49 protein-coding genes (2 of these 49 only partly in view) are annotated in these 57,319 nt (G+C 63.5%); 21 read left to right on the forward strand and 28 right to left on the reverse strand.

All coding sequences use genetic code 11. The features are described from left to right. The 5 genes from GGR44_RS03415 to GGR44_RS03435 form a co-directional block, all read left to right on the forward strand. A protein-coding gene (locus GGR44_RS03415) for an acyl-CoA dehydrogenase family protein (protein WP_183954007.1) crosses the window boundary here: on the forward strand, positions 1-6 show its end. It extends 1,203 nt beyond the left edge of the window; 6 of the gene's 1,209 nt are visible here — the last part of the coding sequence; its start codon lies beyond the left edge, outside the window; the stop codon is at positions 4-6. Positions 7-31: 25 nt separating this feature from the next. After that, the gene (locus GGR44_RS03420) at positions 32-994 is read left to right on the forward strand and encodes a thiamine pyrophosphate-dependent dehydrogenase E1 component subunit alpha (protein ID WP_183954008.1); all 963 of its coding nucleotides are present in this window, start codon (positions 32-34) and stop codon (positions 992-994) included. Positions 995-1,015: 21 nt separating this feature from the next. Next, on the forward strand, positions 1,016-2,032 hold the full coding sequence (locus GGR44_RS03425) for an alpha-ketoacid dehydrogenase subunit beta (RefSeq protein ID WP_183954009.1): 1,017 nt from the start codon (positions 1,016-1,018) through the stop codon (positions 2,030-2,032). A gap of 6 nt (positions 2,033-2,038) precedes the next feature. Then, positions 2,039-3,511 (forward strand): 2-oxo acid dehydrogenase subunit E2, encoded by a 1,473-nt coding sequence (locus GGR44_RS03430; RefSeq protein ID WP_183954010.1) that lies wholly within the window; start codon positions 2,039-2,041, stop codon positions 3,509-3,511. A gap of 82 nt (positions 3,512-3,593) precedes the next feature. Then, the gene (locus tag GGR44_RS03435; RefSeq protein WP_246344283.1) at positions 3,594-4,766 is read left to right on the forward strand and encodes an iron-containing alcohol dehydrogenase; all 1,173 of its coding nucleotides are present in this window, start codon (positions 3,594-3,596) and stop codon (positions 4,764-4,766) included. 73 nt (positions 4,767-4,839) lie between these two features. Here the strand turns inward: GGR44_RS03435 and GGR44_RS03440 are convergent, their stop codons facing one another. From GGR44_RS03440 to GGR44_RS03460, 5 genes are all read right to left on the reverse strand, one after another. Beyond that, a complete protein-coding gene (locus GGR44_RS03440) occupies positions 4,840-11,211 on the reverse strand; it encodes a Calx-beta domain-containing protein (RefSeq protein WP_183954011.1) in 6,372 nt (2,123 codons plus the stop codon). 659 nt (positions 11,212-11,870) lie between these two features. Continuing rightward, a complete protein-coding gene (locus tag GGR44_RS03445) occupies positions 11,871-12,698 on the reverse strand; it encodes a sugar phosphate isomerase/epimerase family protein (protein WP_183954012.1) in 828 nt (275 codons plus the stop codon). A gap of 8 nt (positions 12,699-12,706) precedes the next feature. Further along, entirely contained in the window at positions 12,707-13,507 is an 801-nt protein-coding gene (locus tag GGR44_RS03450; RefSeq protein WP_183954013.1) for an SDR family NAD(P)-dependent oxidoreductase, read from the reverse strand. After that, positions 13,507-14,271, reverse strand: coding sequence for an SDR family NAD(P)-dependent oxidoreductase (locus tag GGR44_RS03455; protein WP_183954014.1), 765 nt, complete (start codon positions 14,269-14,271; stop codon positions 13,507-13,509). The genes GGR44_RS03450 and GGR44_RS03455 overlap by 1 nt, the downstream gene beginning before the upstream one ends. Positions 14,272-14,343: 72 nt before the next feature. Further along, positions 14,344-14,997 (reverse strand): TetR family transcriptional regulator, encoded by a 654-nt coding sequence (locus tag GGR44_RS03460; protein WP_183954015.1) that lies wholly within the window; start codon positions 14,995-14,997, stop codon positions 14,344-14,346. 146 nt (positions 14,998-15,143) lie between these two features. Between GGR44_RS03460 and GGR44_RS03465 the strand changes: the two genes are divergently transcribed. Next, a complete protein-coding gene (locus GGR44_RS03465) occupies positions 15,144-16,463 on the forward strand; it encodes an aromatic ring-hydroxylating oxygenase subunit alpha (protein ID WP_183954016.1) in 1,320 nt (439 codons plus the stop codon). A 60-nt stretch (positions 16,464-16,523) separates the two neighbouring features. Next, positions 16,524-17,534: an NADP-dependent oxidoreductase gene (locus tag GGR44_RS03470; RefSeq protein ID WP_183954017.1), complete on the forward strand. Its 1,011-nt coding sequence runs from the start codon at positions 16,524-16,526 to the stop codon at positions 17,532-17,534. Here the strand turns inward: GGR44_RS03470 and GGR44_RS03475 are convergent. Further along, positions 17,531-18,520 carry an NADP-dependent oxidoreductase gene (locus GGR44_RS03475; protein WP_183954018.1) on the reverse strand — a complete coding sequence of 330 codons (990 nt, stop codon included), beginning with the start codon at positions 18,518-18,520 and terminating at the stop codon, positions 17,531-17,533. The genes GGR44_RS03470 and GGR44_RS03475 overlap by 4 nt on opposite strands. A 113-nt stretch (positions 18,521-18,633) precedes the next feature. Between GGR44_RS03475 and GGR44_RS03480 the strand changes: the two genes are divergently transcribed. The 4 genes from GGR44_RS03480 to GGR44_RS03495 all read left to right on the forward strand — a co-directional run bounded on the left by GGR44_RS03480 (position 18,634) and on the right by GGR44_RS03495 (position 23,117). Further along, positions 18,634-18,825: a hypothetical protein gene (locus GGR44_RS03480; protein ID WP_183954019.1), complete on the forward strand. Its 192-nt coding sequence runs from the start codon at positions 18,634-18,636 to the stop codon at positions 18,823-18,825. Positions 18,826-18,954: 129 nt separating this feature from the next. Next, complete coding sequence (locus GGR44_RS03485) at positions 18,955-21,249, forward strand: TonB-dependent receptor (protein WP_246344284.1); 2,295 nt, start codon at positions 18,955-18,957, stop codon at positions 21,247-21,249. Between the two features lie 48 nt (positions 21,250-21,297). After that, complete coding sequence (locus GGR44_RS03490) at positions 21,298-22,350, forward strand: nuclear transport factor 2 family protein (RefSeq protein WP_183954021.1); 1,053 nt, start codon at positions 21,298-21,300, stop codon at positions 22,348-22,350. 20 nt (positions 22,351-22,370) lie between these two features. After that, entirely contained in the window at positions 22,371-23,117 is a 747-nt protein-coding gene (locus GGR44_RS03495; protein WP_183954022.1) for an SDR family oxidoreductase, read from the forward strand. Between the two features lie 48 nt (positions 23,118-23,165). Here GGR44_RS03495 and GGR44_RS03500 read toward each other — a convergent pair whose 3' ends face one another. Next, on the reverse strand, positions 23,166-23,828 hold the full coding sequence (locus tag GGR44_RS03500) for a TetR/AcrR family transcriptional regulator (RefSeq protein ID WP_183954023.1): 663 nt from the start codon (positions 23,826-23,828) through the stop codon (positions 23,166-23,168). Positions 23,829-23,964: 136 nt separating this feature from the next. Between GGR44_RS03500 and GGR44_RS03505 the strand changes: the two genes are divergently transcribed. Both GGR44_RS03505 and GGR44_RS03510 read left to right on the forward strand, forming a co-directional pair. Continuing rightward, entirely contained in the window at positions 23,965-24,429 is a 465-nt protein-coding gene (locus tag GGR44_RS03505; RefSeq protein ID WP_183954024.1) for a nuclear transport factor 2 family protein, read from the forward strand. Continuing rightward, a complete protein-coding gene (locus GGR44_RS03510) occupies positions 24,422-25,756 on the forward strand; it encodes an aromatic ring-hydroxylating oxygenase subunit alpha (protein WP_183954025.1) in 1,335 nt (444 codons plus the stop codon). The genes GGR44_RS03505 and GGR44_RS03510 overlap by 8 nt, the downstream gene beginning before the upstream one ends. Positions 25,757-25,907: 151 nt before the next feature. Here GGR44_RS03510 and GGR44_RS03515 read toward each other — a convergent pair whose 3' ends face one another. Next, complete coding sequence (locus GGR44_RS03515) at positions 25,908-28,373, reverse strand: TonB-dependent receptor (protein ID WP_183954026.1); 2,466 nt, start codon at positions 28,371-28,373, stop codon at positions 25,908-25,910. Positions 28,374-28,567: 194 nt separating this feature from the next. Between GGR44_RS03515 and GGR44_RS03520 the strand changes: the two genes are divergently transcribed. Further along, positions 28,568-29,008, forward strand: coding sequence for a nuclear transport factor 2 family protein (locus GGR44_RS03520; protein ID WP_183954027.1), 441 nt, complete (start codon positions 28,568-28,570; stop codon positions 29,006-29,008). A 77-nt stretch (positions 29,009-29,085) separates the two neighbouring features. On the opposite strand, the gene GGR44_RS03525 is transcribed toward GGR44_RS03520, so the two are convergent. Next, entirely contained in the window at positions 29,086-30,504 is a 1,419-nt protein-coding gene (locus tag GGR44_RS03525; RefSeq protein WP_183954028.1) for an aromatic ring-hydroxylating oxygenase subunit alpha, read from the reverse strand. Between the two features lie 84 nt (positions 30,505-30,588). Further along, positions 30,589-31,353, reverse strand: a complete 765-nt coding sequence (locus GGR44_RS03530; RefSeq protein ID WP_183954029.1) for an SDR family NAD(P)-dependent oxidoreductase — start codon at positions 31,351-31,353, stop codon at positions 30,589-30,591. 170 nt (positions 31,354-31,523) lie between these two features. Here GGR44_RS03530 and GGR44_RS03535 point away from each other — a divergent pair, with 170 nt between their 5' ends. The 4 genes from GGR44_RS03535 to GGR44_RS03550 are packed head-to-tail and all read left to right on the forward strand — an operon-like array spanning position 31,524 to position 36,001. Continuing rightward, positions 31,524-32,702 carry an aromatic ring-hydroxylating oxygenase subunit alpha gene (locus tag GGR44_RS03535; RefSeq protein WP_183954030.1) on the forward strand — a complete coding sequence of 393 codons (1,179 nt, stop codon included), beginning with the start codon at positions 31,524-31,526 and terminating at the stop codon, positions 32,700-32,702. Positions 32,703-32,727: 25 nt separating this feature from the next. Next, the gene (locus GGR44_RS03540; protein WP_183954031.1) at positions 32,728-33,777 is read left to right on the forward strand and encodes an NADP-dependent oxidoreductase; all 1,050 of its coding nucleotides are present in this window, start codon (positions 32,728-32,730) and stop codon (positions 33,775-33,777) included. Continuing rightward, positions 33,774-34,952 (forward strand): acyl-CoA dehydrogenase family protein, encoded by a 1,179-nt coding sequence (locus tag GGR44_RS03545; protein ID WP_183954032.1) that lies wholly within the window; start codon positions 33,774-33,776, stop codon positions 34,950-34,952. The genes GGR44_RS03540 and GGR44_RS03545 overlap by 4 nt, the downstream gene beginning before the upstream one ends. Further along, a complete protein-coding gene (locus GGR44_RS03550) occupies positions 34,949-36,001 on the forward strand; it encodes a phosphotransferase (RefSeq protein ID WP_183954033.1) in 1,053 nt (350 codons plus the stop codon). The genes GGR44_RS03545 and GGR44_RS03550 overlap by 4 nt, the downstream gene beginning before the upstream one ends. A 147-nt stretch (positions 36,002-36,148) precedes the next feature. On the opposite strand, the gene polA is transcribed toward GGR44_RS03550, so the two are convergent. From polA to GGR44_RS03565, 3 genes are all read right to left on the reverse strand, one after another. After that, complete coding sequence (gene polA / locus GGR44_RS03555) at positions 36,149-38,935, reverse strand: DNA polymerase I (RefSeq protein WP_183954034.1); 2,787 nt, start codon at positions 38,933-38,935, stop codon at positions 36,149-36,151. A gap of 53 nt (positions 38,936-38,988) precedes the next feature. Then, a complete protein-coding gene (locus tag GGR44_RS03560; RefSeq protein ID WP_183954035.1) occupies positions 38,989-39,486 on the reverse strand; it encodes a hypothetical protein in 498 nt (165 codons plus the stop codon). Between the two features lie 93 nt (positions 39,487-39,579). Further along, entirely contained in the window at positions 39,580-40,728 is a 1,149-nt protein-coding gene (locus tag GGR44_RS03565) for a serine hydrolase (RefSeq protein WP_183954036.1), read from the reverse strand. 164 nt (positions 40,729-40,892) lie between these two features. Between GGR44_RS03565 and GGR44_RS03570 the strand changes: the two genes are divergently transcribed. Next, on the forward strand, positions 40,893-41,726 hold the full coding sequence (locus tag GGR44_RS03570) for an alpha/beta fold hydrolase (protein WP_183954037.1): 834 nt from the start codon (positions 40,893-40,895) through the stop codon (positions 41,724-41,726). Positions 41,727-41,880: 154 nt separating this feature from the next. On the opposite strand, the gene nadB is transcribed toward GGR44_RS03570, so the two are convergent. The 5 genes from nadB to GGR44_RS03595 all read right to left on the reverse strand — a co-directional run bounded on the left by nadB (position 41,881) and on the right by GGR44_RS03595 (position 47,239). Continuing rightward, complete coding sequence (nadB, locus tag GGR44_RS03575) at positions 41,881-43,485, reverse strand: L-aspartate oxidase (RefSeq protein WP_183954038.1); 1,605 nt, start codon at positions 43,483-43,485, stop codon at positions 41,881-41,883. 113 nt (positions 43,486-43,598) lie between these two features. Next, the gene (locus GGR44_RS03580; protein WP_183954039.1) at positions 43,599-44,531 is read right to left on the reverse strand and encodes an ABC transporter ATP-binding protein; all 933 of its coding nucleotides are present in this window, start codon (positions 44,529-44,531) and stop codon (positions 43,599-43,601) included. Positions 44,532-44,583: 52 nt separating this feature from the next. After that, entirely contained in the window at positions 44,584-45,660 is a 1,077-nt protein-coding gene (locus GGR44_RS03585; protein ID WP_183954040.1) for a M48 family metallopeptidase, read from the reverse strand. Between the two features lie 5 nt (positions 45,661-45,665). Next, entirely contained in the window at positions 45,666-46,748 is a 1,083-nt protein-coding gene (locus GGR44_RS03590) for a YjgN family protein (RefSeq protein ID WP_183954041.1), read from the reverse strand. 59 nt (positions 46,749-46,807) lie between these two features. Next, on the reverse strand, positions 46,808-47,239 hold the full coding sequence (locus GGR44_RS03595) for an ExbD/TolR family protein (RefSeq protein ID WP_183954042.1): 432 nt from the start codon (positions 47,237-47,239) through the stop codon (positions 46,808-46,810). Positions 47,240-47,408: 169 nt separating this feature from the next. On the opposite strand from GGR44_RS03595, the gene thrS reads away from it, so the two are divergent. Both thrS and infC read left to right on the forward strand, forming a co-directional pair. Continuing rightward, entirely contained in the window at positions 47,409-49,421 is a 2,013-nt protein-coding gene (gene thrS, locus GGR44_RS03600) for a threonine--tRNA ligase (protein WP_183954043.1), read from the forward strand. A 130-nt stretch (positions 49,422-49,551) separates the two neighbouring features. Beyond that, positions 49,552-50,085 (forward strand): translation initiation factor IF-3, encoded by a 534-nt coding sequence (gene infC, locus GGR44_RS03605; RefSeq protein WP_183954044.1) that lies wholly within the window; start codon positions 49,552-49,554, stop codon positions 50,083-50,085. Between the two features lie 76 nt (positions 50,086-50,161). Here infC and GGR44_RS03610 read toward each other — a convergent pair whose 3' ends face one another. The 10 genes in view from GGR44_RS03610 to gspF are tightly spaced (at most 40 nt apart) and all read right to left on the reverse strand, a layout consistent with a single transcriptional unit that may run on beyond the window. Then, entirely contained in the window at positions 50,162-50,923 is a 762-nt protein-coding gene (locus tag GGR44_RS03610; RefSeq protein WP_183954045.1) for a prepilin peptidase, read from the reverse strand. After that, positions 50,920-51,642, reverse strand: coding sequence for a type II secretion system protein N (gspN, locus tag GGR44_RS03615; protein WP_183954046.1), 723 nt, complete (start codon positions 51,640-51,642; stop codon positions 50,920-50,922). Before gspN ends, GGR44_RS03610 begins: the two co-directional genes overlap by 4 nt. Next, entirely contained in the window at positions 51,639-52,112 is a 474-nt protein-coding gene (gene gspM / locus GGR44_RS03620; protein ID WP_183954047.1) for a type II secretion system protein GspM, read from the reverse strand. The genes gspN and gspM overlap by 4 nt, the downstream gene beginning before the upstream one ends. Continuing rightward, the gene (gene gspL, locus GGR44_RS03625; RefSeq protein ID WP_425511291.1) at positions 52,109-53,227 is read right to left on the reverse strand and encodes a type II secretion system protein GspL; all 1,119 of its coding nucleotides are present in this window, start codon (positions 53,225-53,227) and stop codon (positions 52,109-52,111) included. The genes gspM and gspL overlap by 4 nt, the downstream gene beginning before the upstream one ends. Further along, on the reverse strand, positions 53,224-54,210 hold the full coding sequence (gene gspK / locus GGR44_RS03630; protein WP_183954049.1) for a type II secretion system minor pseudopilin GspK: 987 nt from the start codon (positions 54,208-54,210) through the stop codon (positions 53,224-53,226). Before gspK ends, gspL begins: the two co-directional genes overlap by 4 nt. Next, on the reverse strand, positions 54,203-54,967 hold the full coding sequence (gene gspJ, locus GGR44_RS03635; protein ID WP_343052289.1) for a type II secretion system minor pseudopilin GspJ: 765 nt from the start codon (positions 54,965-54,967) through the stop codon (positions 54,203-54,205). Before gspJ ends, gspK begins: the two co-directional genes overlap by 8 nt. Next, entirely contained in the window at positions 54,964-55,290 is a 327-nt protein-coding gene (gene gspI / locus GGR44_RS03640) for a type II secretion system minor pseudopilin GspI (protein WP_221214276.1), read from the reverse strand. The genes gspJ and gspI overlap by 4 nt, the downstream gene beginning before the upstream one ends. 40 nt (positions 55,291-55,330) lie before the next feature. After that, positions 55,331-55,810, reverse strand: a complete 480-nt coding sequence (locus GGR44_RS03645) for a GspH/FimT family pseudopilin (RefSeq protein WP_281374177.1) — start codon at positions 55,808-55,810, stop codon at positions 55,331-55,333. Beyond that, positions 55,782-56,237: a type II secretion system major pseudopilin GspG gene (gene gspG / locus GGR44_RS03650; RefSeq protein WP_183954052.1), complete on the reverse strand. Its 456-nt coding sequence runs from the start codon at positions 56,235-56,237 to the stop codon at positions 55,782-55,784. Before gspG ends, GGR44_RS03645 begins: the two co-directional genes overlap by 29 nt. 23 nt (positions 56,238-56,260) lie before the next feature. Then, positions 56,261-57,319, reverse strand: partial view of a type II secretion system inner membrane protein GspF gene (gene gspF, locus GGR44_RS03655; RefSeq protein WP_183954053.1) — the 3' portion only. Its footprint extends 159 nt past the window's final position; 1,059 of the gene's 1,218 nt are visible here — the last part of the coding sequence; the start codon falls outside the window, past its right edge; its stop codon occupies positions 56,261-56,263.

Below are 57,319 nucleotides of genomic sequence, written 5' to 3' on the forward strand. Positions count from 1 at the left end.
CTGTGAACGCCCGGTCAGACAGGAGAGCAACATGCAGCTGAGCCGCGAAGCCCTGATCCGGGCCTATCGCCAGATGAAGACGATCCGCATGTTCGAGGAACGTCTGCATGACGAAATCGCGCTGGGCGAGATTGCCGGTTTCACCCATCTATACGCGGGGCAGGAAGCCTGCGCCGTCGGCGTGTGCGAACATCTGGATCCCACCGACTATATCATCTCCACCCATCGCGGCCATGGCCATTGCATCGCCAAGGGCTGCGATGTCATCGCCATGATGAAGGAAATCTACGGATCGAGCGAGGGCCTGTGCGAGGGCAAGAGCGGGTCGATGCATATCGCCGATGTCGGCGTCGGCATGCTGGGCGCGAACGGCATCGTCGGCGCGGGGGCGCCGATCGCTGTCGGCGCGGGGATCACCGCCAAGAGCAACGGCACGGTGTCGATCTGCTTTTCGGGCGACGGCGCCTGCAACCAGGGCACGACCTTTGAAGCGATGAACATGGCCGTCGTGCTGAAGCTGCCGGTCATCTTCGTGTTCGAAAACAACCATTATTCGGAACATACCGGCGAAGCCTACGCCGTTGGCGCGGAAAGCATGACGGCGCGCTCGGCCGCATTCGGGATGAAGGCGATCAAGGCCAACGGCATTGACTTCTTCGACGTCTATCAGGCGATGGGCGAGCTGATCGAATATTGCAAGGCGGGCAATGGCCCGGCCTCCATCGAGCTGGATTGCGAACGCTTCTACGGCCATTTCGAAGGCGACCCGCAACGCTATCGCGGCGACGGCGAACTGGATCGCATCCGCGAGGAACGCGATTGCCTCAAGACCTTCCGCACCAAGGTGACGGAGGCCAAATTGCTGGAGGGCGCCGAGCTCGACACGGTCGATTCGGAAGTCGCCGACCTGATCGACCGGGCGGTCGCCCAGTCGAAAACCGCAACCCGGCCCACAGCCGAAGACGTCACCACCAACGTCTACATCAGCTACTGACGCGCGAGAGGACAGAGCATCATGGCAGTCAAGATGATCCGCGACGTCATTCGCGACACGATCGATGAGGAAATGGCGCGCGACGACAGCGTCATCATGCTGGGCGAGGATATCGTCGGCGGCAATGGCTCGGCCGGCGGCCCTGAGGCGATTGGCGGCATCTGGGGCACGTCGGGCGGCCTGTGGGCCAAATATGGCCCGGACCGCGTCATCGACACGCCCATTTCGGAAAGCGCCATCATCGGCGCGGCGGCGGGCGCGGCGCTGACCGGCAAGCGCGCCATCGCCGAAATCATGTTCGCCGACTTCATCGGCGTGTGCATGGACCAGATCTGGAATCAGGTCGCCAAATTCCGGTATATGTTCGGCGGCAAGTCCAAATGCCCCATCACCATCCGCATGCCCTATGGCGGCGGATACAATGCCGCGCCCCAGCACAGCCAGTCGATCCACCAGTTCGTCACCGCCATGCCGGGGCTGAAGGTCGTGATGCCCTCCACCCCCGCCGATACCAAGGGTCTGCTGGCCGCCGCGATCCGCGACGATGATCCGGTGATCTTCCTGGAGCACAAATTCCTTTACGCGGTGAAGGGCGAAGTGCCCGATGGCGACTTCATCCTGCCCTTCGGCCATGCGCGACAGGTGACGCAGGGCGACGACATCACCATCCTCGCCACCGGCATGATGGTGGGCATGGCCGAAAAAGCCGCCAGGACGCTGGCGCAGGACGGCATCGGTTGCGACCTGCTCGACCTGCGCACCACCAGCCCGCTGGACGAGGAGGCGATCCTCGACAGCGTCGAGCGCACCGGGCGGCTGCTCACCGTCGACGAAGCGCCGCCCCGCTGCTCCTTTGCGACCGACCTGTCGGCGCTGGTTGCGCAAAAGGCGTTCGCCTCGCTCAGGGCGCCGATCGAGATGGTGACGCCGCCGCACAGCCCGGTGCCGTTCGCCCGCGAACTCGAAGCCGCCTATCTGCCCTCGCCAGAAAAAATCATGGCGAAGGCGGTCCAGATCATGTCCTATCGTCGGGGTTAAGCGGTCATGGCCAACCTACGCGCATTCGCCATGCCCAAATGGGGCATTGAAATGACAGAGGGCGTCGTCGCCGAATGGAAGGTGGCGCAGGGCGCGCCTTTCAAAAAGGGCGATCTGCTGGCTCTCATCGAAACCGCCAAGATCACCAATGAGGTCGAAGCGGCAGCCGACGGCATGTTCGCCCGGCTGATCGCCGAAACGGGCGGCTCCTATCAGGTGGGCGAACTGATCGCCATTTTGGCCGGGCCGGACGACGCGCCGAGCGAAGCCGAAATCGACGCCTTCATCGCGGGATACAAGCCCGGCGAGAGCAAAGCGCCCGCCGCCGCCGCAAACGCTCCCGCGCCGGCGCCTGTTGCGGCCGCAGCGCCGCCGCCAGCGGCTCCGGCCAAACAGGCCATCGTCATCCCTGCGGATATCAACATCAGCCCCATCGCGCGCAGTTTTGCTGAAGAAAACGGCATTGCCGTCAGCGGTATAGCCGGGTCCGGACCGGATGGTCGCATCACCTTCCAGGATGTGCGGCAGGCCAGCCTGCCACCCGTGGCGGTTGGCGGCGGCGCGGCGGTCGACATTGCCCCCGTCGGCAATGCGCTGGGCGAGGTGTTCGCCAGCCCCCTCGCCCGGCGACTGGCGGCGGAGCACGGCGTCGATCTGGGCGGCATCGCCGGAACCGGCCCGCGCGGCCGCATCTGCAAGGCGGACGTGCTGGCGAGGGTGAAGCCTGCAGCGGCTCCCGCTCCTGCATCCGCACCCGCCGTTGCTCCCGCTCCAATGGAATTTGCGCGCCCGGCTGCGGGCGCGGCGGAGATCGTCAAGATGTCGCCAATGCGCAAGGCCATTGCGAAGGCCTTGAGCCACAGCAAATCGACCATCCCGCATTTCTATCTGCGGTCGAAGGTGCGGATCGACGCCATATTGGGCCTGCGCACCCAGGCGAAAGCCGCGACCGGCGAAGCGCCCAGCATCAACGACTATATCGTGCGCGCCTGCGCGCTGGCGCTCGTCCGTCACCCCGACGTCAATGTGCAGGTGCATGGCGATGAAATCCATCGCTTCGGCAGCGCCGACATCGCCGTGGCCGTCGCCACCGACAAGGGCCTGATCACCCCCATCGTGAAGGGCGCCGACAGGCTGTCGGTCGCCGCCATTTCGCGGGAGGTGAAGACGCTTGCCGAAAAAGCCCGCACCGGCAAGCTGCAACCCGAAGAATTTCAGGGCGGCAGTTTTTCGGTCAGCAATCTGGGCATGTTCGGCATCGACCAGTTCGACGCGATCATCAACCCGCCGCAGGGCGCCATATTGGCGGTCGGCGCGGGCGCGCGCGAACCAATCGAGATCGGCAATGCGCTGGCGTTCGGCACCATCGTCAAACTCTCGCTGTCGTGCGACCATCGCGCCATTGACGGCGCGAACGGCGCGGACTTCATGCGCACGCTCAAGGTGTTGATCGAGGAACCCGCGCTGTTGACCGGCTGATCCCGCCTTGCACGCTTGCCCCGTCCGTCTGTCTGGACCAGAAAGGACGGACGGGTCCGGCGCAGGATCGTAGCGGAGGGGAATGATGGCGTTTCAGGCGGCCTTGCCAAGGATCATCCGTGTCGGCGGCGGCGTATCGCGCGATCTGCCTTCGCTGCTGGACATGCTGGGACTCGACCGACCCCTAATCGTCACCGACCGCTTTCTGGCGGACAGCGGCAAGGCGGCGATGCTGGTCGAAGGGCTGAAGGCGGCGGGCATCAACGCCCGCGTCTTTGCCGATACCGTGCCGGAACCGACAGCCGCTTCAATCGAGGTCGCGCGCGCCTTTCTGGAGGCGGGCGAGCATGATTGCGTCGTCGGCTTCGGCGGCGGCAGCCCTATTGACAGCGCCAAGGCGATCGCCGTGCTGGCCGTGCATGGCGGCCAGTGCCGCGACTACAAGGCGCCCCATCTTCAGGATCAGTCCGGCCTGCCGGTCGTCGCCATCCCCACCACGGCGGGCACGGGGTCGGAAGCGACCCGCTTCACCATCATCACCGACGAGGTCAGCGATGAAAAGATGCTGATGGCGGGCATGGCCTATCTGCCCGTCGCCGCACTGGTTGATTATGAACTGACGCTCACCATGCCCCCGCGTCTGACCGCCGACACCGGCATCGACGCTCTGACCCATGCGATGGAGGCCTATGTCTCGCGCAAGGCCAATGCGTTCTCCGACAGTTTCGCCCTATCGGCGATGCGGGCGATTGCGCCCAATCTGCGCCAGGTCTGGGCCGACCCGCAGGATCGCGCCGCGCGCGAGGCGATGATGTTCGGGTCGATGCAGGCCGGCATCGCCTTTTCCAACGCCAGCGTCGCGCTGGTCCACGGCATGAGCCGCCCGATCGGGGCGCATTTCCATGTGCCCCACGGCCTGTCCAACGCCATGCTGTTGCCCGCGATCACCGCTTTCTCCGCACCCGCCGCGCTCAAACGCTATGCCGATTGCGCGCGCGCTATGGGCGTCGCCGACCGGGATGAAGGCGATCAGGGCGCGGTCGGCAAGCTGATCGACGAACTGGAGCGGATCAACGCCGAACTCCAGGTACCCTCCCCTGCCGCTTTCGGCATTGACGCCAGCCAATGGGATAGGCTGCTGCCGGTGATGGCGCGGCAGGCGCTGGCGTCGGGTTCACCGGGCAATAATCCACTGGTTCCGTCAGAGGCGGAGATTATCGCCCTCTATCGACGGGTGTGGGCGGCCGGGGCCTGAACGCCCCAACTACGCCCGCAGAGGAGAGCGATGCTGCGTCGCTCCCTCCTGAGCGGGAGCGACGCAAACATGGTCAGATAACCAGAAAATCCGACGCGCTCAGCGGCGGAAGGCTTGAGAGCGTTGCAAAGAGCACCGCAGCGCCAGCCCCCGTCCCGTCGGCATCATAGAGAAGGTTGCCGGTTGCCGAGTCGTAGATGATGCGATCATCGGCATCGCCGGCCTGGGCTCCAACGACAAAGGCCGTCGCCGCCAATGCGCCGCTACCCAGTTGCGAGAACACCGACTGCGCCAGCAATATCCTGTCCTGGCCGCTCTGGAAGTCGGCGATCACATCGACATTGCCCGCGCCCAGCGCGCTGCTGAAACGGAAGGAATCCGCGCCGCCCCCGCCAGTAAGAATGTCGTTTCGCGCACCGCCGTCGATCAGATTGGCGGCCCCATTGCCGGTGATGATATTGGCCAGGCTGTTGCCGATGCCGTCGACAGCCCCATTGCCGGTCAGGATCAGAGTTTCGATATGCTGAGCGCCCAGGGCGAAGCTGACCGAACTGCGGACCGTGTCGTTGCCCTGATTGACCGTCTCCGTGACGACGTCCCCGGCATTGTCCACAAAATAGACGTCATCGCCGTCGCCTCCCGCCATGCGGTCGGCCCCGCCGCCGCCATTGATGACATTGGCTGCGGCATTGCCAGTGATGCTGTTGGCCAGGCTGTTGCCTGCGCCATCAATTGCCCCATTGCCGACCAGGACCAGATTTTCGATATATTGTGCGCCCAGAGCGAAACTGATGCTGCTGCGCACGGTATCCGCGCCCTGTCCGGAGGATTCCAGCACCACATCGCCGACATTGTCGACATAATAGCTGTCATTGCCCAAGCCACCGGCCATCCGGTCCGCACCCAGGCCGCCATTGATGGCATTGTCGCCGCTGTTGCCGGTGATCTGATTGGCGAGCGTATTGCCAATGCCGTTGATCGAGGCAGAGCCGATCAGGATGAGGTTTTCGACCTCGCCAGCCAGACTGTGATTGACCGAACTCTGCACTGTATCTACGCCATTACCCGCAGTTTCGATCACGACATCGCTGATATTGTCGACAACATAGATGTCGTCGCCGGCGCCTCCCGCCATTCTGTCCGCGCCGCCGCCGCCATCTAGCCGATTGGCGGCGCTGTTGCCGGTGATATTGTTTGCAAGGCCGTTGCCCGTGCCGTTGATGCTGGCTGCGCCGGTCAGGACCAGATTTTCGATATGCTGGGAACCCAGCGCGAAACTGACGGTGCTGCGCACCGTATCGGCGCCCTGATTGGCGGTTTCGATCACCGTGTCGCCGACATTGTCGACATAGTAAATATCATCGCCTGCACCGCCGGCCATCCGGTCCGCACCGAGGCCGCCATTAATGGCATTGTTGCCGCCGTTGCCGGTCATCTGATTATCAAGCGCGTTGCCAATGCCATTGATCGACGCCGCGCCGCTCAGCAACAGGTTTTCCAGATTGTCGCCCATAGTATAGGTGATCGCACTGCGCACCGTATCTGCGCCGCCGCCGGCCAGTTCGATCACGCTGTCACCAACATTATCCACATAATAGGTGTCGTCGCCGCCACCGCCAGCCATTTGGTCCGCGCCACTGCCGCCGTTGATGATGTTGGCGGCGGAATTGCCGGTAATATTGTTGTTCAGACCATTGCCCGATCCGTTGATCGCCGCCGCCCCGGCCAGGATCAGTCGCTCGACATCATTGCCCAGCGTGAAGCTGACTGTCGTATTGACCAGATCGTCGCCCTGACCGGCAGCCTCCGTCACCACGTCACCGGCGTTGTCGACATAATAGATGTCGCCGCCATTGCCCCCGGCCATGCGGTCGGCTCCGCTGCCGCCGTTGATGATATTGGCGGCGCCATTGCCGGTGATGGCGTTGTTCAGCGCGTTGCCGGTGCCGTTGATGGCCGCAGCGCCCGTTAGGACCAGGTTTTCGATATGTTGTGCGCCCATTGAGAAGGACAGGCTGCTGAACACGGTGTCCGTGCCCTCGCCCGCAGCCTCAATGATAACGTCTCCCGCATTGTCGACATAATAGCTGTCGTCGCCCAGCCCGCCGGACATGGTGTCCAGGCCTGCGCCGCCGTTGATCACGTTATTGCCGTTATTGCCTGTGATGTCATTATTGAGGCCATTGCCGGTCCCGTCGATATGAGCGGTTCCAGTCAGGATCAGCCTTTCGATATGCTGACCCGCCAGGGAGAAGCTGACGGAACTGCGGACAATATCATAACCTTCCCCGGCCGCCTCGATGACGATGTCTCCTACATTGTCGACATAATAGATGTCGTCGCCACGTCCCCCGGCCATGCGATCGGCGGCGCCGCCGCCATTGATGACGTTGGCGGCGTCGTTGCCGACGATATTATTGGCCAGCCCGTTGCCCGTCGCATCAATATCGCCAGCGCCGACCAGTATCAGATTTTCGATATGCTGCGCGCCCAGGGCGAAATCGACAGAGGCAACGACCGTATCGATTCCCTGCCCGGCGACTTCGAAGACATTGTCCCCAACCTCATCCACAATATAGGTGTCGTTGCCCAGACCGCCGGTCATCCCATCGAGGCCCCGGCCGCCATCCAGAAAATCATCGCCTTCATTGCCGTTCAGCGTGTCGTTTTGCGACCACCCGCGCAGGATGTCGCTGCTGCCGCCGCCGTTCATGGTGATCGGTTGGGGATTTTCCTCGTCGCCAATGAAGCCCCTGGCGCTCGGGGCGTTCGGATCGATCGTTGCATTTGACGGGCTGTAGAGAACCAGCGAAAACGTCTCCGTGCCTTCGGAATAGCTGTCCTTCTCGATGGTGATGCGCACCGTCTTCAGTGTTTCACCCGGCAGGAAAACCAGTTCTCCGCTTTCCAGAGTTAGGTCGCGATAATCCGCGGTGTCGCTCTGCGCGTCATAGCGCACGGAGACGACAGCTGCGCTGGGGGCATCCAACTGGACGACAAAGTCGATATAGGTGCTGTCCTCGGCTGCAGAGGATGGGCTGACGCGGACAACGGGGGTCGTCACAAGCGGCGCGTCGTTAGCGCCGACTATGCCGATCCCGCGCGCATCATTGGCGGTCGCGCCGCTCAGGTTTGAAAGAGCGAGGCTGAAGCTCTCATTGCCCTCGGCCAGCATGTCGTTGGTGATGGCGACAGTGACGGTCTTGACCGTTTCGCCCGCAGCGAACACCAGCGATCCCGCCACCGCAGTGAAATCCGAACCCGCGGTCGCAGTGCCGTTCTGGGTTGCATAATGCATGCTGACCGTGCCGGTCGAAGGGCGGTCGAGCGAGACGATGAAGGTCGCCGTTCCCTGCGCCTCGTCGATCATCACATCGGCAACCGATGCGTTGGGCGTACCGCTCGCAGCGTCATTGGCGCCGATGCGCACTTCGGCGGAACCGTCCGCAATCGTCAGGTTGCTGCTGGGACTGAAAATGCCGAGATAAAAATTCTCGTCCCCTTCCGCGCCACTGTCCGGGCTGAGCGCGATGCGCACCGTTTTGACGGTTTCGCCCGCTGCAAAGGTCAATGTGCCGCTCTGCGAATCATAGTCGCGATAATCGGCGCTGCCGTCATCGGTGCTGTAATTGATCGTCGCGACGGCGCTGTTCGGCCGATCAAGCCGCACCGTCACGTCGACATAGGTGCGGGTCTCGTCAACTACCGCGTTTTCAACGGATATGAAGGAATTGGAGACCGCAGGAGCGTCATTGGCCCAGATCGTCCCTGTCGCCGTCGGCACCAGGCTTGTAACCCCGATCAGGCTGGAAAGCGCGAGGCTGAAGCTCTCATTGCCCTCGGTCAGCAGGTCGTTGGTGATGGCGACAGTGACGGTCTTGACCGTTTCGCCGGCCGCGAACACCAGTGATCCGCTCGCGGCTGAAAAGTCGGAACCGGCAACCGCAGTGCCGTTCTGGGTCGCATAATTCATGCTGACCGTGCCGGTGGAGGGGCGATCCAGCGAGACGATGAAGGTCGCCGTGCCTTGCGCCTCGTCAATGACGACATCGGCCACCGACACAATGGGCGTGCCGCTCGCAGCGTCATTGGCGCCGATGCGCACTTCGGCAAAGGCGTCGGCGATCGTCAGGTTGCTGCTGGGGCTGAAGATATTGACGTAAAAATTCTCGTCGCCTTCAGTATAGGCGTCAGGCGACAGCACGATGCGCACGGTCTTGACGGTTTCGCCTGCGGCAAAGGTGATTGAGCCGCTCTGCGAATCATAGTCGCGATAATCGGCGCTGCCGTCGGTGGTGCTGTAATTGATCGTCGCGACGGCGCTGTTCGGCCGATCGAGGCGCACCGTGACGTCGACATAGGTGCGCGTCTCGTCAACCACCGCATTTTCGACAAAGACGAGGGAGTTGACGACAGCAGGCGCATCATTCGCCCAGATCGTTCCCGTCGCCGTCGGCACCAGGCTATTGGCCCCGGCCAGGCTGGAAAGCGCCAGGCTGAAGCTCTCATTGCCCTCGGCCAGCATGTCGTTGGCGATGGCGACAGTGACGGTCTTGACCGTTTCGCCCGCCGCGAACACCAGCGATCCCGACGCAGCGGTGAAATCCGAACCCGCGGTCGCAGTGCCGTTCTGGGTTGCATAATGCATGCTGACCGTGCCGGTCGAAGGGCGGTCGAGTGAGACGATGAAGGTCGCCGTTCCCTGCGCCTCGTCGATCATCACATCGGCAACCGATGCATTGGGCGTGCCGCTCGCAGCATCATTGGCGCCGATGCGCACTTCGGCGGAACCGTCCGCAATCGTCAGGTTGCTGCTGGGACTGAAGATGCCGAGATAAAAATTCTCGTCCCCTTCCGCACTACTGTCAGGGCTGAGCGCGATGCGCACCGTTTTGACGGTTTCGCCCGCTGCAAAGGTGATTGAACCGCTTTGCGAGTCATAGTCGCGATAATCAGCGCTGCCATCATCGGTGCTGTAGTTGATCGTCGCGACAGCGCTGTTCGGGCGATCAAGCCGCACCGTCACGTCGACATAGGTGCGGGTTTCATCGACCACCGCATTTTCGACAAAGACGAAGGAGTTGACGACAGCAGGCGCGTCATTGGCCCAGATCGTCCCTGTCGCCGTCGGCACCAGGCTCGTCGCACCGCTCAGGTTGGAGAGCGCCAGGCTAAAGCTCTCATTACCCTCGGCCAGCATGTCGTTGGTGATGGCGACAGTGACGGTCTTGACCGTTTCGCCCGCCGCGAACACCAGCGATCCCGCCGCAGCGGTGAAATCGGAACCCGCGATCGCCGTGCCGTTCTGGGTCGCATAATTCATGCTGACCGTGCCGGTGGAGGGGCGGTCCAGCGAGACGATGAAGGTTGCAGTGCCTTGCGCCTCGTCAATGACGACATCGGCCACCGATACATTCGGCATTCCGGCTGGCGCATCATTCGCGCCGATACGCACTTCGGCAAAGGCGTCGGCGACCGTCAGGTTGCTGCTGGGACTGAAGATGTTGAGATAAAAATTCTCATCGCCTTCGGCAGAACCATCGCGATTGAGCAGGATCCGAACCGTTTTGACGGTTTCGCCCGCTGCAAAGGTCAATGTGCCGCTTTGCGAGTCATAGTCGCGATAATCGGCGCTGCCGTCGGTGGTGCTGTAATTGATCGTCGCGACTGCGCTGTTCGGACGGTCGAGGCGCACCGTGACGTCGACATAGCTGCGGGTTTCATCGACCACCGCATTTTCGACAAAGACGAGGGAGTTGACGACAGCAGGCGCGTCATTAGCCCAGATCGTCCCTGTCGCCGTCGGCACCAAGCTCGTCGCCCCGCTCAGGTTGGAGAGCGCCAGGCTAAAGCTCTCATTACCCTCGGCCAGCATGTCGTTGGTGATGGCGACAGTGACGGTCTTGACCGTTTCGCCCGCCGCGAACACCAGCGATCCCGCCGCAGCGGTGAAATCGGAACCCGCGATCGCCGTGCCGTTCTGGGTCGCATAATTCATGCTGACCGTGCCGGTGGACGGGCGGTCCAGCGAGACGATGAACGTCGCCGTTCCCTGCGCCTCGTCAATGACTACATCAGCCACCGATACATTGGGCGTGCCGCTGGATGCGTCATTAGCGCCGATCCGCACTTCGGCAAAGGCGTCGGCGATCGTCAGATTGCTGCTGGGGCTGAAGATGTTGAGAAAAAAGACTTCGTCCCCCTCAGCAGTGGAATCCGGGTGGAGAAGAATGCGGACCGTCTTTACGGTTTCGCCTGCCGCAAATGTGATTGAGCCACTTTGGGAGTCGTAATCGCGGTAATCGGCGCTGCCGTCATAGGTGCTATAGCTGATGGTCGCATCCGTCAGGTTTGCCTGATCGAGCCTGATCTGAATATCAACATAGGTGCGGCTTTCATCAACAACGACATCATCAACGAAAATATTAGATACAGAAACCGCCATTTTTCTGCCCCTGTCAGAATCTTAAAGTCACTTTAACAGTATAAATTACGGAAAAATGAAGGAGTCAACGGAGGCAAAGAATAATTTTATTTGTCACATCAAAAATCATATGACATTGAAGGGCTGATTCACTCCTATATCCGATCACCATATGAAATTGCCGCAAATATATGATTCTCATTGAAAAATAGCTGTATTTTTAGAGGGCCTCATTGGCTCGATGGCAGTAAAACTGCGCATTCCCCTGCCGAAATTGTCCAGATTCATTGCGATGGAAAATTTCGCATTTGCGGTTCCGGGGCGACTTTGGCAGCTTGATCCGAATGCGTCAGAAAATTGAAATAACGCTGTAGTTCGTGGTACGTCCGACGCCATGGCCTCCGCAATCGGCTCTCGGAATGAATGCGATGCGCCATGCCTGCGCCGATTGCGCACGGCTCAAGGGCGCGGCCGAAGGGAATGAGGACGATCAGGGCGTGACCGGGAGGCTGGTCAACGGCCTGAAGCGGATCAGCGCCAGGCGCTCTCAGTCGCCGTCATTGGCATTGACCCGGGCCAATGCGATTGCCTGCTCACGATGATGGCGCAACAGGCGTTGGCGTCGGGTTCGCCAGGTTCAACAAACCGGCGACGTCGCCCGGAGCGAAAATTATCCCGCTCTATCGGCGGCTATGAGCGGGCGCGGCCTGCCCCTCGCTCCATTGGTCCAGCCATTGCCGCGATGTCGCATAGAGCCGGGTCGCGCGTTCGCGCAGGTCGGGCCAGCTCTCCCGCAACGCCTTCGACCGTTCCTCGACCGCTATGGGTAGCCCTGCAGGCATGGCGGCGAGCAAGGGGCCGAGGGGCAACCCACCCTCGCCCAGCGGCATCCGGCCATCGATAGCCTCTGTCAGGATCGCGCCCGGGTCGACCGGATCAGCGCCGGGCGCGGGCGCATCGCATAGCTGGACATAGTTCAGCCATTGCGGCGGCACGGCGGCGACCTGCGCCAAAGTGCCGCCCGACCGCGTCCAGTGCAGCGCGTCGATCAACAGGCCCATGGCCGGATGATCGACCTCCGCCACCATGGCGCTCGCCTGGTCGATGGTCTTCACCTCGGTGAACAGCCCGAACTCCAGGTTGACGCGGATGGCGCTCCCCGCCCGTTCCGAAAGCCGCGCCAGCTTGGCGACCGTAGCGGCGGCGTCAGGATCGGAACTCACGCACAGCAGGTTGCGCGCGCCCAGTTCCATGCCGATGTCGACGATCCGGTCATGCGCGGGGTCGGCAGGGCCCGGCTTGATCCACACCACCTCGACATCCAGCAACGGCAGGCCAGTGGCCGCCAGCGCGGCCTTCACCGCCCGCGTCGTGGCGTCGCTCCAGTCGGCCGGTTCGATCCACATGCCGCCATAGTCGAACCCCGCCACTGCTGCGCATTCGACCAGATCGACCGGCGTCGCGTCGGGCATGATGCCCGACGCCATGGCCAGCGGATGACGCGCCATCGCCCGGTTCAACCCTGCCGCGCCATGGCGGCGGCAACCGAAGCCTCAATATCGGCCTTGCCGGGATTGGCGCGCAAAGTCAGTCCGCCGTTCACCTGCAAATTCTGGCCAGTCATGAAACATTCGTCGCTCGCAAGCCACACGCAACCGGCGGCGATATCTTCGGATGTGCCATAACGACCCAGCGGATAGCCCTTGACGAAAGCCTCCATCAGGCCCGGCACGGCGGTCGCGTCGGCGGTCATCGGGGTTTCGGTGACGCCGGGTGAAATGCTGTTCACGCGAACGCCATATTCGCCGAACTGGTTGGCCACGGACCGCACCAGATGGTCAGTCCCCGCCTTTGTCGCCACATAGGCGTCATGGTCATGGAACAGGATGGTGGCGGTCGCCGAACTGATCTGGATGATCGAACCGCCGCCCCGTTCCCGCATCACGGGGATCAGCGCCTGCATGAACTGGAACGGGCCACGCAGTTGCAAAGCATACATCGCGTCCAGTTCTTCCGCCGAAGTCTCCAGAAAGGGTTTGAGCAAGCCCCAGCCGGTCGCATTGACGGCGATGTCGATACCGCCCAGCGTCTCGACCGTCTGCGCGACCATGGCGTCTATGGACGATTTGTCAGTGAAGTCGCATTCCACCGCAACGCCGCCAGCGTCGGCCACGAAGGCGTCAAGCACATCGCGCCGGCGCCCGGCGACGGCGACGCTGGCCCCTTCCGCCAGAAAGCGGCGGGCGATCGTCTGCCCCATATTGCCCTGGCCCGCGGCGCCGACGATCAGCGCGCGCTTGCCCGCCAGGCGGCTCATCAGACGAACTCGTCGGCGCGCGGCGTGCGGCGCAGCGACTGGCCGGCGGTGATGTCGACCACCTGCCCGGTGATGAACGCCTCATCGCTGGCCAGCCACAATGCGGCGCTGGCGATATCCTCGATGGTCGAAAACCGGCCAAGAGGAATTTCCTTGAGGAAGGCGTTTTTGACGGCATCGACCGCGAAATAGCCCGCCGTCATGGCGCTTTGCGTAAAGCCCGGCGCGATGCTGTTCACGCGGATGCCGCGTTCGCCCAGTTCATTGGCGGCGACCCGCATCAGCACGTCCGCGCCGCCCTTGGTCGCGGCATAGGCCGCCAGACCGGGCGCCTGCACCAGGGCGGTCAGCGACGACGCCGTGATGATCGACCCGCCCTGCGCCATGGCCAGCGCCATCTGCTTGATGAACAGCGCCGTACCGACCAGATGCACCTCGCACGCGGCGCGCCAGTCGTCGGCGCTGCTGTCGATGACGCTGCCGTTCACCTCCAGCCCGGCATAGTTCACAGCGATGTCGAGCGCACCGAATGTATCGACCGCCAGCTTCGCCAGCGCCGCCAGTTCATCTTCTCGAGTGATGTCGCACGCCGCAGCAACAGCGCCAACCTCCTCCGCGATGGCCGCCACCGCATCCTTGCGCCGCGCCGCGAGCACCACCTTCGCGCCCTCCGCAACGAAACGCCGTGCGGTCGCCGCTCCCATGCTCTGCGGATTGGACGCCCCCAATATCACCGCAACCTTGCCGTCCAGCCTGCCTGCCATTGCTCACTCTCCACCATTTGGTTGTGAAGATTAGAAGGCCGGAGCGCATCGCCAACTCGGCTTTCTGACAGGTCAGTCGCCCGCGCCCAACCCCATGAAGCCCGCAGCGAAGAAAGGCACCATGCGATCGACGAGCGCATCGAGGTCGCTCGACAGCAGCGCCCCGCCCGATTGCCGGTCCAGCATCCCGCTTTCGACCAATATATGCGTGGTCGCCGCCTGAAAGAAAAAGAAGCCCCATTGCACGTCGAGCGCCGCCATTTCCGGGTGAAGCGCGGACAGCGCATCCACAAAATCATGGATCACATGGTCATAATGGGTGCGAAAGGGGGAAACATATTCCTCCTCCTGCGGATGATTGGCGACAAAGGCCAACAATCGGACATAGTTTTTCCACCCCGGGCCGCCGCGCATCGCCCGGTCGACGATGGTCGCGATCAGCGCACTCAATATCGCTTCTCGCCGCTCCCGACGGGCGCCAGTGACAGCCATGGCCTGTTCCAGCGCCCGTTCGATCCGCGCGGCATGGTCAGCCGCCCGACGATCAATGACCGCGCTGAACAGATTTTCCTTCGATCCGAAATGATAATGGGTCAGCGCCAGCTTCACATTCGCTTCGGCCGCGATCTCGCGCAACGAAACGCCATAAAAGCCGCGCCAGGAAAACAGCATCTCGGCCGCGTCCAAAATCCGTTCCGCCGTTTCGGGCGCACGCCTGCGATCCACCTTGGGATGAGAGGCTGCCTTCTGACCTGTAATTTCTGCTAGGTTCTTTTCCATTGGCCCATCTTCTGTGGCCGACTTCTTGACTCCCCGCAAGCCAGTGATAGCATTTGGTCGATCGTTCAAACAAATTAAGCCGGGAGAGGGCCATGACGGTTGAAGCATTTATGAGCCGCCACATCGCGGAATTTGATCCGCCGGTGCGCGGCGACCCCATTACGGGCGAACGCTATTATGCGAAGCGCTGGGCCGACGCCGAATGGGATAAGGTCTGGAAAAAGGTCTGGCATATCGGCGGCATGGCCGGCGACCTGATCGACGCCGGCGATTTCCTGACGCACAATCTGGGCAAGGAATCGGTGGTCATGCTGAAGCAGAACGACGGTTCGGTCCGCGCCTTCTTCAATGCCTGCCTGCATCGCGGCTATCGCCTCGCCTGGACGGAAGTGGGCGGCGCGCCGCAACTGGTGTGCGGCTATCATGGCTGGCGCTATGATCCCGACGGCACGCTGGCCCATGTGCAGGATCCCGACGATTTTCCCGGCGGCAATCCTTGCGGCAAGAACCGATTGACCGAAGTCGCCTGCGAAATATGGGGTGGGTTCGTGTGGTACAATATGGACAAGGACGCCGCCCCCTTGCGCGAATGGCTGGGCGAAACCGTCCATGACCGCCTGTCCCAATGGCAGATGGAAAAGATGACCCGCGTTTACGCGGTGAAATCCGACGTGCCCTGCAACTGGAAGATCGTTCGCGACAATTTCAACGAAAGCTACCATCTGCCGACGCTCCATCCGCAGATTTCGACGTCGATCAACGACGGCCTGTCGGACTGCGAATTCGCGATTTTCGCCGATGTCGGCCATAATATGATGCGCATGCCCGGCCTCCAGCCATCGGCCCGCTATCCCACCCATCAGGTGCTCGACCTGCAGCTGGCCGAGGCGCTGGAATATTGGGAACTGGACCCCAAGGAATTTGAAGGCAACGCCATGGCTGCGCGCGACGCGATCGCCGCGCAGAAGCGCAAGCTGGGCGCGCAAAAGGGTTATGCTCATTATGAGGGCATGGGCGATACCGAAATCGTCGACTATTTTCACTTCACCCTGTGGCCCAACATCACCTTCACCATGTGGCCGGACGGCGTGCAGTTGCTGCGTTCCGAACCCCATCCGACCGACCCGGAACGCTGCATCTTCGACCACTGGTTCATGGCGCACCAGATTGGCGACACCGGCCTGGTGATCGGTCCCAACGGCGCCACCCCCTATGAAGCGGTCGATTGCGAAACCATCGTCTTTGGCGAAAAGTCGCTGGGCATTGTCGCCGATCAGGATCTGTCGGTCGCCATCGGCCAGCAACTGGGCCTCCATTCACAGGGTTTCCGGGGCGGCATCCTGCCCAATCAGGAAAAGCGTGTTCAGTTCTTCCACGAAAAGCTGAACGACGTTTGCGAAATCCACGATTGACGACGCTTGCGGGCCGGGGGCGGGATGGAGCCAACTGCGACAAATGAAAGGGAGAGGATCATGATTGCCAATCGCCGATTCACGCTGGTCGCCCGTCCGCAGGGCCTGCCCTGCGAAAGCGACTTCCGGTTGACCCAGGAACCGGCTCCGACCATCGGCGAAGGCGAATTTCTGGTGCGCAACCATTATGCCTCCATCGATCCCGCCATTCGCGGCTGGCTGGAGCCGGGCGGCAATTATATGGAGCCTGTCGCGCTGGGCGACGCCGTGCGCGCGTCGACCATCGGCATTGTCGAACAGAGCAACAACCCCGCCTTCCCCCTCGGCCAGTGGGTGATGGGCCTCAACAAGATCGAATTTTATTCGGTCGGGCGCGCCGACGGCTTCACCCATCCCATCGACGTCAGCGCCGTGCCTTCCCCCACCGCCTATCTGTCGGTCGCGGGCGCGGTCGGGCTGACCGCCTGGTTTGGCGTTGAGGAGGTGATGAAGCCTGTGGCGGGACAGACCTTGCTGGTCAGCGGCGCCGCCGGCGCGGTCGGATCGCTGATCGGGCAACTGGCCCGGCGGCGCGGCGCGCGCGTGGTCGGCATTGCCGGCGGGCCGGAAAAATGCGCCAAACTGACCGGACGCTATCATTATGACGCGGCCATCGATTATCGCGGCAAGGATGCCGATGCGCTGGGGGCGGCGATTGCGGAAGCATGTCCCGATGGCGTCGATTTCGTCTATGAAAATGTCGGCGGCGTCTGCCTTGACGCGGCGCTGATGAATATCAACACCGGCGCGCTGGTCGTGATATGCGGCCTGATCTCCGAATATAACAGCGCGCCCTATGGCACGCGCAATGTTTGGCAATTGCTGGTCAAGACGGCGACCATGCGCGGCTATCTGCTGACTCAATATCTCGACAAGTTTCCCGAAGGCGCCCGCGCCATGGCCGACCTCGTCGCGCAGGGGGCCATCGTCTATGACGAACATATCGAGGAAGGGATCGACAACGCCCTATCATCCATGCTGCGCCTGTTCGAAGGCAGCAATCAGGGCAAGATGATCCTGAAGCTGACCTAGACCCGCAACAATTGCTTGCCCCGGTTGGCGCCCGTGAACAGGCGCGCGAGCGCGGCCGGGGCCTGCTCGAACCCTTCGACCACATCCTGCTGCGCGACCAGTTTCCCCGACCGCAGCAGGCCCGCAAGCCGCGCGCGCATCACGGGCCAGCGGGGCTGTTCGTCAAGGATGATATAGCCCTCCATCCGGGCGCGGCGCAGGATCAGGTTGAAATAATTACCGGGCCCATCGATCCGCCCGCCCTGTTCATAGCGGCTGATCCCCCCGCACAGCACCACCCGCGCGCCGACGGCGATGCGCGCCAGCATGGCGTCGAGCACCGCGCCACTGACATTGTCATAAACGACGTCGATGCCCCCCGACGCCTCCCGCTTCAGCGCCGCCGACACATCGCCCGCCTTATAGTCGATGGCCGCATCGAACCCGGCGACCTGCGTCAACCAGGCGCATTTTTCCGGGCCTCCCGCAATGCCGATAACGCGCGCGCCCGCAATCCGCGCCAGTTGCCCGGCGATGGAGCCGGTCGCCCCCGCCGCGCCGCTGACCACCACGGTATCGCCCGCAACCGGGCGGCCGATCGCCTGCATCCCGTGCCAGGCGGTCAGGCCGGGTATGCCGAGCACGCCCAGCATCGCTTCGGGCGGCAGGTCCGGCTCGCATGGATCGAACCCCTCCCCATCCGTAACCAGCAATTCCCGCCATCCGGTCATGCCCGCGACCATCGTGCCCACTGGCCAGCGCCCGTCATGGCTTTCGATGACCTCTGCAACGCCCATGCCGCGCATGACCTCGCCAATCTCCATCGGCGCGACATAGCCGCCGAAGCTTTCCATCCAGCCCTTTTGCGCGGGTTCAAAGCCCAGCCACCGCAGGGCGAGCAGCATCCGCCCCGCCCCCGCCACCGGATCGGGCGCCTCGACCAGCGCGAAATCACTGTCCAGCAGCGGACGACCAATGGGCCGCTCCGCCAGTCGCCACTGCCGCATCTCATCATCTCCCTGTCGCGTGGCCATCGTTCCTGCCGGATGGCGGCCATGCTGCAAATTGGAGTTTTGACTAGGCTGGCCTTGCATAGCCTTTCAACCAGTCGATACTGGCCTTGGCCGTCGCGCCAAATCCCTTCTCCAGCCGCACCCCACCGCTATTCGCGACGATGGGGCACGCGCTGCCCCGGCCGTTTTTCTGGATGATGGTAGATGCCAACATGAACAATCCTGTGGACATGAACGGCAAGGTTGCAATCATCACTGGCCATGCCCTGGCGGTCGACGCGGGCTATCGGTCGCGCTGAACCTGTCACAAAGAAGAGTTTGGCCCCCGCGCAAAAACGATAAAACATACAGCACTGCTTGTTTGAACATGAACGGCTGTGCCGGACCGCCCGGCCCAGACCGGGCGAGCAATGCTGAGGGGAGGATTCATGCGTATTTCTTCGATCCTGCTGTGTGGCGCGTGCCTGACAGCCTATACCGCCGCGCCGGCCCTGGCACAGACCGAACCCCAGGAAAGCGAAGGCATCGCCGACATCGTCGTCACCGCACAGAAGCGGGCGGAAAATCTTCAGAATGTGCCGATTTCCGTGTCCGCTGTGGGGGGCGAACAGCTTGCCAACATGCAGGTCACCACGCTTCAGGCGCTGCAAGGCTCCGTCCCCAACGTCCAGATCGACAATTTCGCCAACACGCCCAACAATGCCGTCTTCACCATTCGCGGCATCGGCGTCATCGAACCCGATCCCTATGCCGGCAACACCGTGTCGATCGTGGTTGACGGCGTGCCGCAATTCTTCAGCATGGGCGCGTTGCTCGACATGTATGACGTGAACCGCGTCGAAATCCTGCGCGGGCCGCAGGGCACCTTGTTCGGGGCCAACACCACCGGCGGCGTGGTCAACGTCGTCACGTCGCAGCCGACGGGGGAATTTGGCGGCTATGTGAAGGCGATGGTCGGCAACTGGAACCGCGTGGACATTTCCGGCGCGATTGAAGCGCCGCTGGCCAAGGATATTTTGTCGCTCAAATTGTCGGGCATCCACACCCAGCGCAAGGGCTGGGTCACTAACGTGTTCGACGGGTCCGACATGGGCAGCAAGAATATCGACGCCGTCCGCGCCCAATTGCTCTTCACCCCTGCCCCCAACGTCAAGATGACATTGCAGGGCGAGTATGTCGCCGCCCGCAACGGCGCGCCCATCGTCATCAACGGCGCGGTGCCGGGCGAAGCCAATTATGTAGCGCCGGGCGTCAGCTATAATGGCAGCGTCCTGCCCATGTACGCCAGCCCCTGCCTGCCCGCAGGCACGCGGTGCGAAGCGCCGGGCAAATATTATTCGGGCAACAACGAAGTGCCCGACACGTCGGATATGGACACCTATTTCACGATCCTGACGACCGAAATCGGCGACACCGCGCTGGGCGATATCACCAGCATCACCGGCTACAAGACGTTCAAGCTGTTCGAATATACCGATCAGGACGGGTCGCCCAAGACCAACAACGCAACCCGCCGCCAGACCAAGGGGTGGCAGTTCAGCCAGGAACTGCGCTCGGCCTTCTCTCTGGGCGAGGCCTTCACTGGCGTGGCGGGCCTGTTCTACCTCAAGACCCATTACGACCATTACCAGATGTATCATCTGGACTTCGCGGCGCCGGGCCTGGCCCAGTACAACACGCAGGAACAGGGCACCGAATCCGTTTCCGCATTCCTCCAGACCTATTATCAGGCCACTGACCGGCTGAAGTTTCAGGGCGGCATCCGTTTCACCCATGACCGGATCAACGCCCGTTCGACGCTCGATTATGCGATGAATCTGCCCGCCCTGACGTCCGACGACTTCGCCGTCGCGCCGGGTATTGGCGACCTGAACGACGTCGCGCACCAGATCGACACCGGCGGTCGCAAGAGCTGGGACAATGTCGGCTGGAAACTGGGCTTCGACTATGAACTGGGCGCTCACCAGATGGTTTATGGCAGTTGGGCGCGCGGCTTCAAGTCGGGCGGTTTCACCGGCCGCATCGGCGTGGTGCAGGACGGCGACACCCCCTATGGCCCGGAAAAGGTCGATACCTTCGAAGTGGGCCTGAAGGCCGACCTTCTCGACCGTCGTCTGCGCGTCAATCTGGCGGCATTCTACACCAATTATCGCGACATGCAGGTGGCGCAAATTTACTTTGACAGCGCCACCAATGTACAGGGCAACCGCATCCTCAACGCCGCCAAGGCCGAGATCAAGGGTGTCGAACTGGAGGTGCAGGCGATGCCGACCGATGGGCTGACGCTGCGCGGGTCGGTGGGCTATCTGGATACAAAGTATAAGGAATTCCTGTATTTCGACCCGGTTTCGGCGGTCGTTTACGACCTGAAGGGCGAAGCGTTGCAGAACGCGCCCAAATGGGCGGGAACGCTGGGCGCGAATTACAGTCTGGAACTGGCCGGTGGATCGAAGATCGTGGCGGACCTGAGCTATCAGTACACATCCAAGAAATTTTATACCGCGATCCTCAACACCCCGCGCTCGGAAATCCAGCCGACCCATTATGTCGATGCGCTGCTGACCTGGCATGCGGCCGACGACAATATTCAAGTGGGTCTGTGGGCCAAGAACCTGTTCGACAAACGCTATATCTCCACCTCCTATGACTCGCCGGGCTATGCCGCGCTCGTCGGCTACGCCCCGCCGCGCCAGTTTGGCGTGTCGGCGACCTACAACTTCTGAAGGAAAAGGGGGACGTCCGGCGGCGGCGACGCCGCCGGACGCAATGCCATGCACGATATAGCCAGCCTGATCGCCGCCGACGGCATAAAGAACGCGCTGGCGCTGCACAGTCGGAGCGTCGACCGAGCAGACGCCGGAATGATCGCAGCGTCATACCATGATGACGCCACGGTCGAGTACGGCTTCTTTAGCGGAGCGGCGGCGGAACTGGCGTCAATATTGGCATCGGCGATGGCCAGCGCGGGCGCGACGCTGCACCGCACCGCGCCGCCGATGATGAAAATTGCAGGCAACCGCGCCGTCAGCGAGGCCTATGTCATCGCCTATGCCTCGGAACCGGGGATGCAACGCATGATCTTCGGCCGCTATCTCGACCGGCTGGAGCAACGCGACGGGCAATGGCGCATCGGCCATCGCCACTATGTGATGGACGGCAATATCAACCGGCCCGACACCATGATCCATCACCCGCTGGGGCCCTCGCCCGACCATCGCGTCCCCGCAGGCGGCAAGGGACCGGCCGACGCCGGCCTTGCCCTTCTCACCCTTCACCACGCCCAATCCCGCCGCGCCCAAGGAGCCGCACCGATGACCGTTGATCCCGCCGCGCTGGACCAGATGCTGTCCCGCGCCGCCATCCATGATCTGGCAATGGCCTATTGCCGGGGCGTGGACCGGGCCGACGCCGATCTGCTCAAGGCCATATTCTGGGAAGACGGCACGATGGTATCGGGCGTCATCAACGGTCCGGCGAGCGAATTTGCCGATGGCATCACCCAATATTGCCAGGCGAACATGGACTATTGCTTCCATTCGGTCGCCAATGAATGGATCGAGGTGAAGGGCGACCATGGCGTGGGCGAACATTATGTCATCGCCCATGTGAGCGCGGGCGGCCAGGATATGATGACCGGCGGCCGCTATATCGACCGCTATGAACGGCGCGATGGCGTCTGGAAGATTTTGAGCCGCACGTTCGTCGCCGACTGGAACACGACCCACCCGAACAGCATGGCGCTCGACGGCATGTATGAGCCGCTCAAGACGCGCGGCGGCTGGGGCTCGGCCGATCCGGTCTACGCCCTGTGGGCCACCCTCTGACACAATATGGAGCAACATCCATGGGAAAACTGGACGGCAAGGTCGCCATCATCACCGGCGGCGCGTCGGGGCTGGGCGCGGAGGACGCGCGCCTGCTGGCCGCCGAGGGCGCGAAGGTCGTCATCAGCGACGTGCAGGATGCACTGGGCAGGGCGCTGGCGGCTGAAATCCCCGGCAGCCTCTATCTCCGCCATGACGTGCGTAAAGAAGGCGAACGGGAAAGCGTCGTCACCCAAACCCTCTCGGCGTTCGGCCGACTCGACATATTGGTGAACAATGCCGGGCTGGTCCGCTTTGGTTCGGTGGAAGACCTGTCCTACGCCGATTACAAGTTGCAGGTCGACGTGATGCTCGACGGCACATTTCTGGGCTGCAAGGCGGCGATCCCGCACATGAGCCGCGATGGCGGCGGTTCGATCATCAACATGGCTTCGGTGGGCGGCATGAAGGGGATCAGCGCCATCCCCGCCTATGCCGGGGCAAAGGGCGGCATCATCGCCATGACCCGCAGCATCGCCGTCCATTGTCAGGAACAGAAATATCGCATCCGCGTCAATTCCATCGCGCCCGGCGGCATCGTGACGCCGATGACGGCGCAGGCTCTGGCGCAATTGCCGTCGGACGATCCGGGCCTTGAACAGAATAGCGCGCACGGCATGGGCCAGCCGATCGACATCGCCAATATGGTGCTTTACCTCGCCTGCGAGGATGGCCGACACATCACCGGCGCCAACATCGTGATCGACAACGGCGAAACCATGCGCTGACCGGGGCAAGCGTCCCGGCGGCGCAGTCGCCTCGCATCGCCCCGACCATCAGGCCTTACCATCGTCTCCGCTGCGCGGATCACGGCCGAGATACAGGCCGACCACGGCATCTTCGGTAAAGGCCAGAACATCGCGTCGACGCTCTTCCGGCATGGTCGACAGCAGTAACAGACCCAGATGCGTCGCCGCCACAAAATCGCTGGCGACCTGCAGGCGATGCTCGTTGCCTGCCCATTGCGGGAAGGATCCCGCCACTTCCTTTATCCAGGCGCGGTCGTATCGCAACGCGCCCTTTTCGAAACATTCGCGCAGTTCCGCGTCCGTGCGCGACGCGACCATCAGTTCCAGATAGGCGGCATAGTCACGGCTGTTGACGCTGTCCCAATACATGGCCGTCGCCTGTTGCGGCTGATCGTCCACAATCGTCGCACTCGCCCCGAAATCGGCCAGGAAGCGCGCGATCCGCCGGTCAACGACATGGTCGATCACCGCCGAAATCAGATCGCCCTTGGTCGGGAAATGATGTTGCAGCGCGCCGCGCGACACACCCGCCTTTTCCGCCAGCGCCAGAACCGAGAAACCGGCATAGCCACGCTCCACCAGCCAGTCGACGGCAGCCTCCAATACCCGCCCGCGCATCCGCGCGCTTTTGCGGCTCTGCCAATTTTCCGCGCTCTCGTCGAACGCGTCCGTTTCCTGTGTCGCCATCATGATCGCCGTCTGATCTTTATCCGCTCGGGGACTCACCTAGCAAAAAGCATAGCCTTGCCAACAGCGTCAACGGGTATAAAAATCACAACTGCTTGTTTTTGAGAACAAGAGCGCCAAGCACCCAAGGAGAGTAGTCATGTCCTCGGACATCCAGATGATGCAGGATCGGTTCGCGTTGCAGGATCTGCTGACCGCCTATTGCTATGCCGTCGACGCGCTGGACGATGTCGACGCGCTGCTCGACCTGTTCACGCCCGACGCCGTCTTCGACCTGTCGGCCATCGGCCTGCTCACCGCGCAGGGGCATGACGAAATCCGCGCCTTCTTCACCCGCGTGTTCAAGGACATGGCGCATCACGCCCATTATAGCAGCAACTTCACCGTCAGCCGTCTGGACGGCGACGAAGCGTCGATCCGCGCCTATGTCACCGGCATGGGCATCGCCAGGGACGGCAACAGCGTGACCGTGCATGTCGACTATTATCTCGACTGCGTCCGCACCGCCGCCGGCTGGAAGATCGCGCGCTTCTATGAAGAACCTCTGCTGCCAATGCCCGGATCGCTCACCGAAATCCATGCCAAGGAACCGGCCAATGCCTGAAACTCTCGAACGGGCGTCCGCGCCCTACCCCACATCGCCGCTGGCCGAAACGCCGCAGGCGCGCGGCGACGCCATCACCGGCGACCGTTACTGGTCGCGCGAATTCGCTGATCGCGAATGGGAGCATATGTGGAAGCGCATATGGCATGTGGGCGGCCGCGTATCGCAACTGGACGAAGCCGGCGACTTCATCGTCCACAATTTCAAGCATGAATCGGTGATGATGGTGCAGCAGGAGGATGGTTCCATCCGCGCCTTCTTCAACGTGTGCCAGCATCGCGGCAACAGGCTGGTCAATGTGACCGAAGGCGGCGTGGCACACAGCTTCACCTGTCCCTATCACGCCTGGAAATGGGGCATCGACGGCACGCTGAAGGATGTGCAGGATCCGGAGGATTTCGCGCACGGCAATCCCTGCGGCAAGCTGCGCCTGTCGGAACTGCCCTGTGAAACATGGGGCGGCTTCGTCTGGTATTCGTTCGACCGCAACGCGCCGCCGCTGTCGGAATATCTGGCGCCCATTCCCGACCTGATGGCGCATCGCGACCTGGACGACTGGACGCGGGTCGTATGGCGGCGGCTGAGGGTCAACACCAACTGGAAATTCGCCTCCGACAATTTTAACGAGGCTTATCATATCCCCGCGGTGCACCCGCAATTCATGCCGATCATCGACGATCATTATTCGACCACCATATTCGAAATGTATCCGGCGGGGCACAACCGCATGATCGAGAAGTTCCAGCCGTCGAGCCGCTATGCCGACGCGCAGCAGGTCAAGCCGCTATGGGCCGACATCCTGCGCGAATGGGAAATAGATCCTGCCGATTATGAAGGCCGCGCGCAGGAGGGCCGCATCGCCCTTCAGCAGGCGCGACGGCGGCTGGCCGAAGAGCGCGGCCTGCCCCATCTGGCGAAGTTCAGCGACTGGGAGCTGACCGACCAGTTCCACCATACGCTGTTCCCCAATGTGACGCTGACCGGCACGCCGGAGGGGCTGCACATGTTCCGTACCGAACCAGACGGCGACGACCCCAACTGGTCGATCTTTGATTACTGGTATATGGTGCCGACGACTGATGGCGATGTCGCGACCCTTTACGGGATGCGCCCATGCGAGGAGGCCGGGTTCGAGGACGGCGAATTCAGCGATTATGAAGCGAACATCGCCCAGGGCGATTTCCTGTCGCAGGATCTTTCGCTGGCGGTGACCCAGCAACAGGGGCTGCGCTCGATGGGCTTTACCGATGCCTATCTGGCCAATCAGGAAACCCGCGTCCGCCGCTTTCACGAGGTGCTGAACGACTATCTGGACGGGCGTCGCTAACCGCCCCCAAAAGCTGGCTTCCTTGCCCCCGTCCTGGTCGCCTGCGGGGCGGGGGCTTTCTTTTGTCGGTGCTGCGGTGACCACTCACAAAAAAATGGGGAGAGGAACATTGCTCCCCTCCCCTTTTTGCGACCCGTCGAGGGTGATGGCGTCAGAATTTGGTGGTCAGTTGCAGCATGACCGTGCGGGGCAAGGTGCCAAAGCCCAGCTGGTCGGCATGGGCCGACGTCGCGCCCCCCGATGCGCCGCCGGTCGAAGGACCGTCCACCACGCCCGTCACATAGAAACGGTTGGTCAGATTCTTGCCGATCAGCGCCACCTGCCAGCGTTCATCGGCCGATCCGACGCGGACGCCGGCGTCCAGCGTGGCATAGCTGCTCTGCCGCGAGTCCGGATTGCCAAAGCCCGAGGCCAGATAGGAGGACGAATAGCGCACGTCCGCATTCAGCCCTAGCATCAAATCGTTGCCGATTTCCGCGTCGTAGCCAACCCCGAAAGTCCCCGTCCATTTGGGCGCAACCGACAGCGTCGTGCCGTTCAAATTCTGGCGAACGCCGCCACCCGGCAGCACGATGTTGCACCCTTCCGCGATGCTCTGGCCCGCATAGCAGGGGGCCTCGGGGAATTTGGTGTAGCTCGCCTTGTTATAGTTGATCGACCCGTGGATGTTCAGCCCTTCCACCGCGCGGGGGGCATATTCGAACTCCAGCTCCACGCCCTTCGTCCGCGCGTCGGCGGTCAGCGTCTGGAAGGCGAAGATCGGCGAGTTGAAGAAGTCGACCTGCAGATCCTTGTAGAGATAGCTATACAGGCCCAGGTTCAGGCGCAGCTGGTTGTCAGCCAGCGTCGTCTTGATGCCGCCTTCGAAACCGGCCGCCCGTTCCGGGTTGAAAGTGAGGTCGGCCAGCGGATCGGCGGAGAATTTGGAATTGATGCCGCCATTCGAGAAACCGCCCGACTTGTAGGCGGTCTTGTAGGCGCCATAGACGAGGATGCCGCTGGTCGGCTTCCAGGTCAGCGAAATTTCCGGCGACCAGTTGTTGAACGTCTGATTCGCGGTCACTTCACCCAGGCCATCGGCGTCGAATTGATCGCGGAAGATGCCGGTCACCGCCGCGTTGTTATAGGGCTGGGTGAAATAGCTGTCCTTGGTTTCATGGGTGTAACGCACGCCACCGGCCAGTTCGACCGTGGGCACGACCTTCCACGTCACCTGGCCGAACAGGGCGGTGGTTTCGCCATCGGTGAAGCTGGTTTTGGTGGTGGCCAGGTAGCGGTTCGCGGCCGACTGGGTCGAATCCTCGATATTGGCGAACATTATGAACTGGTCGAAGGTGCGCTTCGTCTTCTGATAGAGGCCGCCGACCATCAGGTTGATCGGCCCGTCAAAGCTGGTCAGCGCGCGCAGTTCGGAAGAGAACGCCTTGAAGCTGCTGTTTTCCGTGGCCCAGGTGCCAGCCGCGCTCGACTGGAAATCGCAGGCGCAGGCCCAGCGGTTGTTGTTCCAGTTATAGTTGGTGACCGACGTGATGTTCACATCGTCCAGTTCATAGCCAAGGTTCGCGGTGATGCCCCAGCTCTTGTAGCGGTTGTAAAGCTGACCGTCCTTCTTGGAGAAGGGGAAATTGGCGGCGATGTCGGTGGGGATGTTGTTCTGGTGCGTGACAAAATCCTTCTTGCACGCATAGCCGTTGAGTTGGCTGACGCCCGACGGGCAGTTATAGGCGACATAGTTCCAGCTGCTGTTGTTCACTTCGCTGTGGGTGCCCGACGCCTTCAGGGTCGCGGTGAAGCGGTCGGTCGGTTCCCATTTCAACGTGATGCGGCCCAGCAACTCCTTCTCGCCGGGCGCCTGACTGGATGCCGGGGTCGCACCATGCCCCTCCAGCGATCCGTCGGCGATGTCGAAGGTGGAATAGGTGACCGGATCGGCGACGTTGCGATAATAGCCGCCCCACATTTTCGAGGCGCGAACGGCGACGCGGACACCCAGCGTATCCGACAGCGGGCCTGAGCCGACCAGTTCGATCTGCGCCTGTTCCGCCTTGAATTCATAACCCGCGCGCGCCTTGAACTCAGGCGTCGAGGTCGGATCGGCGGTTGTCAGCGAAATAACGCCGGCCGTGGCGTTCTTGCCAAAGAACAGCGCCTGCGGACCTTTGAGGATTTCGACGCGGCCGAGGTCGAAGAAACCTTCATTGATAATGCGGCCCTGACCATAATAGACGCCGTCGACGACGATCGCGACCGATTGTTCGATACCGATCGAAGTCGATGAGGAACCGATGCCGCGCAGCGTCAACTGCGCGCCCGACCCGTTGGAGGCGCGACCGACGTTGAGGTTGGGGGTGCGCGCAGCGATCTTCTCGATCGAGGTCAGATCCTGACGCTGCACCATTTCGGCCGACAGGGCGGTGACGGCGACGGGCACATCCTGCACGCTTTCCTGCCGCTTGCGCGCGGTGACGACAATATCCTGCAAACCGCCCGACGACGCCGAATCCTGCGCGGCGGCGTCCTGAGGCGCGGCATCCTGCGCGAATGCGGGGAGAATCTGAACGGACGCACAGATGGCGACGCCAAGGAGAAGTTGTTTCTTGCTGAAGCGGTTGGTCATTTTATCCTCGCCTGACATGACAGCCCTAAGGCCAGTTTGAACAGTTTATGGTGACACGGATCGGGCGCCCGGTCGTTGTCACCCGCTTTGCGCGCATCCGGGCGAGCCGTCATCCTGTGAAAATAGGCAGGTAATCCGACAAAGAAGCGTCCCCTGACATTTTTCATAGTGGGCAGGACCGGCTCCACGCCGCCGTGCAGCGGTCCGCCTTGCACGACGACGCCGATGTCGATTGCGGTCTGATGCGGGGCGGGGCGGACGACTATACCGCTTTCGCGCAGGGGTCTCTGGCCCAGTTGCACGGCAGCCAGCATATCGTGGGTCAGTTGGACCTGACCATCGACAACGACGCGGGAACGGGCTCGGGCGAAGTCTATGTCCTCGCCTGGCGCCGCACCCGTGACGAGGATGGCCCGGAAAAGGATTTGCTGATGGCGGGTCGCTATGTCGACGATTATGCGCTGAGCGATGGTCGCTCGGCGATCCAGCGGCGACGCGAGCTGATCGAAGGGGCCCGCCACGACCCGGCGATCGACGCCATGCTGCAGCAGGAGGCGGGCATTCACCTGTCCGGCCCGCGCGGCGCCGACTTTTCGCAGACGCGCAACTGGTCGTCCGGCATTTCGGGGCGATAGACGGAAAGAAGGGAGCGGAGGGGCCATCCCCCCGCTCCCTTCGCCCTCCTGGCAAGCCAGTCAGTGCCAGCCGGTTCTCAAAGCTGGCCGTTCACATATTTTATCAAAGTATTCTGGAACTGGCGGATCTGGATTTCCTGATAATTGGCCAGTTCGACCCGGTTGTTCGGGCTGGATTTCAGGCCCACCTGAACGAAGGGCAGATTTTCCATATCCTGTTCGAACACATCGCCCAATATGCCCAGTTCAGGCGCTTCGGTCCATTTCTGATCGACCGACAACAGCTTCATCCTGGGCGCCCTGGGCGGCGTTTCGCCCGGCGGCACGCGGGTGATGATCCGCACCTCCATCAGGCAATGATCGACATCGCCCCACGGCCGCCAGCGATAGACGATATTGGGTTGAAACCCGCCCCATGGCGACCAGTTGGGGAAAACATTATAGAGGATGGCGTCCATCATTTCAGCGTCTGACGCGAAGCTGACATCATGGCCGAACATCCGGGTCGTCGTTTCGCGCAGACTGGCGCCCAGCGCTTCGCGCGCCGTCTTTCCTTCGGGCACCTTGACGTTATAGCCGCCCTCCGGCGCATTCTCGCCCTCATAATTGTCTAACGAACGGCCGTTATACTTGACGAATTCGTCGACGATCCACTGCTGGGACTTGCCATCGGGATCGATGTGCGGCGACATCGTGCCAAAGGGCGTGATCGTCAGGTTCACATGGTCGCCATAGATGTTGTACATCGAATTGGCGTCACCGGTGAACGGCAGCAGTTGCGGATGAGTGACGACGGTATGCCAGCTTTCCATGAAAGCCTCCATCACCACCTTCCAGTTGGCCTTGCACACCTTGCCCACCCAAAGGGCGGTGGCGCATTCTTCATGCTTCCACCGCTTGAAATGCTCTGGCATGGGGGCGAGATACTCTTCCAACGTCGGGCCGTCCTTCGCCTCGCGCAGGAAGACATAGCCGCCCCAGCGGCCGACGCTGACTTCCGCCAGGTGAATATCCTCATCCTTCAGATGCGAAAAATCCCAGCGACAAGGGATGTTGCGCACGCTGCCGTCATTGTTCCAGGTGAAGCCGTGGAACGGGCACTGCAATTGCGCCGACCAGCCTTCCTGCGTCTTCAACTGCCGCCCGCGATGCAGACAGACATTGTAGAACCCCTTGATCGACCCGTCGTCCTGCCGGACGAGCAGAAAGCTCTTGCCCGCATTGTCGTAGACGACATGGTCGCCCGGCTCAGGCAACTCCTCTTCGCGCGCGGCAAATTGCCAGATGCGCGGCCACATCTTCTGGTTTTCCAGTTCGAAAAAAGCCGGATCGGTATAGCGCATGGCCGGAATGGGCTCCGACCCCAGATTTTCATATTCGTCCTGATACATGAACGCCGGCACCGGATTGGTGTCGGCCATCATCAGGTCGCGCACCGAGGTCCCGGGGCAGCGGGGCAAGGGTTTACCCTTGATACGCGGATCACTCTCGGCCATCGATCTCACTCTCTCCTGTCACGTTTGACGCCATATTAGGCGCATTTGCGCGTCGATAACCTGTAGTTTGCGTCAGGCTGTCCGTCACTGCGCCACCATGCCGCCATCGACCACAAATTCAGCGCCCGTGATATAGCCCGCCGCGTCGGAGGCGAGGAAGGCGACCATGTTGCCGATGTCGCGGGGCTCGCCCATGCGGCGCATTGGCACGGCGGCGACGATCTGATCGAACACCTCCTTGTTATCGGCGATCGCCACCTTCTGCATGTCGGTCCAGATCATGCCGGGGTGGATGGTGTTGACGCGGATATTTTCAGCCGCCGTTTCCAGCGCGACGGACTTGCTGAACAGACGGACGCCGCCTTTCGAGGCGGCATAGGCGCCTGTGCCCGCCACGCCGACCAGCCCCGCCACCGACGACAGATTGATGATCGACCCGCCCTGCCCCTGCGCGCGCATCTGATCGACGGCCATTTTCGTGCCGAAAAACACGCTGTCGAGATTGACGGCGATCTGCTTGTGCCAATCGGCAGCCGTCATTTCGCTCATATGGCGCAGCACCGCGATGCCCGCATTATTCACCATGATGTCGAGTCGGCCAAAGCGGGCGAGTAGCGCATCGCGCACGGCGGCCCATTGCGCTTCGCTGGTCACATCCTGCGCCATGGCCTCGGCCTCATGCCCTGCCGCGCGCAGTTCAGCGGCGCGCGCCTCCACCGCTTCGCCATCAAGGTCCGTCAGGAACAGGCTCGCCCCTTGCGCAGCCAAGATGCTGGCGGCGGCAAAGCCCAGCCCGCCGGCAGACGCGGCCCCTGTCACCAACGCCACCTTGCCCGAAAGGTCGATCATCTCAGCCGCTCTCCTGCAAAATTTGTCGCCGCCAAGCTAGGCGCGGGACCGGTGCCGGCAACTAGCCATATTCACAGAAAAATCGCCGCACCTATGACTGTCCAGAGTTCCAAGCGCGACCCGGTGGCGATAGCCTGCCCCTGACAGATGAATAAGGCAGAGGTGCGTGCATGGGCTATCACGAGACGATCGGCGATGAAGCGGCGAAAATGCTGGCGTTCGTCGAAAGCGGCACAACCGACAGCGCATCTGCGCCGATGGAAGTGCCCGCCACCGCCTATACCGACACAGACTATTTCGAGCGGGAGATGGAGACCATTTTCCTGCGCCTGCCGTTGCTGGCCGCGCTGACCGCCGAAATGCCCGATCCGGGCGATTTCAAGGCGATGGAACTGATGGGCAAGCCGGTCCTGATCACCCGACGCACGGACGGTAGCGTGGCCGCGATGCTGAATGTCTGCACCCATCGCGGCATGATCCTTCAACCCGAAGGCCATGGGAACAAGAAGCGCTTTTCCTGCCCCTATCACGCCTGGACCTTCGCCAATGACGGCAATCTGATCGGCGTGTCGGAACCGGGCAAGTTCGGCCCGGTCTGCAAGGAGGAACGCAACCTTGCCACCCTGCCCTGCATCGAGGCCGGCGGCGTCATCTGGGTCAGCCTGACCCACGGCGCGGACATGGACATCGCCGCCCATCTGGGCGGGATGCTGGACGACCTGAACGAATATGATCTCGCCAACTGGCATTATTGCGGTTCGCGGCGGATTTACGGGGCCAACTGGAAAATCGCTTATGACGGCTATCTGGAAGGCTATCATTTCGCCGCTGCGCACCCGGAGACGATCCATCCGCGCAGTTTCTCCAATATCATGCACTTCACCGCCTTCGGGCCCCATATGCGGGTCGGCTACCCGCAGGTGACGATCAAGGAAAAGCTGGAGGCGCAGCCGCGCGAGCGTTGGGGCCATATTGAAAATAGCGGCTATGATTTCGTCCGCACCATCTTCCCCAATGTCTCGATCTTCTTCGCACCCGAAATTACCCAGGTCGCACAGCTCATCCCCGGCCCGACGCCGGACAGGAACACCACCAACCTGATGTTCATCCGCCGCACGCCGCCGCGCGATGCGGAGGATGCAGCAGGCATCGAAGGCATGATGGACTGGCTGGCCGATGTCGTCGACCGGGAAGATTATGGCGTTGGGCTGAAGGTGCAGCAGGGGCTGGCGTCGGGCGCGCTCAAATCGGTGCTTTTCGGCAAGAACGAGCGCGGCAACCAATATTTCCACAAATATGTGGACTGGTTCGTCGCGGGCGACACGGACGCCGAACCGCCCGTCCTCTGAGCCCCATTTTATCAGGATAAGTTTTATGAAAAACCGCCGTTTCGTGCTTGTTTCGCACCCTGTCGGCGTGCCGACGCCCGACAATTTCACCCTGGTCGAGGAAGATGTCAGGCCGCTGGCCGAAGGCGAGGTTCGCACACGCAACCTCATCTTCGCCATCGAACCGGCCATTCGCGGCCTGCTGGACGCGGGCGACGGCACCTATCTGCCCAGCGTGCCGCTGGGCGGCATGATCCCCACCATGGTGCTGGGCGAAGTCACCGAATCGCGCAATCCCGCCTTCAAGGTCGGCGACTATGCGCGCGGCTTCATCGGGTGGGAGGAACAGAGCATCATCCCCGCCGACAATTTCGCCATCGAAAATGTGAAGATCGACCCGACCGTGCCGCTGACCGCCTATATGGGCGCTCTCGGATGGTCGGGCATCACCGCCTATATCGGCCTCAAGCGCATTGGTGAGATGGCGGCGGGCGATACCGTCGTCATCAGCGCGGCGGCGGGAGCCGTGGGCAGCGTCGCTGGCCAGATCGCGCGCCTGTCGGGCTGCCGGGCGGTCGGTATCGCCAGCACCGACAAGATTGCCGAGGTTCTGGGCGACCTCGGCTATGCAGCGGCAGTCGACTACAAGAGCGCGACGGACCTGTCGGCCGCGATCCGCGAAGCCTGCGATGGCAAGGGCGCGGACGTCTATTTCGACAATGTCGGCGGCAAGATCCTCGACACCATGTTGCCGCTGATGGCCGATTTCGGCCGAGTCGTCGTCTGCGGCATGGTCGCCAATTATAATAGTCAGAGCGATCCCTACCCGATCCGCAACCTTTGGGAGGTTTTGGTTCATCGGCTCACATTGCGCGGCTTCCTGGCTTATGAGCATCAGGACATGCTGGAGGAATCCGAACATGCCTTGGCCGACTGGATCAAATCCGGCGCGCTCAAGGCAACCGAAAATGTCGCCACCGGCATCGAGTCGACCCCCGACGCCTTCATCCGCCTGTTGTCCGGCCAGACGCGCGGAAAGACGCTGGTCCGGCTGAACGATTCTGTTTCGACCCTGGGGGATATGAAGATCGCATGAGCGGCATTGGCATGGAAAAGGCGTTGGAAATCGCCGATCGGGTGGAAGCCTTCGTTCGCGAGGTCATCGTCCCCTATGAAAGGGATCCCCGCATCGAGGTGCACGGCCATGGTCCGTCGGAGGAACTGATCATGGAAATGCGCGACAAGGCGCGCGCCGCCGGGGTGATGACGCCCCATATCCTGCCCGATGGCAACCATTTGTCGCAGCGCGAAACGGCCGTCGTGCTGATCCGGTCGGGCCTCTCGCCGCTCGGCCCGCTGGCCTGCAACACCATGGCGCCTGACGAGGGCAATATGTATCTGCTGGGCAAAGTGGGCAGTCCGGAACAGAAACAACGCTTCCTGAAGCAACTGGTGTCGGGCGAGGCGCGGTCGGCCTTTTTCATGACCGAGCCGGCCAGCGATGGCGGCGCGGGTTCCGACCCGTCGATGATGCAGACGACCTGCCATCCCGACGGCAACCACTGGGTCATCAACGGGCGCAAGGCGTTCATTACCGGGGCGCAGGGCGCGAGGGTCGGCATCGTCATGGCGAAGTCGACCGAGGGGGCGTGCATGTTCCTGGTCGACCTGCCCAACCCGGCGATCCGCATCGAACGGGTGCTCGACACCATCGACAGTTCGATGCCCGGCGGCCACGCCGTCGTTGCCATCGACAATCTGCGCGTTCCCGCCGACCAGATGCTGGGCGCCAGCGGCGAAGGCTTTCAATATGCGCAGGTGCGCCTTTCCCCCGCCCGCCTGTCGCACTGTATGCGCTGGCTGGGGGGGGCGATCCGGTCGCAGGAAATCGCCACCGCCTATGCCTGCAAACGCCACGCATTTGGCAAGCCGCTGGTTGACCATGAAGGGGTCGGCTTCATGCTCGCTGAAAACCTGATCGACATTCGCCAGGCCGAATTGATGATCGACTGGTGCGCGGGCGTGCTGGACACCGGATCGCTGGGCACGGCCGAAAGCTCCATGGCGAAGGTCGCCGTGTCCGAAGCGCTGATGCGGATCGCCGACAAATGCGTACAGGTGATGGGCGGCACCGGCGTCAGCGGCGACACGATCGTCGAACAGATATTCCGCGAAGTCCGCGCCTTCCGCATCTATGACGGCCCGACCGAAGTCCACAAATGGTCGATGGCCAAGAAGATCAAGCGCGATTTCGCAAAGGCCAATCCATGACCATCGGCGCTCAGGACGCCAACAGCGGCGCCACCCCGGTGCGCGAAGGCTATGCGCTTGATGAAGCCGCGCTGACCGGCTGGATGCAGGCGCATGTCCCCGGCTTTGCCGGGCCGCTGGCGATCGACCAGTTCAAGGGCGGCCAGTCCAACCCCACCTATCGCCTGCGTTCGCCCACCGCATCCTATGTGCTGCGCCGAAAGCCGCCCGGGCCGATCCTGAAGGGCGCTCATGCCATCGAGCGCGAGGTGCAGGTGATCACCGCGCTGGAGGAGGTGGGCTTCCCCGTCCCTCATATTTACGGGTTGTGCGAGGATGAAAGCGTCATTGGCACCGCATTCTATGTGATGAACATGGTCGAAGGACGGGTGATCTGGGACGCGACCTTTCCCGATGTGTCGCGCACCGCGCGCGCCGCCCAATTCGACGCGATGAATGCGACCATGGCGCAACTGCACAGCGTCGACACTGCGCCGCTGGAGGGTTTTGGCAAGCCGGGCAATTATTTCGCCCGGCAGATCAGCCGCTGGTCACGCCAATATGTCGAGGATGAAGCGGCGGGGCGCGATCCGGATATGGACTGGCTGGTGGACTGGCTGGCCGCCCATATCCCGGCGGGCGATGAGAGCAGCGTCGTCCATGGCGATTTCCGCTGCGACAACATGATATTCCACCCCAGCGAGCCGCGCGTTCTGGCGGTGCTCGACTGGGAATTGTCGACGCTGGGCCACCCGCTCGCTGATTTCAGCTATCATGCGATGATGTACCGGATGCCGCCGGACATCGTCGCGGGACTGGCAGGGGCAGACCTGGCCGCGCTCGGCATTCCGTCGGAGGAAGACTATATCGCCGCCTATTGCGCGCGCACCGGGCGGGCGGGCATCGCCAACTGGCCCTTCTTCATGGCGTTCAACTTCTTCCGCCTCGCCGCCATTTTTCACGGCATCAAGGGCCGCGTGATCCGGGGGACGGCATCCTCCGCAAACGCCCGCGAACGCGCCGAAAACTTCCCGCGCCTCGCCCGCATCGCGCGCAGCAGCGTCGATTGAGGCCCGGCCGGGCGCGTCATCCGGTCCGGCAGCCTTCCGCCATCGGGGCCATGCGCTTGGAGCCGTCAAGCCGGATGACTTCGCTGTCAGCATCGGCCTGCGGATGACGGATTGCGCCCACTGCGCCGATCTGTCGTTACAAACCGATCAGTGCGCCGCGCCCCAGCTTGGCCCATGGCCGATTTCCACGCCCAGCGGCACCGACAGCTTCACAAGGGGTTCAGCCGCCCCTTCCATCACCCGCCGGATGACGGCGCTCGCCGCCGCCACATCAGCTTCGGGCAGTTCGAACACCAGTTCGTCATGGACCTGGAGCAGCATCTTCACCTCTCCCAGCCCCTCGGCCGCCAGCGCAGGTTCCATGCGGGCCATGGCGCGCTTGATGATGTCGGCGCTGGTGCCTTGGATGGGCGCGTTGATGGCGGCGCGCTCGGCCCCCTGCCGCTCGTGCTGGACCGGCGCCTTGATACGGGGGAACCATGTCTTGCGGCCAAACAGCGTCTCTGTGTACCCGCGCTCCCGCGCCTTTTCGAGCGTCTCGTTGATATAGACGCTGATGCCGGGAAAACGCTCATAATAACGGGATATCATGTCCTGCGCCTCTTCCGGCGGGATTTCGAGCCGGGCGGCCAGACCCCAGCGCGAAATGCCGTAAAGGATGGCGAAGTTGATCGTCTTGGCCCGGCCGCGCGTGTCGCGGTTGACCTCTCCGAACAGCTGCTGGGCGGTGGCGGCGTGAATATCCTCCCCCTTGGCGAAGGCGTCCTTCAGCGCCGGGACATCGGCCATATGGGCGGCAAGCCGCAATTCGATCTGGCTATAATCCGCCGCCAGGATGACATTGCCCGGTTCAGCGACAAAGGCATGGCGGATCTGGCGACCGATTTCGGTGCGGATCGGGATATTCTGAAGGTTCGGGTCGGTGGAGGACAGCCGCCCGGTCTGCGCGCCGGTCAGCGAATAGCTGGTGTGGACACGGCCGGTATCGGCGTTGATCTGCGCCTGAAGCGCGTCGGTATAGGTGGATTTGAGCTTCGACAATTGCCGCCAGTCGAGGATCTTGCCCGCAATCTCCGCCCCTTGCGCCTTCAACTGCTCCAGCACGGTGACATCGGTGGAATAGGCGCCGGACTTGCCCTTCTTGCCCCCCTTATACCCCATTTTGTCGAACAGGATCGCCCCCAGTTGCTGGGTCGATCCGATGGCGAAGGGCTGGCCCGCCAGTTCATGGATTTCGCCCTCCAGCGCGGCGATCCCGGCGGTGAATTCGGCCGACAGGCGCGACAGGGCTTCGCGGTCGACCTTGATCCCGCGCTGTTCCATCCCCGCCACGACCGACACCAGCGGCCGGTCGACAAGCTGATAGACGCGGCTCGCCCCTTCATTGGCGACGCGGGTGCGGAACAGGGTCCACAGGCGCAGCGTGACGTCGGCGTCCTCGGCGGCATAGGCGGTCGCCTTGTCCAGCGGCACTTCGGCAAAGCTGATCTGGCTCTTGCCAGTCCCCACGACATCCTTGAAGGCGATGCACTCATGGTTCAGGTGCGCGCGCGCCGCCTCGTCCATGCCATGGCCCGACAACGACTGCCCGGCGTCAAGGTTGAAGCTCATCACCATCGTGTCGTCATAGGGGGCGACGTCGATGCCGTGACGGCGCAGGACGATCAGGTCATATTTGATATTCTGCCCGACCTTCAGGACCGCGTCGTCCTCCAGCAGGGGCTTCAATTTCGCCAGCACCAGCGCGCGGTCAAGCTGTTGCGGCCGCTCCGCGAACATGTCCCGCCCGCCATGGCCGACGGGGATGTAACAGGCGCGGTTCGGCCCGGTGGACAGGCACAGGCCAACCAGTTCGCAGGATATGGCGTCCAGCCGGTCCGTTTCCGTATCGACGGCGACCACGCCCAGCGCGGTCGCCTCCGCGATCCAGCGGTCAAGCGCGATTTCATCCACCACCGTTTCATATTGGCTGCGGTCGATGGGCGGGGCGGCGTCCTGCACCGGCGGGGGGGGCGGCGCCATGTCCGACACGACCGCCGATGCCGCCGCGACCGCGACAGCGGCGGCGGGCGCGCCCAGCCGCGCCAGCAGCGACTTGAAACCGTGGTGGTCCAGGAACTGTTGCAGCGGCTCGGGCGGAATGCCCTTCAGCGTCAGGTCGTCGAGCGGTTCGGGCAGGTCCATCGCATCGTGCAACGCCACCAGCCGCCGCGACAGCCGCGCCATGTCGGCATGGGCGATCAGGCTTTCCTGCATCTTCGATTTCTTCATCGTCGGCGCGGCCTCCAGCGCCGCCTCCAGCGATCCATATTCGGTAATCAGCTTCGCCGCCGTTTTCGGCCCGATGCCCGGAATGCCCGGCACATTGTCGACGCTGTCGCCCATCAGCGCCAGCACGTCGCCCAGTTGTTCGGGCGACACGCCGAACTTGCCCATCACATAGTCCGCGCCGCGCCGTTCGTTGCGCATCGTGTCGTACATGTCGACGCCCGGTTGGATGAGCTGCATCAGATCCTTGTCGGAACTGACGATCGTCACCTTCCAACCCTGCGCCACGGCGGCCTTCGTATAGCTGGCGATGATATCGTCGGCCTCAAAACCCGCCTCCTCGATACAGGGTAGCGAAAAGGCGCGGGTGGCGTCGCGGATCATCGGAAACTGGGGGACCAGATCTTCCGGCGCAGGCGGGCGATTCGCCTTATACTGGTCGTACATGTCGTTGCGGAAGGTGTGCGACCCCTTGTCCAGCACCACGGCCAGATGAGTAGGCCCCTCAGCCTTGCCCAACTCCTCCGCCAGCTTCCAGAGCATGGTGGTATAGCCATAAACCGCGCCGACAGGCTGGCCATGTTTGTTGGTGAGCGGCGGCAACTGGTGATAGGCGCGAAAGATGTAGCCGCTGCCGTCGACCAGGTAGAGATGATTCTGGGTCATGCGGACGGGATAGCCGCGATTGGCCAAGCCCTCCAGCCCGCATGCCAATCAATCTATTTCGCGGCCTTGGCGATTTCCTCCAACTGCTTGGCCTTGGCTTCCTCTTTGGTCGCCTGGGCGACGGCGATCTCCTTCATGTAAAAGAATACCTCCTTGAACAGGCCCCTGACCTGATCGGGCGTGAGGTTGCCCATCGCCTGCTGCTCGCAAATACGAAAAAGCGCCTCGCGCGCCAGCAGCACGACATTGTCGCGTCCCGCCAGCGCCAAGGCCGTTGACGCCGCCGAAGCATCGACGCCATTGGCTTCAACCCCGCCCGCGCTGATGTCAGCCTTCAGGCCAGTGGACAGCGACAGCGCCACATCCGGCGCCGGCTCCGCGCAACTTGTGACCTTGCCGGTCGCATCAGTGGCGACCCACGCCCCGCGCCGGGAGGAATCATGGCTGACCAGATAGCGGGCATTGGGCTCCAGCTTCCGGACCGACGTCGGCGGATAGAAATTGGTGCAGCCGCCCAGAATGACGGCAATGATGCAGATGGCGTAACGCATGGTATCGACCTCCCTGTCTGCCCGACAAATATCGCAGGCAAGGGAACGGTCATCATCGAGACGACTCCGTAACGGATAAAAGCCGGCCGCCGCCTAACGCGCGCTATGGCTGGCCGCCACCGCCCGCGCCACCGACTGCATCAATGCCCAGCGCGACGGGATGGGCAGCGTCGTGCTGCCGATCATCACCGCCACGGCATAGCTGACGCCATCAGGCGCGGTCATGATGCCGATGTCGTTATAGCCGGTGGAGCGCGGCGGCAGATCCTGCCCCGTGCCAGTCTTGTGCAGATAGGACCAGCCCGGCGGCACCCCGCCCTTGATCCGTTGCGGACCAGTCTTGGCCTGCTCCATGATCGACAGCAGCAGGCGGGTTGAGGCGGGCGAGAGCATGTCCCCCTGCTTGAGCTTCACCAGCGCCTGCACGATCGAATTGGGCGCAGCGCCGTCCGGCGGGTTGGCCAGATAATTATCGAGCGCCTTCACCCGCACCGCCATGGGAAGTTTCGAGCGCGCGGCATAGAAATTGCGGCCGATGGAATAGTCCTGCCGCCAGTCCAGCCCCGCCGTCGCCGATTGCAGCAACCGCTCGCCCGGCCCGAAACGAATGTCGCGGATGAAACGGCGCGCTAGGAAACCACGCACCGCTTCCGGCCCGCCCGCCGCGCGCAGCAGCGCGTCATTGGCGGTATTGTCGCTCTGCGTCATCGCCCGGCGCAGCAGATCGAGATAGGTGGTGGTCCAGCCATTGGCGCCGACATTGGCGGCGCTGGGCTGGTGAAACAGCGTCAGGTCCGACCGGGTGATGGTGGTCGAACCATTGAGGTCGAGCTTGCCCCGGTCGACCGCATCGAGGAAGGTCATTGCCACCCACAGTTTCGACACGCTCTGTTGGGGGTAGAGCGCCGTGCCACCATGGGCGACGGTCCAGTCCGCGCCGACCCGGCGAACCGCTATGCCCACCTTGCCGTTGAACGACGCGCCCAGCGACCGGATGGCGGCCACCAACGATGCCGGTGGCGTTTCGGCCATGTCGATGGATTGATAGGGCAGGCCCGGCGTGGTCGGCGGCAACGGCCGGGCCGGCGCAGCGGCGACCGGAGGCGGCGCGGGCCTTGGCGCGGTCGCGCGCGGCGGCTCTGGCGCGCTGACGCAGGACGACAGCGCCAGCGCCAATAAGATCAATCGGCCAGCATCGCTGACCGTCAGGGACGTCAAGCGCCCACCCCGATGGCTACCCATTTTATTCACCCGCTCTTGTGCGACTATTGGGCCAGCGCGGCGGCGTTGCGCGCAAGCCCTCTTGCGACGAATGATTCCCTATCTGCGATGTAAGGAGGCTGAACGGCACCGCGCCTGTCAAACGATCATGGACGGTTAAGTTCACTTGCGGCAGAGCGGCGGGCATGAATATCGACCGCCGCACACTGATCGCCGGAATCGCGCTGGCGGCCACACCCTGGGTCGCCCGGGGAGCGCCGCCCTTTGCATCCCGCCGGATCGCGGTTTCGGTGCGCGGGCGCGGGCCGGACGTGGTGCTGATCCCCGGCCTCGCCAGCGGGCCAGGCGTTTGGAACGCGATGGTCGCCGCCCTGCCCGACTATCGCCTGCACCTGGTCCATATCGCCGGATTTGCTCGCCTGCCCGGCGATCTCAACCGCACCGGGCCAGTGCTCGCGCCGGTCAGGGATGAAATCGCCCGCTGCATTGCGACACTCGGATCGCGGCGTCCGGCGGTGATCGGTCATTCCATGGGCGGGACGCTGGCGATGATGATCGGCCTGCGCGGCCTGGCCAGCCGGGTGATGGTGATCGACATGCTGCCCGCCGGGGCCGGGATGCTGGGCGGAACGGCGAACGGCTTGGGCTTTCTGGCCGATCAACTGGGTCAATATTTCACCGGCACGCGCGCCGGTCGGCGTTATCTGGCGGACATCGTTTCGCGAGCGCCGGGCGCGCAGGGCAGCGAGCCGGACGTCATCGCCAATGCGCTGCGCGATCTGGCGCAGGTCGATCTGGCCCCCTCGCTCGCGCGCCTGAATGTGCCGCTGGAGGTGCTCTATGCGGTGGGCGGCGACCGCGCGCAGGCGGCGGAAATCAGCAGGCGCTTCCGGGCCGCCTATGCTGGCAAGCGCGACGCGCACCTGCGCGCCATCGGCCCCAGCGGTCACATCATCATGGCCGACCAGCCGGCCCGTTGCGCCGCGGCGATGCGGTCGTTCCTCTCGGGCAGGGCATAAAAGCCTTCGCATCCGCACCCATATTTGACCGCGATCAAGGGAATCGCGCCGCCATTTGCTAAATCAGGGGTCCCGATGATGTGCTTGCAGCGCATCTCTCCTCCTCCTCCGGCGCGGTCCCACTTTGGGCACCGCGCCACTTTTTTGGCGGATTTCAAGGGTAGAGAACGGTATCGAGCGCCTGCGGCAGCATATCAGGATAATCCAGCGTATAGTGCAGCCCCCGGCTTTCCTTGCGGTGCAGCGCCGACCGCACGACCAGCCGCGCCACTTCCAGCAGGTTGCGCAGTTCGATCAGGTCGGGCGTCACCCGGAAATTGCCGTAATATTCATCCACCTCCTGCGCCAGAAGGGCGACGCGGTGCTGCGCCCGCTCCAGCCGCTTCGTGGTGCGGACGATGCCGACATAGTCCCACATGAAGCGACGGATTTCCTTCCAGTTGTGCTGGACGATGACCTCCTCGTCGCCGTTGGTGACGCGGCTTTCGTCCCACGCTCGGATCGGTGGCGGGGCGGGCAGCTCGTCCCAATGGGCGCGGATATGCCTGGCCGCCGCCTCGCCAAAGACGAAACATTCCAGCAGCGAGTTGGACGCAAGGCGATTGGCCCCGTGCAGGCCGCTCTCCGTCACTTCGCCCGCGGCATAAAGCCCCGGCAGGTCGGTGCGGCCATGAAGGTCGATGATCACCCCGCCACAGGTATAATGCTGCGCCGGAACGATCGGGATCGGCTCCTTCGTGATGTCGATGTCCAGGTCCAGCAGACGGGCATAGATGGTCGGGAAGTGATGCTTCACGAATTCCGGATCTTTGTGACTGATGTCCAGATGGACATAATCGAGGCCCAGCCGCTTGATTTCATGATCTATGGCGCGCGCCACCACGTCGCGCGGCGCCAGTTCCGCGCGGGGGTCAAAGCGCGGCATGAAACGCTCGCCCGCGCCCGGCACACCGGGGGGCAGCTTCAGGTGCCCGCCCTCGCCCCGGACCGCTTCGGTAATCAGGAAATTCTTGACCTCAAGATTGTAGAGGCAGGTCGGATGAAACTGGTTCATTTCCATGTTGGACACGCGACACCCCGCGCGCCACGCCATGGCGATGCCGTCGCCGGTCGCCCCGCGCGGCGCGGTGGAAAACAGGTAGGTGCGCCCCGCCCCGCCGGTGCACAATATCGTCGCCTTGCCCAGCAGCGCGTCGACATGGCCGCTCGCCTTGTTGAAGGCATAGACTCCCCAGACATGGCCGTCGCCCGAATAGGTTTCGCCATGGCGGGATGTGATGAGGTCGATGGCGACCATGTCCTCCATCAGGGTGATGTTGGGATTGGCCCGCGCCGCCTTCACCAGCGCTCGCTGCACCGCCGCCCCGGTGGCGTCATCGACATGGACGATGCGGCGATGGCTGTGCCCGCCCTCGCGCGTCAGGTGCCAGCGTTCGCCAAAATCCTCACCCTCGTTGAACGGCACGCCAAGCGTCGCCAGCCGCTCGATCGCGGCCGGCGCTTCAGACACGACGAACTCGACGGTGCTACGGTCGTTGAGCCCCGCGCCCGCGATCATCGTGTCCTCTACATGCGCCTCGAAACTGTCACCCGCGTCGAGTACGGCGGCAATGCCGCCCTGCGCCCAGTTGGTCGACCCCCCGTCGAGCGCTCCCTTGGCCAGCACCACGACCTTGCGGTCCTGCGCCAGATTGATGGCGGCGGTCAGACCGGCCGCGCCAGACCCGATGATGACGACGTCGTGGGTGGTGATGGGCATCTTCGTCCTGAATTATCTTCTTGTCATGACATGCAGGCCGCATGGCCCAGCCACCCATTTGAAAGGAAACGGGCTACCGGGCAAGGGGCGCGCGGACCCGACCGGCCAAACCGTCAGGCATCCGCCGTCAGGTGGAGGAACACATCCTCCAGATCCGGGTCGCGCGTCACCACATCGACTATGGCCAGACCGCTGGCCTGAACCGCGGCCAGAACCTGCCCGGCATTGGCCCGGTCCTTCAGGTAGGTAATGGTCAGCGTACGCTCGTCCACCCGTTCCACCTTCTCGAAACAGGGTGCCTCGGGCGCTGTCGCGATGTCGCGGTCGACCGTCACCTGCACGACCTTCTCCTGCGCCATCGAGAGCAATTCGCGCGTCGTCTTGTCGGCGATCACCCTGCCATGGTTGATGATGCCGATGCGGTCGCACAATTGCTGCGCTTCTTCCAGATAATGGGTGGTCAGCACGATGGTGACGCCCATGGCGTTGAGTTCGCGCACATAGGCCCACAATTGCTGACGCAATTGCACATCGACCCCGGCGGTCGGCTCGTCGAGCACCAGAATCGGCGGCGAATGCACCATCGCCTTCGCCACCAGCAGCCGCCGTTTCATGCCCCCCGACAGGGTGCGGGCATAGGCGTTGGCCTTGTCCTGCAGATGGACGGCGCGCAGCAATTCCATCGACCGCCGCCTGTCCCTCGGCACGCCATAATAGCCTGCCTGGTTCTCCAGCGTTTCCAGCGGCGTGAAGAAGGGATCGAAAACGATTTCCTGCGGCACGATGCCGATGCTGTTCTTGGCGTTGCGGGGATTGGCGTCGATGTCGAAGCCCCAAATGCGCGCGCTGCCCGATGTCTTGTTGACCAGACCCGCAAGGATATTGATCGTCGTCGACTTGCCTGCGCCATTGGGGCCGAGCAGCCCGTAAATCTGCCCGCGCGGAATGGAGAGCGAGATGGAATCGAGCGCCTTCTTGCCGCCCTTGTAGACCTTGGTCAGGTCGCGAATCTCGATGGCGGCGGCGGGCTGAGCGGAATCGGTCATGGTCGCGTCTTAATCTGGGGAAGCGGACAGGCCAAGGGAAGGGCGTGCGCGGCTATTTTTGTCGGCCCCACGGGTCGGCGACATCGGGATCGCTGGCGCACATGGCGAGCAGCGCCTTCCACTGAACGGTGTCGAGCGCGGGCGCATATTGCGCATTCTTGTCCACCGCCCCGGCGAACCGCGCGCGCCGATCGGCAGACAGGGGGTGGGACGAAAGCCAGGTCATGGCGCGGGCCGCATCATCGTCGCCCTCGACATGGCCCAGCCGCTCGAAAAAGCCGGCGGTCGCCGCCGGGGAGACATGGGCGGCGCGCATTTGCTCGATGGCCACGCCATCGGCGGCGTCTTCCGCCTCCCGCCCATAGCTGAGCGCCAATGCGCCGTTCAGATACCCTCCGGCATCGCCGCTGAAACCGCCGAGCACGACGCTCAGCCCCAGTTGCCGGATCAGGCCGGCCAGCGTGTCACGATGGCGGACATGGCCCAATTCATGGCCCAGCACCCCGGCCACCTCGTCGGGCGACTGGGCCTGTTGCAGCAGCCCGTCGAACAATATGATCCGCCCGCCCGGCAAGGTGATGGCGTTGATCAACGGGATATTGGTGACGACAACCTCGCGCGCTTCGCCCTTCGGGTCGATTTTCGCGACCATCTGCGCCAGCGCCGCCTCTCCTGCCCCGCCATGGCACACGCGCCCGCCCAGATCGCCGACCATGGCGTCGCCCATGCTGTTTTCCCAGCTTTGCGGGACGAGCGGCGCCAGCCAGGCCGGCGATTGCAGGACGCCATAAACGACGACCGCCGCCGCCAATGCGAAGGCGCCCGCCGCTGGCCACAGGCCGAATCGGTCGATCCAGCGGCCATAGCGTTCGCCACCGGGCAGGCGCGCGGCAATGTCCGGCGGCGCGTCCCCCGAAAAGCCCAGCCGCCAGCCGGGAATCTGGCGATGGCCATAGGCGCTCCGGCCTGCTTCCCTGCCTATGAAGAGAAGGTCCGACCATGATATTCGCTGGCCCGTCCAGTCATTTTCAACGTCTTCCAGACGAAAGCCATGGGCATCGGCGCGCAGCTTGACAATGCGCCGCGTCGCCGTTTCCCCGTCGTAATGCCACAGTTGAAACTGGGACATGAAGGTCAGAAAGCCCCTACGTCAAAGGCATCCAGCAGTCCCTCGCCATGACGCGACGCCTTGGTCTGCGACTGCCCCAATTGGTCGAGGTTGATTTCACCCGACGCGCCCAGATGCGTGATGAAGAATTTCCAATGCCGATAATCCAGAAATATTGCGCCGATCCCCAGGGTAAGCACAACCAAGGCGATGTCGCCGAAAAAGAGCGCCAGCCAGTCATCGGTGCTGGCCTCGAAGGAAAACTGCAGCCCGCCCCAGTGGAGGTTGCTGATCGCTTCGCGAAGAAAAGCCGCATAATAGGCCAGCGCGATGAGGCCCAGAAGCACATACACGCCAACGAAAATCACCAGAAAGGCGATGATCCGCAAAACGGGCGGAAAATTGGACATCACCCGAACGCCGCCGCCAAGCTCGCTTCCGAACGTCCCAGCCGTAGCAATCGCGAGCAGCACGAACAGCAAAGGGGCCAGGTAAAAGAGCAGGAACCGGCCCATAAGCGGGCGCGCCCGTCCACTGGCCACCAGCGTCTCCGATCCGAAGCTCATCCGGTTCATCCGGCGATTCCACAGGGACATCATCGACCAGGGAATGAGCAGGCCCATCGGCGCATAGGCGATCATGGTCCGCCACATATATTGGACGCCAAAGCCGAAGCCGCTATCGTCGCTGCCCCCCCGGATGCCGCGCCACCATGTGCGGGCGAGCCGATAGCGCAGAGCGCGAAAACGGGCCACGCCTGTAAAGTAAAAGATGGTGAAGAAGGCCGCCAGCGTCAGCGCCGCCGCCAATTCCTCCCGTCCCTGAAGGATCAGCGCCTGCGCACCGAATTGCAGGAACAGGAACGGCAAGCCGATCAACACGATCACCATGAGAAAGCCGACAAAAAGCTCCTTGCCCGTTCCCGTCCATTCCAGATGATCGTCTATAAAACGGCTGTTGGCCCAAAGATAGCGACGCGACCGGGCAGTCCCCCAGAAACGGTAAATACCAAGAGTGACAATCGTCAGCAGCAGGTTGGTAAAGGCTATTGGCGCATAATCCCGCCAACGACCTTCAAACGCAAAGCTGGCCTGCGCATCTTCTTCCATCCCGGTGCCCCCGACTATGCCCCGAGCGCACCAGACAACGACGGACGCAGCAGGTCAAGTCAGAAGCTGCTATATCGTTCATTTCCGACGAAACCCAGGTTGGTAACGCCCACGCGGCGGATGTCCGCCAGTATCTCATCGACCATTACATAACGGGCGTCGGCGCTGGGTTCGAACTGCAGTTCCGGTTCGGTGGGCAGCGCCAGCGACCGCGCGAGATATTGGCGCAACATCATCCGGTCGATGGCGGCGCCGTTCCAGCGGATCTGCCCCGCGCCATCCACGGTCAGGCGATTACGCACCGGATCGGGCATGGGCGCTGTCGGGTCGGCGGCCTCGCCCGGCAGGTCAATCCCCACGCTGTGCGTCTGGAGAGGAATGGTGATGATGAACATGATGAGCAGCACCAGCATCACGTCGATCAGCGGCGTCGTGTTCATGTCGCCCATCGGCTGCGCATCGGCTTCGGGACGGGACAGGGAAATGGCCATCGCTTCACCCTCCTAAATTTAATGTTATAACATAATAAAAATGCCTCATTTGCTGGCCCGGCGCAAGCGGCCTTCTATTGACAGGCCGGACCGCCCATTTAAGGGGAAGGCGCGGCTTTTCCGGGGCCGCGTCCCTATCGCTTTGCCAAGGAAATTCCTCGTGTCCGCCATGATCAAGATCACCCTGCCCGACGGTAACGTGCGCGAAGTCGCGCCCGGCACCACCCCGGCGGACATCGCGGCGGCGATCGGACCGGGCTTGGCCAAGGCGGCGATTGCCGCGCGCGTGGATGGCGAGCTGCGCGACCTCATGCTGCCGCTGGAGGCCGACGCCCATCTGGCGCTGGTGACTGCGAAGGATGAAGCCGATGCGCTGGAGCTGGCGCGCCATGATTTCGCTCATGTCCTGGCCGAAGCGGTGCAGGCGCTGTTCCCCGGCACGCAGATCACCTTTGGCCCGTCGACCGACGACGGTTTCTATTATGACGTGATGGCTCCGGCGTCGCGCGCGCCCTTCTCGATGGAGGATCTGCCCGCGATCGAGGAGAAGATGCGTGAGATCATCCGCGCCGACAAGCCGCTGATTCGCGAAGTCTGGATGCGGGAAGACCTGATTTCCCGTTGGGAATCTCTTGGAGAGACGTTCAAGGCCGAATGGGCCAAGGAACTTCCCGAGTTTGAGGACCTGACCGTCTATTGGTCCGGCGATCCGAACGGACCCAATGGCGATACGGCATGGATGGACATGTGCCGGGGGCCGCATCTGGCCTCGACCGGCAAGCTCGATCCGGCGGCGTTCAAGCTGATGCGCGTCGCGGGTGCCTATTGGCGCGGCGACCAGAAGAATGCGCAGCTGACGCGCATCTACGGCACCGGCTGGCTCAACAAGAAGCAGCTCGACGCGCATCTCCACAGGCTGGAGGAAGCGGCCAAGCGCGACCACCGCAAGATCGGCCAGGAAATGGACCTGTTCCACCTCCAGCAGGAGGCGCACGGGTCGGTTTTCTGGCACCCAAGGGGATACCTCATCTGGCGCGAGTTGGAAGCCTATATGCGTCGCGCCATCGACGCCGCCGGATACCGCGAGGTCAAGACGCCGCAGGTGATGGACGCGCGCCAGTGGGAGCAGTCAGGCCACTGGGGCAAATATCGCGAAAACATGTTCGTCATCCCCGACGAAGCGCCCAATGTCGCGGATGAGGGCCCATTGGTGTCGGACGATGCCGAATGGATGGCCCTCAAGCCGATGAACTGCCCCGCGCACGTCCTGATCTTCCGCCAGGGGATCAAGAGCTATCGCGACCTGCCCTTGCGCTTCTACGAAAATGGCTGCTGCCACCGCAACGAGCCGCATGGCGCGCTGCACGGCCTGATGCGCGTGCGCCAGTTCACGCAGGACGACGCACACATCTTCTGCCGCGAGGACCAGATCGTCGAGGAAGTCCGCGCCTTCTGCGCGCTGGCCGACCGCATTTACAAGGATTTTGGCTTCACCTATTCGATTAAGCTGGCGCTGCGCCCCGAAAAACGGTTCGGCAGCGACGAGATGTGGGACAAGGCGGAAAATGAACTGCGCGACGCGGTGGCGGCGGCGGGGCTCAACACGCCCGAATATGGCTGGGAGGAACTGCCCGGCGAAGGCGCCTTCTACGCGCCCAAACTGGAATGGCACCTGACCGACGCCATCGGCCGCACCTGGCAGGTCGGCACCATCCAATCGGACCGGGTGCTCCCCGAACGGCTCGACGCCAGCTATATCGGCGAGGATGGCGAACGCCACCGCCCGGTCATGCTCCACCGCGCGATCTTCGGCAGCTATGAACGGTTCATCGGCATATTGATCGAACATTATGCGGGCAAATTCCCGTTCTGGCTGGCGCCGGTGCAGGCGGTGGTCGCGACCATCGTGTCCGACGCGGACGACTATGCGGGCGAGGTCGTCGAGAAGCTGCGCGCAGCGGGCATCCGCGCCGAACTCGACGTGCGCAACGAGAAGATCAACTACAAGGTGCGCGAGCACAGCGTCGCCAAGGTGCCCAACCTTCTCGTCGTCGGCCGACGCGAGGCGGAGGAAGGCACCGTCGCCCTGCGCGTGCTGGGCAAGGAGGGCCAGACCATGCTTTCCCTCGACGACGTCATTTCGCGCCTTGCAAATGAGGCGCTGCCGCCCGATATGCGCTGAGGCGACAAGGCCACAAGGGTCCGTGATTCCGCACAGGCGGCAGCACGGGCCCCTTTGCGCTTTGCGCAAAAGCCGCTAAGAGCCATCCGTTTTTGAAACGACCACAGGAGAAGCCGCTATACGTCCCCCGATGATGCGCCGCCCGCTGGCGCCGCCGCCGAAATCCGGTCCCCGTTATAATGAGTTCATCACCGTGCCCAAGGTGCGCGTGATTGACGATGAAGGCGAAAATCTGGGCGTGATGTATACGCAGGAGGCGATCGAGCGCGCCTATGAGATCGGGCTGGACCTGGTTGAAGTGTCGCCCACCGCCGATCCGCCGGTCTGCAAGTTCCTGGACATCGGCAAGTACAAGTACGAAGCCCAGAAAAAGGCGAATATCGCCCGCAAGACCCAGAAGACGCAGGAGCTCAAAGAGATCAAGATGCGTCCGAACATCGACGATCATGATTATGATACGAAGATGAAGAAGGTCCATGATTTCATCGGCGAAGGCGACAAGGTGAAGATCACCCTGCGCTTCCGCGGCCGCGAACTCAGCCACCAGCAGCTTGGCATGGCCCTGTTGCAGCGCGTCGCGGAAAATGTGGCGGAGATCGCCAAGGTCGAAGCCTATCCCCGCATGGAAGGTCGCCAAATGCTGATGGTGCTCGCCCCGAAATAAGGGCCACGCTTCGGACAGGATGATGACGGGTGGTGGTCGGGTGCGGCCGCCGCCCGTTTCGATTCGGGCATGACGGTCAGAAGGCGTCGGGGCGCAGCGCAATCTCGAACGCCCAGGCGGGTAGCGCCGCCAGCGCCATGCAGGTGCCCAGCGGCACCTGTGTCGTGGCTGTCACGGATCGCCCGGCCAGCCGCGCGCCAAGCGCCATGATCAGCCCGATCAGCGCAGCGATAAGCAGCAGGAACGGCAGCGCCTGCCACCCCAGCCAGGCTCCCAATGCCCCCAACAGTTTGGCATCGCCCAGCCCCAGCCCCTCACGCCCGCGCAACAGGCGATAACCGGTCGAAATCGCCAGCAGCGCGCCATAACCCGCGACCGCACCGATCACCCGGTCGGCCAGCATGGCGTCGGTGCTCCAAAAGCCGATGGTAAGGCCCAGAAAAACCAGCGGCAGCGTCACCGCGTCCGGCAGCCAGAAATGCCGCCAGTCGAACACCGACAGCGTCAGCAGCAGCCAGCCCAGCAAGGCCCAGCCCACGCCGCCCAGGCCGGGCATCCACCCGAACGCCAGCGCACCGATCGCTGCGCAGGCCCATTCCATCCGGCCGTGGATCGGGTCGATCCGCGCGCCGCATGTCCGGCACCGTCCGCGAAAGGCGAGCGCGCTGACAATCGGGACCAGATCGGACAGCCCCAGTGTGCGCCCGCAGCCATCGCAGGCGGATCGTCCGCGAGCAACGCCCCGCCCCTGCGGCCAGCGCAGGATGATCGTCGACAGGAAACTGCCGGCGACGGCGCCCAGAACCGCGCCCGCCAGCGCGGGCAGGATGGCGGTCACAGCGATCCCGCGATGCTCAGCAATTGCGCCCCGCCCACGCTTCGGAAACCTGCCGCGCCCAGCGCCGCCGCCAACGCGGCGTCGCCCGTCTGCACCCGCATTTCGGCGGTGTAGCGGCCATTCTCCGCAAATCGCAGGGTCAATGTCTCCATCGCCGACTGGCTGACCAGCGGAATGAGCAACGCCTCGCCATCACAGCGCAACGCGCCCGACAGGCCCTGCGACAGGTTCAGCCCCTCGATCCGGCCAGTGACGCTGGCATGAACATTGCCCTCTGCACTGATACACCGCCCCCCGGAAAAGCGGGCGCTGACCTTATCCATGCGCAGGCTGCCGATGGGCAACGGCGCCAGCGCCGATCCCAGCGGAACCGCGCCGGTAACATCGTCGATGCCGATCCCTCCGACCCCCGTGCCGATGCCGCCGCTGACGTCGTCGGGCAGGCCCTTGGCGCGCACCATGTCGATCCCCAGCCGCCCCTTGAACAGATGCAGCGGCGACAGCCCGACCCGCACCGTCCCCAGCGGCACATCGCCGATCATCAGCGAATCGATCCGCCCGCTCCACATCGTCCCGCGCACGTCGCGCGCGCTTGTCCCCAGCCGCTCCAGCCCGGCCATGCCCAGCGCCAGCCGCAGGGGTAAAAGCAGGACCAGCGCAAAGAACAACACCAGCAACAGGCCAAGCCATGCCCGGCGCGAAAGCGTAAGGCCCATCATCGCGCCAGCACCGCCTGCACCGCGACGCTGCCTGCCGTCGGCGCGGGCCGTGCGCTCAATGTCTCGACACGAATGCCCTGCGCCTCCAGCCCGGCCAGCCAGCCGAACAGCGCCACCGGCCGGACCGACGCCATGGCGATGTCCATCCGGTCCGCCCCCTGCGCGTCCGCCCGTTCCAGCGTCAGCCCGGCTTCAGCGGCGCTCTGCCCGACCAGTTGGTCCATCGGCGTGCCGTCGCGCGCCGGGGCGGATGCGGGCAATTGCTTGAGCATCTTCACCTTGGCGCGGATCGCCGCATTGGCGTCGGCCGCCGCCAGCATCGCCGCGCGCGAATTGGTCCATGCCCGTTCCACCGGCCGCGCAATGCCCAGCCACAGAATGACCAGCGCCAGCAGGGCGAACATCACGCCCAGCATCCATTGTTCGCGCGGCGACCGTGCAGCCCAGGCGGCTTTGAAACTGTCCATCATGCCTTCACCGTAATATCGGCCAGAGTGCGCCCGCCCGGATCCTGCGAGGATGTGGCGGTGATCGTGAAACCGGCCGATTGCAGCGCCACCAGCACGATATTGATGTCCTGCGCCCGCGCGGCGGCCAAGGTGACGCGCAGCAACCCGTCGGGGTCGCGCGACAGCGCCGTCACCGCCACGCCCGGCGCGCCCTGCATGGCGTTTATCAGGCCCGACAACGGCGCGGAGAAGGTGCTGCCCCCCGCCCCGCGCACCGCCAGCCGCGCCTCGATCTCCGCCTGGGCGGCGATCAGGTCGGTCGCCTGCGGCAGCACCTGCTGCGCCAGCGCCAGACTGTCGCGATCGAGCCGCGCGGCTTCCATGCGATAGCGGGCTATGCCGATCAGCGCGATCAGCAGGCTGGCGAGCAGAATCAGGCCGGTCCACAACGCCATGCGCCTGAGCGCGCGATTGTCGATAGTGCGCTGACGCTGCTTCGCAAATTCGCTTGAGCGCAGGTTGATCGGCGGCGCGGCGAGCGCTGCGACCATGGCGTCCTCGACGATGGCGTCGGATATATCGCGCACCAGAGCATCGGCGGGCAGCAACAGCGCCGCCATGTCACCCGGCGCCGCCATGTCGGTTCCGCGCAAGACCGCCGCGCCCGCCACCATGCCGCGCGTGAAGCCCGTTTCGGGCTCAGGCAGAAAAAGTGGCGCGGGCACGATCAGGTCCGGGTCGAGCCCATGCTGCGCGCACCAAGCCAGCCAATGGACCATGTCGGCCCGCGTGAGGGAAGCAACGACATGCGGCCTCGCCGGGTCGTTATTGCCATTATCGACAGCGAACAATCGCTCGGCCGGAACGATGGCGTCGCTCACCGCCGCGAGCCGCGCCGCCGCCCGGCCCTGCCGCGCGGCCAGATCCGGGTAGACGATGAAATGCAGCGGCGTCAGCGCGGCGGGCGGCGTCAGCATCACCACACAGCCTTCGGGCAAAGCGGCAAGGCCACAGGCCGACAGCCAGTTCGTCCCCTCGCCCGACTGCACCACCGCGTCGCCCACAACCCGCATCCAGCGCGGCTGGCCGTCCGCCGCCTCGGGCAGCGCGACAACAAATCCTTCGCGCACCATCACGCCCCTTCACTCCGACCCAGACGCACGATCCGAGCGGGCTGTTCCTGCGCGTCGATCAACGCCCGTTCCTGCACTCTTACTCCCCCGACATCGACATCGACGTCGACATGAAACCATCTGGTGGTCAACTTCACCTGTGATTGCACCTCGGCCAGCGGGGTCATCCCCGACACCGCGGGCAAGGCCCAGAATGTCACCGTGCTGCCATAGCCATCCTCCGGCCGCCGCGCCAGCAATTGGCGGGCCTGATCGACCGAAAGCTGACCGGGCAGGAGCATCGCGAACAGCACCGCCTGCCCGGGGAGCAGCGTGTTGACGTTGATCGGCGACATTTGCGTGTCGGGCAGGGCGCAGACCCATGGCAAGATGCGCGCGACGATGGCGGGCGTCACCCCGGCGACGGCGCGCAATTCGCTGGCGTCCACCATCATCCGGTTGGCCGTGCGATAGGGTGCTGGCGCCCGCGCATAGGTTTCATCCTCCGCGCCGCCGGGCTGCGGCGCGCTGTCGCTGTCGATCCAGTCGGCGGTTGCGGCGGCGATGCGCTGCGCCTCGCGCGGGTCGATGCCCACCAGTTGCATCAGCGCCTGAAACTGGGTGACGGCCACGGGATGGACCTTCAGGCTCGCTTCGCTCTGGCCCGAAACCAGGCTGTTGAGGTTGAAGCAATTGCCCCCATCCGTCACCCGCGCGGTGGCCGTGCCGCCCGGCACGGGCAGGCTCTGCGGCGCGCCCAGCCAGCCGCCCCGCAAGGTCGTCTTGCCCGGTGACGCGCTGACAAGATCGCCAATCCGCAGCCGCGCCATCTCCGCGCCTGCAGCGGCATAGGCGCGGGCCTGATCGACGCTGGCGCCATTGCCCGTCATGCGCGTCGCGAGCGCCAGATGCTGGAGTGCGGTGGAGGCGACGACCGCCATCACCGCGACCAGCAGCAGCACCGTCAGCAACGCCGCGCCGCGTTCATGGGCGGAAGGGTCAGCCATCAGCCCCCTCCACCGCCAGCTTTTCCTGCGGCCCCGGCCCGACCAGGAAGCGCAGCGTCACGGCCGGTTCGCCCGTGCGGGTCACCACCATTTCCACCGCGCGCGGCAACAGGTCGGGCTGCGTCGGTGTCCATTCATCGCGCCAATCGCCGCGCGCATCGCGAAAACGCAGCGTCACTTCGTCGACTCGGTCAAGCAGCGTCGCGGGATCGCCGCCCGCCGCGCCATCGACCTGGGCATAGGTGCGCCGCTCCAGCCGCCCCTGCCGCACCCAATATTCGACCTTCTGCAAGGATGGGCGCGGCGCATCGGCCAGATTGTCCCACCCGTCGCGCACAAATTGCATCCGGGGCAGTTCCTCGCCGCCATCATGCGCCCAGAATGCAGGGGCCAGCGTCCCCGCCTCTGTCCGGCTGATTCGCGGCGCGGCGAGCATCAGATCGGCGCCCATCGCCCCGGCTGTGCGCTGAATGCTGGCCAGATCGTCGAGACGCGCCTTGATCTGGGCCTGCGCCGACACGCCATTGCCCAGCAACATCACGCCGGCCCCGGCCAGCATGGCGAAGATGGTCAGCGCGACCAGCAATTCGATCAGCGTGAAGCCGTGTTCGGCGGAACGCCCCAAAGACGTGAAGCCGTGCTCGGCGGAACGCCCCAAAGACGTGAAGCCGTGCTCGGCGGAACGCCCCAAAGACGTGAAGCCGTGTTCGGCGGAACGCGCCGCTACGGCGGGACGACAGGCGGACGCGGCCATCACTCCACCACCCGCACAAAGCTCAGCATGGCTGGCGATGCGCCCGGCCCGCCATCGACCACCACGTCGACCTGCAACAGCCGCTGGTCGTCCGTCGCCTTCACATCCCGATGCCAGCGCCATTGCCGCCCGCCATTGTCAGTGGTCCCGACGCTCTTGCCGATGGCGGGCGGGCGCGGGTCGGTCTGCCATTCGACCATCAGGTTGCGGGCGACGATCTGCGCCATGGTCCGGCTGTCGAGATCGGCGGCGGTATGCAGGGCGACCGCCTGCAAACGCACCAGCGCCAGCGCCGCCAGGCTGAACACCGCCAGCGCGACAAGCATTTCGAGAAGGGTAAATCCCTCTTCGGAACGGCGCGACCTGTCAGCCACCGACCATTACCTTCCCGGCCATGTCCACCGTCACTGAAACGCGCTCGCCATCCCGGCGCAGCACCACGGTCATCGGCTCGGTCGGCAGGCCCGTGCTGTCAAAAGCGGTCTGCAACCGCCCGGCATCCCCCACCACTGCGCGGGTGCCCGGCTTCCAGTCAGTCGTGGCAAAGGGCTTGTCCATTATCGGCACCCACTGCCCCGCTTCGCGCCGCTCAAATCCATAGCCCGATGGCGCAACCCACAGCGCCATGGGTCGGGCGGTGACGACCGCTTCGTCGCGCGCGGCGGCAACGCGCGCGGCAAAGCGGTCGGCATCCTCGATCACGCGGCCGCGCGGATCGGGCATGGCCAGCACCACGGCGGCGGAGACGAAGCCGATGATCGCGATCACGACCATCAGCTCGATCAGGGTAAAGCCCCGCTCCGCCCGCCGGGCGATTTCAAAGGTCGCTGGAATAGAGGTCCGCATTGTCCGCCTCGCCACCGGGCTGGCCGTCCGCGCCCATCGAGGTGATGTCGAACGCGCCCTTGCGCCCCGGCACGACATAGCCATAGGGGCGGCCCCAGGGATCGTCGGGCAGCTTCTTGATATAACCGCCGCGGCGATAACGCTGCGGCTGGGTCAGCGAGGGCGGCAGCGTCAACAGCGCCTGCAAACCGTCGCTTGCGGCGGGATAGCTCAGATTATCCAGCCGATATTGCTCCAGCGCCTGTTCGATGGTGGCGATGTCGGCCTTGGCCTTCTCCACCCGCGCCGTATCGGTCGCGGGGATCACATTGATCGCCACGATGGTGGCCAGCAGGCCGATGATGACGATGACGACCATCAATTCGACCAGGGTAAAGCCCTCTTCCCCGTTCCGGGCAGCGGCTCGCACTTCATTGGGGTTACGCATATTCACTCCTTGAAGGCCCTGTTTCAGGCCCCCGTCAGGCTTTGCAATTGCAGGATCGGCAGCAGGATCGACAATATGATGACGGCGACGATCGCCCCCATCAGGATGATGATGATCGGTTCCAGCATGGCGAGCGCGGCGGAGGTGAAGGTGTCGAACTCCCGCTCCAGATAATCGGCCGCGCGCTCCAGCATCGTGTCCAGCCGCCCGGCCGCCTCCCCACTGGCCGCCAGATAGACGAGCAGCGGCGGAAACACGCCCGCGCGGCGCAGCGCCACCGACAGGCTGCCGCCGCCGCGAATGGCCTCGACAATATCCTCCGACGCGGCCCGCAGCACCCGGTTGTGCACCGTCTGCGTGGTCAGCGTCAGCCCCTCCATCAACGGCAGGCGGCTGGTCACCATCGTCGACAATGTTCGCGCCAACCGCGCCGCGTGCAGATCGCGGATCAGCCGGCCGATCACCGGCAGGCGCAGCAGCATGGCGTCGACGCGATAATGAAAACCCTCATTACGCAGCGCGCGCCAGAAACCAACACCCGCAAGCGCGAACAGGATCAGCAGCAACCACCACCAGCCCGCGAGGAACGCTGACAGGCCCATGACCATCCGGGTCAGGACAGGCAATTGCTGGCCCACCGTGTCGAACTGCTCCACCACCCTGGGCACGACGAAGATCATCAGCGCGGCGACCACGCAGACGGCGAACACCGCCAGTACGCTGGGATAGGCGATGGCGGTCAGCACCTTCGACCGGATTTCCGCCTGCCGTTCCAGCAGGCCCGAAAGCCGTTCCATGATGGTGGGCAGGCTGCCCGAACTTTCGCCCGCCGACACCATGGCGCGGAACAGGGCGGGAAAGCTTTTCGGCTCGGCATTCATTGCTTCGGCCAGCCTGCGTCCCTCCAGCACGCCGCCATGCACCTTGCCGATGATGGCGCGGACATGGGCCTGCTCGCTCTGGCGGGCGATGGTGCGCAGCGCCTCCTCCAGCGGGCTGACCTGGATCAGCGTGGCGAACTGGCGGGTGAAGAGCGTCAGTTCCTTTCCCGACAGCCGGGGCGAACGCAGGGCGAAATTGCG

This window comes from Sphingobium fontiphilum (genome assembly GCF_014196635.1).
Lineage (GTDB): Bacteria > Pseudomonadota > Alphaproteobacteria > Sphingomonadales > Sphingomonadaceae > Sphingobium > Sphingobium fontiphilum.

Excerpts from the sequence above, each read along its gene's own strand:
- GGR44_RS03505 (WP_183954024.1), top strand. The coding sequence starts at position 23,965 with ATGTCCTCGGACATCCAGATGATGCAGGATCGGTTCGCGTTGCAGGAT.
- infC (WP_183954044.1), top strand. The coding sequence starts at position 49,552 with ATGATGCGCCGCCCGCTGGCGCCGCCGCCGAAATCCGGTCCCCGTTAT.
- GGR44_RS03500 (WP_183954023.1), bottom strand. The coding sequence starts at position 23,828 with ATGATGGCGACACAGGAAACGGACGCGTTCGACGAGAGCGCGGAAAAT.
- GGR44_RS03490 (WP_183954021.1), top strand. The coding sequence starts at position 21,298 with ATGCACGATATAGCCAGCCTGATCGCCGCCGACGGCATAAAGAACGCG.
- GGR44_RS03570 (WP_183954037.1), top strand. The coding sequence starts at position 40,893 with ATGAATATCGACCGCCGCACACTGATCGCCGGAATCGCGCTGGCGGCC.
- gspI (WP_221214276.1), bottom strand. The coding sequence starts at position 55,290 with ATGCTTGTCGCGCTGGCGGTGTTCAGCCTGGCGGCGCTGGCGCTGGTG.
- gspM (WP_183954047.1), bottom strand. The coding sequence starts at position 52,112 with ATGATGGACAGTTTCAAAGCCGCCTGGGCTGCACGGTCGCCGCGCGAA.
- GGR44_RS03445 (WP_183954012.1), bottom strand. The coding sequence starts at position 12,698 with ATGGCGCGTCATCCGCTGGCCATGGCGTCGGGCATCATGCCCGACGCG.
- GGR44_RS03435 (WP_246344283.1), top strand. The coding sequence starts at position 3,594 with ATGATGGCGTTTCAGGCGGCCTTGCCAAGGATCATCCGTGTCGGCGGC.
- gspN (WP_183954046.1), bottom strand. The coding sequence starts at position 51,642 with ATGATGGGCCTTACGCTTTCGCGCCGGGCATGGCTTGGCCTGTTGCTG.
- GGR44_RS03450 (WP_183954013.1), bottom strand. The coding sequence starts at position 13,507 with ATGAGCCGCCTGGCGGGCAAGCGCGCGCTGATCGTCGGCGCCGCGGGC.
- GGR44_RS03485 (WP_246344284.1), top strand. The coding sequence starts at position 18,955 with ATGCGTATTTCTTCGATCCTGCTGTGTGGCGCGTGCCTGACAGCCTAT.
- GGR44_RS03560 (WP_183954035.1), bottom strand. The coding sequence starts at position 39,486 with ATGCGTTACGCCATCTGCATCATTGCCGTCATTCTGGGCGGCTGCACC.
- GGR44_RS03495 (WP_183954022.1), top strand. The coding sequence starts at position 22,371 with ATGGGAAAACTGGACGGCAAGGTCGCCATCATCACCGGCGGCGCGTCG.
- GGR44_RS03420 (WP_183954008.1), top strand. The coding sequence starts at position 32 with ATGCAGCTGAGCCGCGAAGCCCTGATCCGGGCCTATCGCCAGATGAAG.
- GGR44_RS03470 (WP_183954017.1), top strand. The coding sequence starts at position 16,524 with ATGATTGCCAATCGCCGATTCACGCTGGTCGCCCGTCCGCAGGGCCTG.
- GGR44_RS03540 (WP_183954031.1), top strand. The coding sequence starts at position 32,728 with ATGAAAAACCGCCGTTTCGTGCTTGTTTCGCACCCTGTCGGCGTGCCG.
- GGR44_RS03550 (WP_183954033.1), top strand. The coding sequence starts at position 34,949 with ATGACCATCGGCGCTCAGGACGCCAACAGCGGCGCCACCCCGGTGCGC.
- polA (WP_183954034.1), bottom strand. The coding sequence starts at position 38,935 with ATGACCCAGAATCATCTCTACCTGGTCGACGGCAGCGGCTACATCTTT.
- GGR44_RS03455 (WP_183954014.1), bottom strand. The coding sequence starts at position 14,271 with ATGGCAGGCAGGCTGGACGGCAAGGTTGCGGTGATATTGGGGGCGTCC.
- GGR44_RS03535 (WP_183954030.1), top strand. The coding sequence starts at position 31,524 with ATGGGCTATCACGAGACGATCGGCGATGAAGCGGCGAAAATGCTGGCG.
- GGR44_RS03595 (WP_183954042.1), bottom strand. The coding sequence starts at position 47,239 with ATGGCCATTTCCCTGTCCCGTCCCGAAGCCGATGCGCAGCCGATGGGC.
- gspG (WP_183954052.1), bottom strand. The coding sequence starts at position 56,237 with ATGCGTAACCCCAATGAAGTGCGAGCCGCTGCCCGGAACGGGGAAGAG.
- GGR44_RS03580 (WP_183954039.1), bottom strand. The coding sequence starts at position 44,531 with ATGACCGATTCCGCTCAGCCCGCCGCCGCCATCGAGATTCGCGACCTG.
- GGR44_RS03465 (WP_183954016.1), top strand. The coding sequence starts at position 15,144 with ATGACGGTTGAAGCATTTATGAGCCGCCACATCGCGGAATTTGATCCG.
- GGR44_RS03440 (WP_183954011.1), bottom strand. The coding sequence starts at position 11,211 with ATGGCGGTTTCTGTATCTAATATTTTCGTTGATGATGTCGTTGTTGAT.
- GGR44_RS03645 (WP_281374177.1), bottom strand. The coding sequence starts at position 55,810 with ATGCGGACCTCTATTCCAGCGACCTTTGAAATCGCCCGGCGGGCGGAG.
- GGR44_RS03425 (WP_183954009.1), top strand. The coding sequence starts at position 1,016 with ATGGCAGTCAAGATGATCCGCGACGTCATTCGCGACACGATCGATGAG.
- GGR44_RS03475 (WP_183954018.1), bottom strand. The coding sequence starts at position 18,520 with ATGCGGCAGTGGCGACTGGCGGAGCGGCCCATTGGTCGTCCGCTGCTG.
- GGR44_RS03510 (WP_183954025.1), top strand. The coding sequence starts at position 24,422 with ATGCCTGAAACTCTCGAACGGGCGTCCGCGCCCTACCCCACATCGCCG.
- gspK (WP_183954049.1), bottom strand. The coding sequence starts at position 54,210 with ATGGCTGACCCTTCCGCCCATGAACGCGGCGCGGCGTTGCTGACGGTG.
- GGR44_RS03525 (WP_183954028.1), bottom strand. The coding sequence starts at position 30,504 with ATGGCCGAGAGTGATCCGCGTATCAAGGGTAAACCCTTGCCCCGCTGC.
- GGR44_RS03585 (WP_183954040.1), bottom strand. The coding sequence starts at position 45,660 with ATGTCCCAGTTTCAACTGTGGCATTACGACGGGGAAACGGCGACGCGG.
- GGR44_RS03530 (WP_183954029.1), bottom strand. The coding sequence starts at position 31,353 with ATGATCGACCTTTCGGGCAAGGTGGCGTTGGTGACAGGGGCCGCGTCT.
- GGR44_RS03430 (WP_183954010.1), top strand. The coding sequence starts at position 2,039 with ATGGCCAACCTACGCGCATTCGCCATGCCCAAATGGGGCATTGAAATG.
- GGR44_RS03590 (WP_183954041.1), bottom strand. The coding sequence starts at position 46,748 with ATGGAAGAAGATGCGCAGGCCAGCTTTGCGTTTGAAGGTCGTTGGCGG.
- thrS (WP_183954043.1), top strand. The coding sequence starts at position 47,409 with ATGATCAAGATCACCCTGCCCGACGGTAACGTGCGCGAAGTCGCGCCC.
- GGR44_RS03565 (WP_183954036.1), bottom strand. The coding sequence starts at position 40,728 with ATGGGTAGCCATCGGGGTGGGCGCTTGACGTCCCTGACGGTCAGCGAT.
- GGR44_RS03515 (WP_183954026.1), bottom strand. The coding sequence starts at position 28,373 with ATGACCAACCGCTTCAGCAAGAAACAACTTCTCCTTGGCGTCGCCATC.
- GGR44_RS03545 (WP_183954032.1), top strand. The coding sequence starts at position 33,774 with ATGAGCGGCATTGGCATGGAAAAGGCGTTGGAAATCGCCGATCGGGTG.
- nadB (WP_183954038.1), bottom strand. The coding sequence starts at position 43,485 with ATGCCCATCACCACCCACGACGTCGTCATCATCGGGTCTGGCGCGGCC.